Source organism: Symplocastrum torsivum (genome assembly GCF_059505465.1).
This window is the reverse complement of record NZ_JCACKQ010000021.1, coordinates 1-57,671: the sequence shown is the minus strand read 5'-3', so window position 1 is coordinate 57,671 and position 57,671 is coordinate 1. Positions and strand designations below refer to the sequence as shown.

Below are 57,671 nucleotides of genomic sequence, written 5' to 3'. Positions count from 1 at the left end.
TTGCTGACACTCAACGGAATGCTAGGCTGCAAGCTCAATGAGCAAATAGAACAAGGATTACAACAAGTACACCAAGGACAGACACGCCAGTACTCTTTTCAACTACATTCCCTAAAGGGTCTAATTCAACGGCAAAAAAGCGATCGCATTTATATTGGAATTTGGGAAGCAGACTTACACTAAGTACACTGTGAAGCACTCTAGGAGAGATTTGTGCCAGAGTACACCTGTTCTTCTAAACTTTCCTAATTCTGTGCAAATTTATCTTGTTAAGGGTCGCGTTTACTCTCGTAGGCGTAGCTCTAACTTGGGTGAATTCGATTTTTTGCAGTTTGTACAGTACCCTCTTACATAAGTTCTAATGCGTTTTATCTATCGGCAAGAAACCTGGGTGCTAACAATTCAAGGATGGATAGTCACTCTCGTAAGTATCACCACTTTAATGGTATTTCTCCTCAACTATATACATCCGTTCCTTGCACCCATTTCTCCGATTAAGGCCGATATTTTGGTTGTAGAAGGCTGGGTACAAGACTATGTCATTAAAGAGGCAATCCAAGAATTTCAAAAGGGTGGCTACAAAAAAATAATTACCACAGGCTTAACTATAGAGCAAGGCTCCTACCTTACTCAGTACAAGAATTTTGCTGAGCTAGCGGAAGCGACTTTTATTGCCCTCGGTTTTGAGCAAGATCAACTTATAGCAGTTCCAGGATCAAGCGTTGTGAGAAATCGCACGGCTGCTTCTGCTACGGCGCTACGCCAGTGGTTAGTCAACTCCGATTTGACAATAGATTCAATCAATCTTTATAGCTATGATGTCCACGCCCGAAGAAGTTGGATGATTTTCAAGCAAGCACTTGCTCCTGAAATCAAAGTAGGCGTGATTGCTGCTAAACCCCTCAGTTATGATCCAAAACATTGGTGGGTTTCTAGCGAAGGGGTACGGTCAATTATTTCGGAAATAGTGGCTTATCTTTACGCACGTTTGATTGATTGGAGACGGTAAGCGCTTTGCCAATGGGGTGATAGGGGAAGTTCTCACTCTATTGCTCTCCTTTTATGAATTGAATTATGAAAGTCCACCAATATACAGCGGTTTCCTGGAAAGATGAGGTACAACTCAGGTGTGTGAAACTTGTGTAGAGAGCAAGAAAAACAAAAAAGCTGATAGCTGATAGCTGACGGCTTTCTGCTATTAAAGACGCTGGTGCATCAGGAGGGAAAATTGGTAGAAGAACGTGCCTACTGGCTGGCTTGGTCACAGGTTGACCGTGTGGGACCTGTGTTAATCAGGCGGCTACAACAGCACTTTGGAACTCTTGCAGAGGCTTGGAAAGCAAGCGCTAGTCAACTAGGGCAAGTTGAAGGCTTTGGGTATCAAAATGTCACAAAGGTAACAGCCGCGCGATCGCAAATTAATCCCGAACAACTGCTAGAACAGCACTCCGTAAAAAACCCTAATTTCTGGACACCTGCTGATGCTGACTATCCCCGCTTACTACTAGAAATTCCCAGTCCACCTCCAGTTTTATACTATCGAGGACAGGTTCAGCTTCAGGAAAATCAGGGCATCATCCCTATGGTGGGCATTGTTGGCACCCGCGAACCGACAGAATATGGTAAACGCTGGACGCGAAAAATCAGCACGGCTTTAGCGAAGCATGGCTTTACAGTCGTTTCCGGAATGGCAGCAGGAATTGATACTAATGCTCATCACGGCTGTCTCAGTGCTGGTGGACGGACGTTAGCTGTTCTTGGTACTGGCATCGATGTTGTCTATCCACCGCGCAATTTGTCTTTGTATGAGGAGATACAGAAACAGGGACTAGTCATCAGTGAGTATCCGGCAGGTAGCAAGCCAAATCGGGTTCATTTTCCCCAACGCAACCGCATTATTGCAGGATTGAGCCGTGCCGTTTTGGTGATGGAAGCGCCTACGAAGTCTGGTGCATTAATTACGGCAGACTTTGCCAATGAGTTCTGCCGCGATGTCTACGCACTACCAGGTTCCTTGGATAACGAGCAAGCGTTAGGCTGCTTGGGGCTTTTGAGCAAGGGCGCTCATGTGATTTTAAATGAAGGTCACTTGTTGGAAATGCTAGGCGCAATCCCAAACCTTGACACCGTGGTACAGCTACCCCTATTTACACAAGAACAACCCGCCCCAATCCCTCAATTAGAGCCAGAGTTGGCAAAAGTGTTGCAGTCGCTTACTTCAGAACCTACCTCATTTGATGTCGTTGTGCAGCAAGCGGGAATGGACGCGGGTTCAGTTTCTAGCGCCCTGTTGCAGCTAGAACTAATAGGGTTAGTCTCTCAATTACCAGGGATGCAATATCGACGATGTTAAAACACTTCAGAAACAAGAGTAGACTGGGTGCGTTGGTACTACTGGCGTTGGCAGCAATGTTAATGGTTTCTCTTTCTGGCAGTACACAACTTGCTGAGCAAGCAGCAGTTTATCGGAATATGATGCGGGTCTGTCTAGAAGCGGAAAACTGCACAGGGTTTGTGGTGTGGGGAGTAAGCGATCGCCATTCCTGGATTCCTAGCCATTACAATCAACCCGATTTACCGCTAATCTTTGATAAGTCGTTCCGCCCAAAACCAGCTTATGAAGCACTCACAGAAGAATTGCAAAGGATGTAGATCAACTCAACTACGCCATCAATGTTGAGTTTTGATTGGTTGGTTAGTTTCTCTTGTGGATGGACTGACTTAACCATGTCTCTAAGAGGTAAATGTGCTTATTGGTTTTCTTGACAATTTCAATAGTCGCTTAGATACAGAAAATCCGCAGACAATAGGACTATTTCTGAAATCGTCGCCTGATCAGCATTATTCCTCCGAATGCGATCGCTCCTGCAACGCCCAAACTTCCCCATACTTGCACTGGCTGACTGACTCCCTCTGCTCTGTGATTATCTGGGAGTTCGTCAGAGTTAGTCTTAATTTGAGGACTTTCTCTAGTCGCGCTTGGGCCTGTTGCCACTGTGACAGTGTAGTTCATCTTAAAGGGTTGAAAGTTTGCCCCAGCGACTGGAGTTCCACTCAACTCCAGCTTATAGGCTCCTATCTTCGGAAATATAACTTCCGCCCCTGGAATGCCTTGATACTGCTCTGCTGATATGGCTTTTAGAGCAGGTTCTAACAACGGGGAAGAGCCTTCTGTATGAGGTTCAGAGTAGATAGCAAGTTTGCAATCACATTGATTCAGTGGAAGAATCTGCCCACCTTGGCGAGTGAGGGCAACCCAAACTCGTGCTGGTTCCCCAGCTTTTGGATTGTGATTGGGTTCAACGTGCCAAGTACCAGCCACATCTCCCGCTACCTCAATTTTGTGCGCGAAGGCAGGTGTGGCAAGCAATCCTAAACAAACTAACCATCCGACGCTTCTACTCAGGCTTAATCGGTTAGGCATACAACCTTTGTGAAGATATAGGGTAACCGAAATCAATCACAGCAGGATTTCTGGTCACAAGGCAAGAGAAAATTACCCGTTTCTACCTGGATAGTAGTGTGTTCAATGCCAAATTTATCGTGCAACTCCATTGCAATTCTAGAAAGGAAAGCATCACCTGGGTTTCCCGTCAGCATCACCAAGTGAGCCGTCAGCGCTGTTTCGGTAGTACTCATTGCCCAAATGTGCAAGTCATGGATTCCAACGACACCAGGAAGTTCTTCTAAGTAGGTTCGGACAGCTTGTGGCTCAATTCCTTCTGGGACGAACACTGCCTCAACGATCACAAATCCAACGTTTAGGCTAATGCCGATGATAAAAGCACTGTTGTAATTGAGCTGTCCATGATCGTGATGTCCATGTTTATGGTCATGCATCATAACTAATAGTTCATTACCGTCATCAAACTACCCGATTACTTTGGATACACTCCCGATACCAATCGAAACTTGCCTTCGGAATACGCTTTTGTGTAGCGTAATCTATATACGTGATACCAAAGCGTCGGTCGTACCCCCAATCCCACTCAAAATTATCCATCAGACTCCACACGAAATAACCTTTCAGAGGATACCCCTCACTGATAGCTCGATGGGCTGCCTTGAAGTGCTGCCGCAGGTACATAATTCGGTCAGTATCGATCACCTCATCCTTAATATTTAACTCATCCTGTGCAGCACAACCATTCTCTGTAATCAGCACGGGTAAATCTGGCCGCCCAACCGTCTCACTCAGATGACGAATACCCCAGTAAATGCACTCAGGCACAATATTTAGCCAGGGCATATGCATCCGGGGGTAGCCTTTAGGGAACTCAAGGAAGTCATAGCCAAGTTCGTTATCAGCCGCCCGGACATAAGTGCCAGAGTAGACGTTAAAACCCAAAGCGTCTAACGGTTGATGAATTGTCTCTAAGTCACCTTCTTGAATATCCGGCGCATTCGCTCCCAACTGCTCCAATAAAGCAGGGCTATAGGCACCTGTTAGAGCTGGAAAAATGATGCCACCATTCTGTCCACAGGTGGGGAAGGCTTGTTTAGCTGCCGCCACATGAACGGGAGACTCGTTGATGGGAACGGTTACTGCAAGGTTATCGACTAATGCCACTGAACAGGGAACGGGTGAGGCGTTGCGAATCGCTTTACAACCCAAACCATGAGCAAGCAGGGCGTGGTGAGACGTTTGCCAAACTTCTTTGACTGAGTTAACACGCTTGCCGGGTGCATGGGGGGGTTCTGTGTCAACGGCATAACCCATGTGAGTGAAGCAGGGGATTTCGTTGAGAGTCATCCAATGGGTAATGCGATCGCCTAACCGACTAACAACGGCTGTAACATAGTCCGCATAATCAAATGCCATCTCCCGACTCTGCCAAGAACTGTACAAATCATCCAGCGCTTGAGGCGAGTCCCAGTGAAACAATGTGGCATGGGGAGTAATATCATAATTCTGTAGACAGTCAACTAAGCGTTTATAGAAATCCACTCCTTGTTCATTAACTGCCCCACGACCGTCCGGTACGATGCGAGGCCAAGCAATGCTAAAGCGATAATGTTTAATGCCTAGTTGTGCCATTAGTTGCACATCTTCTTCATAGCGATGGTAATGGTCACAAGCAACCGCACCTGTATCACCATTAAGCACTCGTCCGGGTGTAGCGCTGAAGGTATCCCAAACACTAGGTTTACGACCTTCTTCAATCCCCGCCCCTTCAATTTGATAAGCAGCGGTTGCTGCTCCCCACAGAAAATCCCCTGGAAATTGGTAGCTGGTCATAGACAATTTTTGCTTAAATTAGCGTGTGGAACTGGCTTGCAAGATTGTGTTTGATCCAAAGAACAAGATTACAAAAAGTACCCTTTCTTTTACTTGTGTTTTGCAACAACTGGGTTATCGTCAAGCTCAACTTACCAAAAGCTTTGATGAATTTAGAGGCGTTATAAGCATCACCTACAGATAAGGTTACATATATCTCACTCTAGGCACATACGATATAACTAAAGATAACCAAGTCTAGGATGTAAATTGAGCCGAGCCGCACGTTAGTATGCCGAATCATTTTGTGTACATCATTATGGATAGCTGTCGTTATGATAGCTACCAGGCTGCATCAACCCCCAACATGGATAAGCTCGGATTAGCGGAGTGCCGCTACAGCTATGCTTCTTGGACTTCCCCTTCCCACTATGCTCTCCTGATGGGAATGGTTCCCCATAGCAGTCCACGCGGTGTGTTTGCTTCTGAGGTATATAAGAAAGAATTTGCTAAATGGGTAGATAGGCTAGGAATTCCTAATTTATCTTTCAAAACCTTTGTTCCTCAACTTTCTTTACCTAAAGTTCTGAAAGACCAAGGGTATCAAACAATTGCGAGGGTTTCTCTGCCTGTTCTTAATCAATTTACTAGTATTAACAAATACTTCGATGACTTTGTGCTGATGGCAAATCATAATGATTTTGCTACGATGGTAAGTGAAATCGAGTTTCCTGACCAGAACCCAAGATTTTATTTTCTCAATCTGGGTGAAACTCATTATCCCTATATGCTCGAAGGTGAAGATTTACCTCACATCTCCGGAGTTCATGGGGTATTTAATAAAATGGATGAGTTCTTATTACATGGAAATAAACAAAAAGAAGATACATCCTTTTTTGATCAGGAGGAAATGCAACGTTTACACAAACAGCAAATTAAGTGTGTCGAATATATAGATGGGCTGCTGGGAAAGCTCTTTAGCAAATGCCCCCCCAATACTCACATCCTAGTAACTGCAGACCATGGTGAGTTATTCGGAGAAGACGGTTACTTTGGTCATGGACCAGTCATGCATGAAAAGTGCTTTGAGGTACCTTTTTTAGAGGGACTACGCCCCTAAAATTAATAGCAAAATTTCCTTATTGTAAGAAACAGGAAATTTAGACAATCTAGATTTAGTCTACTTCCATCTTGATAAAGCGCAACTCTTGCAGCCTTGCTAACACTTTCGAGACGCTCTCTTCTAGACTTTCTAAATCCGTTCTGCATTCTACTTCAGGATTCAGAGGGGATTCATACGGATCATCAATCCCTGTAAAGTTCTTTATCTCCCCAGAGCGCGCTCTCTTGTATAGCCCTTTCACATCTCGTTCTTCGCAGACTTCCAATGGGGCATTGACATAAACCTCAACAAAGTTGCCAATCTTTTGGCGCACTTCTTCTCGAATTTCCTGGTAGGGCGAAATTGCTGAAACTAGCACTATAACTTGGTTTCGAGTCAGTAGATTCGCGACAAAACCAACACGTCGAATATTTTCGTCTCGATCTTCTTTGCTAAATCCCAAACCCTTAGTTAAATTCTGGCGTACAACATCTCCGTCTAAAACCTCGACTTTGTAGCCGTGAGACGTTAGCGCTTTCTCTACGGCTCGGCTAATCGTAGTTTTTCCGGCTCCACTCAAACCAGTGAACCACACTGTCACACCTGGCTGCTTATATTCCATTGCTTGCTCTAACTTTCTGGATTGCATTTGCCTACTTTGGAGAATTTGCCCTACTTAGTCTTGCTTGTGAACATCCTTGATGAAAACTTTAAATACGGCATTGATTTAGTAAAGTTTCGTAAAAAAATTGCCGACATTGCATGAAAGTTCTGTCCTCTGGTGAAAGTTAAATACATCTTTCTATTCTTGTTCTAAAAAAACCATACTGACTAGAGATTGACAGTTTCTGCACTTAGGTATATAGTCCTGACCCTATCAAAATCCTCCTCAAGCTTTAGAGATCGACACAAATGCATTCATTCAACTGTTTTTCACTCAGTCCTATCGAGCTGGCTCATCCTGGTATTGCTGTAGCGACAAGCCGGGCTGGTGGGATTGGCGTGCTAGATCGGGAATTTTGCAGCGATCGCGATTTAGAGAAAGCGGCTAGGAACTTAAACAAGGTTTTAGATCTAGTTGATGAGCGTGATGCTGTAGGGTTACGGCTACGGGCAGAACAGATTGATCGAAGCAAGACGCTACTCTCTCAACTCACAGCACGCCCGCATTGGTTAATTCTGTGTGGGTGGAACCCGCAGACGCTAGAGAAAGTCATCGCCTCTCTTCCAACCGCTCAGTCCCGGAGAATTTTGCTGGAAGTCACAGCGATTGAGCAAGCATTAGCCGTGCCGTCACTTGAGGAGATTGATGGGTTGATTGCCAAAGGGCATGAAAGTGGTGGCTGGGTTGGTGAAGATTCAGCATTTCTACTCACCCAAAAACTCGTGGCAAGGCAGCCAAAGCCCGTCTATGTACAGGGTGGCATTGGCATTCATACCGTAGCCGCCTGCCGTGCAGCAGGAGCCTTTGGGGTTGTATTGGACGACCAATTATGGTTGATGCCCGAATCCCCCTTGTCTAGCGAGTGGCAACGCTACCTCAGTAACTTGAATGGTCAAGAAGCAATTGTTATTGGTGAGAGACTAGAGGGGAACTGCCGCGTTTTATCTCGCCCAGGCTTCCAGGCGATTTCGGCTTTACAGAAACTGGCAGAACAGTTAGAACTTGCTGATTTTGGATTGGAGTCGGCGGCTAAAGTCACGAAATCTCATGACTCCAACGAAACTTCTAATCAGCGAAAATTTCAAGTTTGGCAGCAACAAGCTCAATCCTTAATTGGCTGGGGAACTCCTGGAAGCTTAGCCTGGCCGATGGGACAAGCCGTAGGGTTAGCTGTTTCGGTACGCGATCGCTACAAAACCACAGGCAGATTTGTACAAGCGCTGCTCAAAGCCAGTGTAGAACACATTCAAACCGCTCAAGCTCTGCAACCGCTTCAAGCAGACGCACCTTTAGCCATTTCTCACAAAACAAAATATCCCATCGTCCAGGGGCCGATGACTCGCGTCAGCGATAGCGCTGAGTTTGCCCAAGCTGTTGCCCAAGGCGGGGGTTTGCCGTTACTGGCATTAGCACTGATGCGGGGTGGGCAAGTCCGTGAACTGTTACAGAAAACGAAAGAACTACTAGGCGATCGCTCTTGGGGAGTTGGTATTCTTGGTTTTGTTCCCCAAGCTGTGCGAGAAGAACAACTCAAAGAAGTCCGGGCATTCAAACCTCCCTTTGCTTTAATTGCTGGCGGACGTCCCGATCAAGCCGCACAAATGGAAGCCGAAGGCATTGCCACTTATATCCATGTCCCAGTTCCCACCTTACTAAAACTGTTCCTTGAACAAGGCGCACGACGATTTGTCTTTGAAGGCAGAGAATGCGGTGGACATGTTGGTCCCTTGAGCAGCTTTTTGCTTTGGGAAAGCATGATTTCCACCCTTTTAGAGGAAGTCCCCGCAGGTGCCGAACGTGATGTCCATGTTCTGTTTGCAGGTGGCATTCATGACGCCCGTTCTGCCGCGATGGTAAGTGCAATGGCAGCGCCCTTATTAGAACGCGGGATGCAGGTTGGTGTATTGATGGGGAGTGCCTACCTCTTTACCGAAGAAGCTGTCTCTTGTGGAGCGATTGTTAAAGGTTTCCAAGCACAAGCGATCGCGTGTACCCGTACCATCAATCTAGAAACAGGTCCTGGTCATGCCAGTCGCTGTGCTGTCACGCCTTTTGCAGAAGAATTTTACGCCACTCGCAGACAGTTAATCGCTAGTGGCACTTCCCCGGAAGAAATCAAAAATACCTTAGAAGATTTAACCCTGGGACGCTTGCGAATTGCCTCTAAGGGCTTGATGCGTAAGGGCAATGAAATCAACGCCGTTGAGGAAAGTCAACAAATTACCAACGGCATGTACATGATCGGTCAAGTGGCGACGGTACGGAATCAAGTTTGCACTGTTCAGGAACTGCATCAGGATGTCTCTGAGGGCAGTACCAATTTGATCGCTAATCTTGCTGTTGACTCTGAAGAACCTGATAAAGAGGTCACTCAACCTTCTGATATTGCAATTATTGGCATCTCAACCTTACTTCCCAAAGCCAACGATCAAGAACAGTTCTGGGAAAACATCCTCAAGAAAATAGATGCCATTACAGAAATTCCTGCCTCGCGGTGGGATTGGCGTCTCTACTACGACCCAGACCGCAACGTTCGCGACAAAATTTACTCCAAATGGGGTGGTTTTCTTGATGATGTACCCTTTGACCCGATGCGTTTCGGCATCCCACCGAAGTCCCTCAAATCGATTGAACCCTTGCAGTTGCTCACACTCGAAGGGGTACGACGTGCCTTAGACGATGCGGGGTTAGCGGAGGGTGACTTTGATCGAGAGCAGACTTCGGTAATCTTAGGTGCTGGCGGTGGTGCGGGAGACTTAGCGCAGCAATACGCGGCACGTTGTGAGATTCCTCGATGTGTTGATGCCCCCTCTGAAGAAGTCTGGGATCGTTTACCGGAGTGGACTGAAGAATCCTTTCCCGGTGTACTCCTGAATGTAATTGCGGGTCGAGTAGCCAACCGTTTTGATTTGGGTGGGTCAAACTTTACCGTAGATGCAGCTTGTGCTTCTTCCCTCGCCGCGATCGACTTAGCGGTTAAGGAACTGGAAAGTGGTCGCAGTAATCTCGTAATTGCTGGCGGTGTAGATAGCGTCCAGAGTCCGATGACCTATATGTGTTTTAGTAAGACTCAGGCTCTATCTCCGCGTGGGCGATCGCGTACTTTTGATAAGAGTGCTGATGGAATTGCCATTAGTGAAGGAATTGCCATTCTTGTATTGAAGCGTTTGGCTGACGCACAAAGGGATGGTGACCGTATCTATGCCGTTATTAAATCTGTTGCTGGTTCCAGTGATGGTAAGGCGCTAGGAATGACCGCGCCCCTCCCAGCCGGTCAAATGCGAGCAGTAAACCGTGCTTACACGAAGGCTGGCTTCTCACCTAATACGCTAGGACTGTATGAAGCGCACGGTACTGGTACGGTGGCAGGTGATCGAGCGGAATTGGAGACAATTGTTAGTACCCTGCAAGCTGATCAGGCAGCCAGTAATTCCTGTGCGATCGGTTCGGTTAAGACGATGATTGGTCATACCAAATGTACGGCGGGTGTTGCAGGTCTTGTTAAAGTTGCCAAGGCGTTGCATCACAAAGTCCTGCCTCCCCATTTTGGTGTCGATACCCCACTCGATGCGATCGCTGACCCTCAAAGCCCTGTTTATCTCTTAAAAGAAGCTCAACCATGGTTGCGTCACCCCGATTACCCACGTCGAGGTAGTGTCAGTGCGTTTGGCTTTGGTGGTACCAATTTCCATGCTGTGCTGGAGGAGTACCAAGGAAGTTTACAAGAATCCGTGTCGGGTTCTAAGGCTTGGCCGTATGAACTAATTGTCTTACGTGCCGAAAACCGCGAAGCATTAGCCAAAGAGGTGCGAGTTCTCAGTGAGGCGTTACAGGCTGGTGCTGAACCAAGACTTCGGGATTTAGCCTATAGCTATGCGAAACTCTCGAGTGAACGCTCTCATTTGAACATTTGTTTGAGCCTTGTTGTCGAAAACCTGCAACAACTTAAAGAAGCGTTAAGTCTTGTTGTCGCTCATTTAAATAGTCAAACCCCAGCCTCCTTACCTCCACACATCCAACTAGGACAGGAAGAAAAATCTACCCCGACTCCCTTCTCACGCCGTATTGCCTTTCTCTTCCCAGGACAAGGCGCACAATACCCAGAGATGGCTCGCGAAGTGGCGTTGTACTTCAAGGAAATGCGTGAGTCTGTGGAGTTGGCTACTTGTCAGCTACGCCATCGCCTCCCCAAACCACTAGGTCAGTATATTTATCCGCCTAGTGCCTATTCAGACGCGGCACAAGAGTCTAACCAACAGCTACTAACAGAGACTCATATCGCTCAACCAGCGATTGGTGCGGTGGAAGCGGGTTATTTGGACTTGCTCAAACGTCTTGACCTTGAAGCCGATATGGTAGCGGGACACAGCTATGGTGAGTATGCGGCATTGCACGCAGCGGGAGTTTTGTCAAGAGAAGCATTCCTAAAGCTTTCTGAAACCAGAGGCAGAGTGATGTCCACCGCCTGTGCGGCGGCTGACGGCGCAATGGCTGCGGTTCAAGCGACCCGTGAAGAATTGCTAGCCCGCTTAGATGGGGTTGGCGGTGTCGTTCTTGCCAACCACAATGCACCCTTGCAATCTGTTATTTCTGGGGAAAAACAGGCAGTTCGACAAGTTGTTGATGCGCTGAATGTAGCTGAAATCATGGCACGGATGTTGCCTGTTGCTGGTGCATTTCATTCTTCTTTAGTTGCCTCTGCACAGGTGTCATTATCAGGCGCGATCGCTTCTGCACCCATGCAGACTCCAAAAATTCCGGTTTACGCTAATTCCACCGCCCGTCCCTACGCCTCAGAAATTGAGGCAATCCGCCAGCAATTGTCCAAACACCTACTCTCTCCTGTAGAGTTCGTCGGTCAAATTAATGCGATGTATGCAGATGGGGCGCGAATTTTTGTTGAAGTTGGTCCCAAGAGCATTCTGACTAAGCTGGTTGGTCAAATTCTGGCTGGTAAAAACCATACTGTTGTATCCCTGGATGGTCAGGGTGGTGGATTGAAAGGTTTCCTGCTAGCTTTAGGAACTTTGATCACACGCGGCGCTGGGATCAAACTCACAGCCTTGTTTGAAGGGCGTGATGTCCAGTCGTTAGACTTGTCTCGGCTTGTGGAAGTGACCCGTAAACCAGAGTTACCCCGTACAGCTTGGCTGGTCAACGGTGGTAATGTTCGACCCCATAGTGAGGTCATTGGTTATACAGGAAAGTTTCCCCCCCTAACTCTTGAAACGGCGACACAGGCAAAGAAAGAGGTAGCACAAAAGGCTTTACCTCCTATGAATAATGCCCCTGCGCCTGTACATCAAGCCCCAACGCCTTCTTCTACACCTGTACATCAAGCCCCAACGCCTTCTTCTACACCTGTACATCAAGCCTCAACACCTTCTTCTACAAATTCCGCAATTCAACCTACGAAACCGCTACCGATGTCAATGTCAACTCCTCAGAATGGTGCCTCTCGACCTGCTGTTCCTCCAGCTTCACGCCCCAATCATCATGCTCCAGCTTCAGGAGACGCAGCATTAGAAGCCTACCTTTCCTACCAAGAAACGATGCGTCAATTCTTGCGGCTACAGGAACAGGTAATGCAGCAATTTCTCAGTGGTGGTCAACAAGGGCAGATTATTCCTCCACCTCCAGCCATAACCCCTGCACCCAGAAGACCTGCTTATCAACCAAGTCTGTCTAACGGCAAACATAGTAATGGAAATGGCAACGGCAACGGTAATGGTGTAGCGAAGACTCCTGGGATAGACACGCAAAATTTTGTACCGTTACAGACACCAACAGCCGTACAGCCTTCTCAAGCTGTAACACCCTCAGTGGTGGCAGTCGCTCAGGCGGTGGAACCTGTACTCCCCTCACCACCAACTCCTTCCCCGACTCCTCTTCTAGATCGAGCTAGCTTACTCCAAACTCTCTTACAGTTAGTCAGCGATCGCACGGGCTATCCAACAGAAATGCTGGGTTTAGACCAAGACTTGGAAGCCGAACTAGGGATCGACTCAATTAAGCGGGTAGAAATCTTAGGCGCACTCCAGAAAAGTCTGCCGCAACCGATGGCAGGTAACATCCAAGAGCAAATGGAAAGTTTAACCCGTGTCAAATCCCTCAATGGCATGGTTGACCAGTTGCTCTCAAAGCTGCAAGCCCCTGCACCAACCCCAACCCAACTTTCACAGACTAAGGCTGTAGGGGCGCAAAGCCTTGCCTCCCTACCCGATAAAACGAGCCTGACTCAAACCCTCTTACAGTTAGTCAGCGATCGCACGGGCTACCCAACAGAAATGCTGGGCTTAGACCAAGACTTGGAAGCCGAACTAGGGATTGACTCCATCAAGCGAGTAGAAATCTTGGGCGCACTCCAGAAAAGTCTCCCGGAAGCCTTTGCTTCCAGCGTTCAGTCCAAGATGGAGAGCCTGACTCGCGTTAAATCTCTCAACGGCATCGTTGACCAGTTGTTAGAGATTTCCCCAGCCGCACCAGCGACTCAGGAGGAAAATAGCCTGGGAAAGTTGACACCCGGAGCGAGAGCATTGGGCGCTACGTGATGCAAGCTATTCAGGAAACCTTACCTGAAAGTGAGTTTATTACTCCTAAGGGTTTGTTCCTGATTACGGAAGATCAGCTCTTTGTCGCCTCCTATGTGGCAGATAGCTTGCGGCAAATGGGAGCAGCAAGTGCGATCGTACCGACTTCCGCCTTGCACTCACCCCAAGAGTTAGCTGAGGTGGTGGCTCAACAACGCCAAATCTACGGTTCTATTGCTGGAATTATCCACCTTGCCCCGCTTGCGGCTATTCCTTTCCCAAGTAACCTATCAGACTGGCGACAATACACTCAAATTCACTCCAAAAGTTTGTTTCATCTGACACACTTATGTGCCAATGACCTACAACAGCAACAATCTGGTCGGGTACTTGCCGCTTCTTTACTAGGTGGTTATTTCGGTCGTAATAGTTACGACGTAGGTTTACCCACAGGCGGTAGTAACAATGGGTTTCTAAAATCTTTAATTACTGAACTGCCTGATGTCCATACCAAAGCTGTTGATTTCGATTCCAGCTTATCCCCCGCCTTGATCGCTCAGAACATTGTTCAAGAGCTACTGATGCCAGGAGGTCGTGTAGAAGTCGGCTATCCTCAAGGAACTCGCACGATTTTTCGTACAGTTCCTGCACCCTTAACGACAACAGCAACACAGACACAGCTAAGCCCCTCTGCTGATTGGGTTGTCTTAGTAACGGGGGGGGCGCGTGGGATTACTGCTGAAATTGCAGGGGATTTGGCATCCTTGGGTGTGAGCTTAATCCTGGTTGGTCGCTCAGCAGAACCGACAGCAGAAAAGGCGGAAACGGCTGATATCGAAGATGTTGCGGGATTGCGAAAGGTGCTGGTGAATCAGGCGCGGGAGCAAGGAGAAACCCCGACACCTGTACAGATTGAGCGCCAACTCCAGGGATTATTGCGCGATCGCACAATTTGCCGCAACCTGGAACAGTTTAGACAAACTGGTGCGAAGGTTGAGTATCTGCCTGTTGATGTCAGAAATCCTGAAGAATTTGGCGCACTAATCGATGGGATTTACACTCGCTACGGTCGCTTAGATGCTGTCATTCACGGTGCAGGCATCATCGAAGATAAGCTTATCGCTGATAAGAGTGCAGAATCTTTTGAGCGAGTCTTTGATACCAAAGTAGACAGCACGTTCATCCTCAGTCGCCATTTACGACCGGACTTGCTCAAGCTATTTGTCTTATTTAGCTCAGTTGCTGGTCGCTATGGCAATCGCGGACAGTCTGACTACGCGGCTGCCAATGAAGTTATTAATCGCTTGGCTTGGCAACTCGATCAAACTTGGACTAAAACCCGCGTCGTCGCGATTAACTGGGGCCCTTGGGACACGACAGGGATGGCATCGGAAGGAGTGAAACGTCAGTTTAGAGAACGTGGGATCATTCCCATTCCCTTGTCAGCAGGTCGTCAGTTTTTTGCCGAGGAACTGCGTTACGGACGCAAGGGTGAAGCTGAAGTGATTGCTGGTGAGGGGCCATGGGAAGCCTACGAAACTGAAAAGGGTCAGCTAAAAGGACAACAAAAGTCTTCTGATCAGCTAAACAGTTTCGTCTTCTTATCCTCCCAACCCCAGATTCAGCCGAATAGCACGGTTACTTTGGAGCATACTTTCTCCCTGACGAGTGACCCTTATCTTTATGATCACCGCTTGGATGGAAAACCTGTCTTGCCTGCTACAGGGGCGCTGGAGTGGATGGCAGAATTTGTCCAAGCGGCTTGGTCAGAATGGACGGTGACAGAAGTTCGTGACTTAAGAGTGATGCGAGGGCTGGTGCTAGACACTGATGCAGGGCGAAAAGCCTTATTTAGTGCTAGAGCATCGAGTCATGCTGACTCGGAATCCTTGCAGGTTGCTGTAGACATTTTAGATCCGGAGAGTAAACTTCCCTTTTACCGCGCTTCGGTTATCCTCCGCCCTCAGTTGCCGGAAGCGGCCACTTTTTCATTACTGCCATTGAGTGCAGGTTCTAGCTTGGACATCACAGCCGCTTACCGAGACTATCTCTTTCACGGGTCTAGGTTCCAGCTAGTGACTGCTATTGATCGGTTGTCAGAGCAAGGGTTAGATGCGAGGGTAATGCCTTGCCAGCCAGCAGACTGGTTAAACAATAAAGCTTTACACTCATCCAGCCATTGGTTATTTGACCCTGGATTAGTCGATACTGCGCCCCAACTAGCCATCATCTGGAACCGGGTACAACGAGGGACAACACCTCTCCCCTCAAGATTTGGTTCCGTTGCCCGCTATGGTCAATCTCCCCTCAACGGACAACTGCAAGTCGCTTTCCGCGTAAAGCCACTTAAGAGCGATCACAGCTTGGTATACGATGCAGTTTTTCTTGATGAACTTGGTAAGGTACATTTGCATCTGCAAGATATGGAAAGTACCTGTAACACAGCACTTAATCGTTTGGCGAAGCAACCATGAGTTTAGAGAACTCACCCACTGATATTGCAATTGTCGGGATGTCGGCTTTATTCCCTGGCGCTAAAGATTTACGCGCCTACTGGCAAAACATCCTTAATAAAGTTGATGCCATTCGGGAGGCACCCGATAGCTGGGCAGAACCCTATTTTGAGCCGGATTCCACGGAAAATGACCGACTTTACACCCGGAAAGGAGGATTTGTCGGTGATTTAGCCCACTTCAACCCGATTGAGTTCGGGATAATGCCAAATTCAGTGGATGGTGGCGACCCAGACCATTTTCTCGCCCTAAAACTGGCACGGGATGCACTTGCCGATGCGGGATATATTGAGCGCCCCTTTAATCGTGAACAAACAGGTATCATTCTAGGGCGTGGCACCTATATCAACCGTGGCTTTACCAATCTCCTGCAACATGGGATGATTGTAGACCAAACCCTAGACTTACTTCGCCAAATCAATCCGGAACTTGATCAAGATACCTTGGTCAAAATCCGTAAAGAACTGAAAGCGGCGCTACCACCCTTTTCTGCTGAAATGGCACCAGCAATGGTACCTAATGTGGTCACTGGGCGTATCGCTAACCGTCTTGGTTTGATGGGGCCAAACTACGTGATTGATGCGGCGTGTGCCTCGTCTTTGGTTTCGATTGAATTAGCGATTAAAGAGTTATTGAGTCATCGCTGCGACATGATGCTAGCGGGAGGAACACAAGTCCCGACACCGCCCCAGTTGCACATGATTTTCTGCCAGCTCAAGGCGTTGTCTCGTACCAATATTCGTCCTTTTGATCAATCAGCAGATGGAACCTTCCTCAGCGAAGGGATAGGAATTGTCGTTCTGAAACGACTGAATGATGCAGTTAGAGATGGCGATCGCATTTATGCTGTTCTTAAAGGTGTCGGTAGCTCCAGTGACGGCAAAGCACTGGGATTGCTAGCCCCTCGTTTAGAAGGTGAAGTGCTTGCTCTACAACGCACCTATCAAGAAAACAGCATTGATCCAGACAGCATTGAGCTGATTGAAGCACACGGTACTGGGATTCCTTTAGGCGATCGCACTGAAATCCAATCTCTGGGCCGCATGTTTGGCGAACGTCAAGGATTGCTTCCTCAGCGAGCATTAGGCTCAGTGAAATCGATGATTGGTCACTGTACCATTGCCGCCGGAATTGCAGGCATCATCAAAAACGCCCTTGCCCTATACCACAAAATCTTACCTCCAACCCTTTGCGACCAGGTTAACCCAGCCCTGGAAATCGAAAAGACTTCCTTCTACATCAACAACGAAACTCGACCTTGGATTCATGGCAACCCAGTAACACCACGCCGTGCGGCAGTTAATGCCTTTGGATTCGGGGGGGTGAATGCCCATGCTGTTCTAGAAGAATATACGGGGATTGACCAGACGCAAGCTGTCAAGCACCTCAATAATCAGTGGTCTACAGAACTTCTAACCTTCTCTAGTGATGGGCGACAAGCCTTGCTTGATTTGCTCAACAACGTACAGCAAATCCTACAAGCCAATCCCACTCAACCTCTAGCTAACCTTGCCTATACGCTTTCAAACTGTACCTCTGGCACCCATCGCTTAGCAATTATTGCCAAAGATGTTCCGGACTTACAGACGAAACTCAATCTTGTGGTTGAGAAACTAAAAGATGCTGCTCGAACCCGTCTGCAAACCAGAAGTGGAATTTATTATGCCGAGTCCAAGCCAAAGGCAGATCTTGGTAAGATTGCTTTCCTCTTTCCTGGCGAAGGAGCGCAGTATCCTAATATGCTGGCAGACTTGTGTCTATACTTCCCTCAAGTCCGCGCTTGGTTTGACTTTTTAGATGAAATCTTTGCCGGAGTTAGAGAGCATCCGCCGAGTCGCTTTATTTTTCCCCCTCCGACTGGCTTAACCGAAGTGCAACGCTACCAGGTTACTGAGGAATTATATAGCTTGGATGTCGCTACAGAGACTGTGTTTACCGCTAGCATAGCTTTACACGAACTCCTGAGCGATCTGGGAGTTCAGTGCGATGTCATGGTCGGTCATAGTACCGGAGAGAATACTGCCCTAATCGCCTCAGGAATTGTCAAGCTCAGCGAACAAGCACAACTAAGGGCAAAAATCCATCATCTCAACCGAATTTATCGGGATTTAGAAGCCGCAGATAGCATTCCCAAAGGTGTACTCCTGAGTGTGGGTGCGATCGAGTCAAGTTTGCTCAAACAGCTTGTTGATAACTTCCAAGGAAATCTCTATTTAGCCCTTGACAATTGTCCAAATCAGTCAGTCCTCTTTGGCAGTGAAAGCGATATTGAACAAGCGATCGCTCAATTAGGTGAGTGGGGTGGTATCTGTACCCGTCTCCCCTTTGATCGGGCTTACCATACTCCTCTGTTTGCCAAGGTCAGTGAGGCTTTGGGTGATTATTACGATACGCTTGATGTTGGTTCTGGTCATACTTGCCTTTACAGTTGCGCTACCACTGAAGCATTTCCATCTGAACCAGAAGCGATTCGTACCTTAGCGCTCAAACAGTGGTCAACACGAGTGCGTTTTCAAGAAACTATTGAAAACCTCTACAACGAAGGAGTCAAAACCTTCATTGAAGTTGGGCCGGGTGGCAATCTCACGAACTTCGTCAATGACATCCTCCACAAGCGCGATCATCTTGCTCTATCTAGCAACACACAACGTCGTTCTGGTCTAGAACAAATTCAACAACTGCTATCCCAGCTTTTTGTGAATGGTACAGCAATTAATTTTGCCCCTTTATATGAGCATCGGGAAGTTAGCCAAATTAATCTAGATGCCTCCGTCGCCATTGAAGCTAGCCAGCAAAAAGCACAACCTGTTTTGGAGCTAACCATGCCGGTAATGCGTCTACAGCCGGATTTTGTGCAAACCCTACAAAACAAGAACAAGCGTCCGACAGAACAACCCGTCAACCCGGAACCCGTTGTTGCTCTAGAACCACAAGCCATCCCTGCTGAAAACGAACAACTCAGTAGCCCTTCTATCCCAGTTCAAGCTGTAATCAATAGTATTCCCTCTGTTCCATTTGCACCCTCTCCTCCCCTGCTAGCCTACGACACGCCTGAACAAAACGTAGAAACAGTAGACTCTCGTCTATCTATCGTTTCGGCTCACTTTGACTTGATGCAAGAATTCCTTGCCAGTCAAGCACGGGTAAGCGCCAGTCTGTATGGTGCCCCATACAACGATGTTGAAGGAAACCCCCTAGCTGCTGATGATTTTGCGATCGCGCCCTTAACTGAGGAAGAAGCTTGGCCGCTGTTAGGTCAAATTATTGAGCAGGACACCGAGCTTTTACACGCTCAACGCTACTTTGACATGGAGCATGATCTATTTCTCCATGACCATACCCTCGGTGGTACCCATGCGCTACGCGATTCTACACTGTCTCCCCTCCCGGTGATTCCCTTTACCGTCAGCATGGAAATTCTGGCAGAGGCAGCTGCTTGCCTATTCAATGGCGAGAAATGGGTTACAGGAATTTACAATGTTCGCAGCTACCGTTGGCTTGCCCTTGAACAAGGTTCTCTTGTCTTAGATATCCTTGCCAAAGTACAACCTCAATCCGCTGCAAATACATGGGATGTTCATGTGCAACTGTTCCAAGTTGGCAATACTGATGCAGTGAATCCTCAATTAGTCTTTGAAGGCTATGTGAGACTCTCCGATGAACTCCCCCCCTCTCCAACTCCCACAGCCTTCTACTTAGATAATCCTGAAGCATCGCACTGGGCAGATGCAGAACTCTACACTGTCGGAATGTTCCACGGCCCTCGCTTTCAGGGGGTTAAGCACATCCGCCAAGTCGGTCAGCAAGGGATTGAAGCCGATTTACAGGTAACGGCGATTGATGACTTTTTCAGTCAGTGTCAGCGACCTGTTTTTCAGATTGATGCGCCTCTACTTGATGCGGCGGGTCATCTGGTCGCTTATTGGGTAGCGCAATCAATTGGTGTTCAGTTTCACACCTTTCCCTTTCAGGTTAAAGCGTTTCATCAATACGGAGTACCGTTATCTCCCGGTCAAATGGTCTTGTGTCGGGGGTGGATGGGGTTTACTAGCGATCGCCAAATTGAGTCAGGTTTTGAGTTTCTGGATGAGTGCGATCGCGTTATCGTCAGGTTGGAAGGGTTCCTGGAAATCTTCCTGAATGTCCCAGACGAATATCACCAATGCCGCAACTTTACCCACACGGCTTACATATCCAAACCCTGGATGCAAGCGGAAACAGGACTGGTATGCCGACGTATTGACCCTTTCCCTAACCATTTCCTTGATGAGTTGGGTGGCGTTATCAAGCACGTTATTGCCCACTTGATGCTAACAGCTCAAGAACGGGAGTTCTGGTATGGATTACCTGAAAAAGGGCCGCGACGTAGTGACTGGTTGTTAGGTCGAATCGCCGCTAAGGATGCCTTACGTCAGTGGGCTAAACAATCCTTCAACTTGGAACTTTCTCCGATAGATATCCAAATTTTACCGACACACTTAGGTAAACCTTTAGTACAGTGTTCAGCCTTAGAAAGCGTTGGTTCTTTGCCCGATATTTCTATCAGTCATAGTCGAGGTTATGTGGTTGCCGCTGTCGCTAGCCGACCCAACATCCAGCTAGGTATTGACCTAGAACGTCTTGACTTAACTCATGTTGATGATTGGCTCACTAGTGTCTTTACTGAACAAGAACTGAAACTATTGCCCCATTCCAATAAAGCGACTATGGTAGGGCTGTGGTGCGCCAAGGAAGCGGCAGCAAAAGCTAATGGTACGGGGCTAGAAGGAGTACCTAATCAATGGGCTATTACTCATTATTCAAGGGATAGCCATCAAGCGAATGTGTCTCATAACAAGGAGTCTTTTAATGTAAAACTTTGGTATCAGGATAATGAAATTCTTGCTGTATGTCAGTTCTAAGGAAGTTCCCATAAATCAAGCCTTTCAATTCCTTCAAAGCTCAGACAAAAAGTAGTTTTTCGTGCATTCAACACTCATTTATTGCCGTTTTTGTAATATCAAGAATATCCAGATAAAGCAAAAATTGTTATAATGCACAATTTTAGTACTTGGTAAATACTGATAAAAGGCAAGCGTTATGCAACTAACAGAAAGCCAGATTGAAGCAACAATTATAGACATTCTTAAGGACATGACCCAGGACTGGGATTTGGACTTGAATGAGAAGATTAGTCCGGAAACCCAGATTGTAGAAGATTTAAGCTTTGCATCAGTTGATATCATTCATCTGATTGTCTCTATAGAAGAGCATTACAAACAAAAACTAGGATTTCAAGAATTGGTTATGCGTAATGGTCGATACATTGACGACATCACTGTCAATGAATTTGTCGAGTTTGTTTCCGCCAAACTTAATGGAATTAGTTAATGACTAAGACTCTTTTTATCGGACTAGACGGTGCTACATTTACCGTTCTTAATGAAATGACCCGTGACTTGCCAGATTTTGGCATCACCATGCCGTTCCTTAAGCAGTTTATGGAAACAGGAGCACAGGCAAAATTGCTTTCGACTCCCAATCCCTTGACGCCTCCCGCTTGGGTTTCGATCATGACAGGTCGGACTCCTGGAAATCATGGCGTTTATGATTTCATCCGTGCTGAGGAAAAAGGAAACGAAGTTTATTTCACGCTCTCTGACTCCAGAGATATTCGCACAGAAACGATTTGGTCAATCGCTAGCCGTCAAAATCGCACCGTTGCCGCACTCAACTTCCCCTTAACTGCGCCTCCTCGGTCGATTGCTGGTTCCTTGGTGCCTGGGTTTGTGCCGTGGAAGCATCTGCGGCGGAATACAACCCCTCCCGATTTGTACGACAGGCTCAAGGAAATCCCCGATTTTGACCCGAAAGAGTTGGCTTGGGATTTTGACCGAGAGAAACAACTCTATGAGGCGATGACGGAGGAGGAAATTGAAAACTGGATTCGCTATCACATCCCTCGTGAAGAACAGTGGTTCCGTATCGCTGAAAAACTTCTACGAGAAGATCAGCCTGATTTAATGGCAGTTCTCTTCGATGGTGTAGACAAACTCCAGCACCAAGCCTGGGTTTTTCTTGACCCAGCTTTGCTACCCTCAAATCCCTCGCCCTGGCAAAAACGGATGCGTGAGATTTGTATTGGGTATTTCCGGAAGCTTGATACCTACATTGAGAAATTAGTGGAACTGGTTGGGCCGGAGGCTCAAGTGTTCATGGCATCCGATCATGGCTTTACAGCCTCCACGGAAGTTGTTAGGATTAATGCCTTTTTGGCAGAGAAAGGCTATGTCACCTGGAAAGAAACAGATGACAGTCCGGCCGCAAAGAGACGTGAAGCTAGCACGTTTGCCTATTTAGATTGGGAAAAAACCCTGGCTTACTGCCGAACCCCTTCAAGTAATGGCATTACAATTCGTGTTGCTCAAAATCCTGGAGATCCAGGGATTAAACCCGAAGAGTATGAAACCTTCCGGGAAAAACTGATTGAAGACCTAAAAAGTCTGAAAGACGAGAACACAGGAGAACCGATTCTTCGAGCGATTCATAAGCGCGAAGATGTCTTTCCGGGTGGTGCAATGAATGAAGCCCCTGACCTAACTTTAGTACTCCGTGATTATGGTTTTGTCTCGATCAAGAATACTCAACCTGTGGTGGAACCGCGTGAAGTTGCGAGTGGCACCCATCATCCTGATGGGATTTTCTTGGCAGGGGGGTATGGAATCAAGTCAGGGATGAAAGGAGAACGGCAAAATATTGTCGATGTTCCGGCAACCTTGATTTATAGCTTAGGCTTACCGATTCCGGAGGATTTAGAAGGCAATGTGGCAGAGAATTTCTTTACAACAGAGTGTTTAAAATCAACTCCTGTTGTCATCAAATCAACAACTTCACTTGAAAAAGATACAAAAGACGAAGTTGAAAACATCAGTGACGATGAAAAAGACAAAATATTAGCTCAGTTACAAATGCTGGGCTACATGGAGTAAATAAGTGCCAACAGCTTGTTTGAAAACGGTTGATTTGCACTATCTACAACTGGGAGAGCAAAACAGTCAAAACAGCTTTCCCAGTGATTTAGTCATGGTGCATGGGCTTGCAGCAAGCCTAGGATTCTGGAGCTATACAGCATCAGTTCTTGCTCAGACCAATCGGGTAACACTTTTTGATCTGCGTGGTCATGGGCGGAGTTCAATGCCTGAAGCTAGCTATACGCCTCGGCAAATGGCAGAAGATCTCAAGGAATTGCTGGATTATTTGGGAATACAAACGGCTCATCTTCTAGGACATAGCTTTGGGGGGTCGGTAATCTTACAATTTGCTCATTGCTACCCAGAACGTGTTGAAAGCCTTATTTTTGCAGATGTACGACTAAGATTATTGCAACCTGAGCAAAGGCTGCGTGACTGGCAACACTGGCAAAAATTTCAACCCCTATTAAACAAGCTTGGCATTGAACTTGATGAAAACGATAGCGAGTCAGGCTATCAACTACTAAAAGAAATTGCGAAGTTACAAGTAAATACACCAGAAGGTGAAGGCTTTTTACATAAACTTCCTTCACCTTTTTTTGGTAAAGGAGGGAAGCGAACAGCCTTACGTTGGTTGAAGTTATTGGAGACAGCTACAGCGCCGTCCGACTTCTTAGATAGCGCTAGCATGACGTTAACGCAACTACAACAGATGCAGAAACCAACCCTTGCTATCTATGGAGAGTATTCACAGGCAATGGTGACTGCCCTTGCCCTCAAACGTCTGTGGCCTCATGGTCGTTTTGAGTTTGTTCCACAGGTGGGACATTTTTTTCCAATCTCTCAACCTGAAAAATTAATCATTCCAGTTCAGAAGTTTTTAACTCAGACGAAGAGTCCGGACAGCCAAGGGAACTTGACCATCACACCAGCATTACTAAATTCTGGTGGGATTGATACACCAGGATTGCAGTAGGGTGAGCATAATCATTATGTTATTGCGAGTTAGTGGCGAAATCGGAGGAGTCGGTCACGCCACTGGTGGAGGATGAAGTGTCTGTACATTCTTTGATTTAGATTGATCTGGTCTGTTGTTGATGTTACAAGACCTAATGTTTCGTAATCCGGTAGCAATTAGCTTAGGTGCGATCGCAGGTGCCTTGAGTCGCTATTATCTCACCTTGGGGTTTGCTCAAGCGTTTGGTACAAGCTTTCCTTATGGCACTTTTTTTATTAACCTTAGCGGCTGTTTGGCAATGGGTTTTTTTGTTACCTTGACTTCAGAACGAGTGATGACAATTCCCCCAGACGTTCGCTTGATGGTTACTACTGGCTTTTTGGGTGCATATACGACCTTCTCGACCTACAGTTTAGAGAGTGTTGTTCTGTTTCGCCCTGCCTTGGGCAATAGCTTCGCCTTACGCAGCTTTATAGTCGCCAGTCTATATTGGGCAGGTAGTGCAATACTAGGAATAATTAGCCTTGAACTAGGAGTCATCTTGGCGAGGTTGGGGCGGACTTGAGTTAGTAATTTTTTATATAGCTCCTAGGCATAAATCCTTACATCGATAATCCAAAAGCCCCTAGACTTAATGCAAGACTCAATATAGGACTGAATAGGAGGGCTTGCCTTGACCGAAAACCAAATTCCCCTCCAGACAATCTCACGTACTGAGCTTCGACAGCTAGTTCGTGCCCAGCTGCAAATGTTGCTGGAGCAAGGGAACCTCCAAGGGGCTAAGCAAGTGCTGGTACCTGTACAACCAGTGGACATTGCTGATGCAATTGAAGGATTGCCAGAAGCGATGCAAGTGATTGCTTTTCGCTTATTATCCAAAGCTGAGGCGATCGAGGTTTATGAGTATCTTGACTCTAGCGTCCAGCAGGCATTGATTGAGGAATTCAAGCGTCAGGATGTCCTTGACATCGTAGACAAAATGTCTCCTGATGACCGAGCACGCCTGTTTGATGAACTACCCGCAAAAGTTGTCCGGCGTCTGGTTGAACAACTTAGCCCAAAAGAACGCCAAGCGACAGCGTTGTTATTGGGTTACGAAGCGGACACAGCAGGGCGGATTATGACACCTGAATATATCTCCCTCAAGGAAACCTTAACGGTTAGCGAAACGCTGGAGCGAATTCGCAGTTTAGCAAAGGTGACTGAGACTATTTATTACCTCTATGTCACTGATGCATCACGCAGCCTGAAAGGGATTGTCTCTTTACGTGATTTGGTGACTTCCCAGCCGCAGCAGACGCTGGATGAAATTATGGCGCGTGATGTAGTCTGTGTTCACACGGATACTGACCAAGAGGACGTGGCACGGCTAATCCAGCGTTATGACTTTCTCGCTGTCCCAGTCGTTGATAGGGAGCAGCGTCTCGTTGGTATTGTCACGGTTGATGATGTCATTGACATTTTAGAGAAGGAAACAACAGAGGATATCTACGCCTTAGGGGGTGGTGTGCAGGCGGGAGGTGACAATTATTTTCAAACGAATTTAATCACGGTTGCCCGTAAACGGGTTGTTTGGTTGTTCGTCTTGCTGCTTACCAATACAGTCACAGGGACAATTATTCGCTCGCAAGAAGCAATTTTGCAGGAAGTCGTGACACTGGCGGCGTTTATCCCTCTGCTCGTTGGCACTGGGGGGAATGTTGGTGCTCAGTCCTCAACGGTGGTGATTCGCGGCTTGAATACCGATGAAATTCGTGATATGGGGGCACTTCAAGTCATCTTGCGAGAAGGGATGGCAGGAATCCTGCTGGGGACAATCCTGGGAACAGTAGCAACACTTTGGGGTTACTGGCTTCAGGGGGATTTTCTTGTCGCACTGGCGGTGGGGATCAGTTTAATCGCGATCGCATTTCTCGCATCTATTGCGGGTTCGGCACTACCCTTTGTATTCCGCTCCTTGGGTTTAGATCCAGCTTTAATGTCGGCACCGTTTATCACAACGGCGGTTGACGTATTAGGTGTTTTGATTTATTTCAATGTTGCTAAGTTGGTTTTGGGGCTTTGATCGTATGGTTAGACCTAAACTTAAGGGTTAGTTGTTGGTTGTTGGTTGTTGGTTGTTAGTGGATTTTCTTGCTACTAACTACTAGCATTACCAAGAGCCAGTTTTGAGTTAGTTCTTATAGGGTTGCGAGTCAGAGCGGTTAGATGTTGAATCACCGTCTACAGATTGCAGAGTATGTATTCATGGCTGGCTCAGTGATTGGCTGGATTGTGGCGATCGCATCCGGACAGCTCATCTATGCGGCGGTACCAACCTCCCTGGCTCTGCTGCTGAACTTGATTAATCGCCTACGCTTGGAACAACGCCTCAGACGGCGCATTAGTAGCGTGATGGCTCAAGTGTATCGGCAACAAGACGAAAACCAAATTTTACAGGAACAACAAATCAAAAAAGAAATCGCTTCTCTGCCCACTCAGTTTCCAGGCTTGTTTTCCCAGCTAGAAGCCTATAACGCTCAACCGGATGACTTGCAAGTTGCTCAACTTAAGGCACAACTCGCGAATTTAGAGCAATCGCTCAACAATGTCGTGCAATACCTCAACAGTGCATCGCTACCCGCAAGAGTTGAGAAGTTAGAAAAAGCGATCGCTGACTCCACCGCAGAACTTGCCCGGATTCATCGCCAATTGCCCGATAGCTGGAAAAGCCGAATGGAGGAGATTGAACGGCAACTCCAAGCTAATCCGCCGGAAGAAGCGCAAGCACCACCGAGTAAAGCCGTCAGCCAACCCTCGCTCTTTCCCACGAATCCAGAGCCTGCACCTGTAGAGACGCAATCTGTCTCATCCCCACCCTTAACAGAATCTGCACCTGTAGAGACGCAATCTGTCTCATCCTCACCCTTAACAGAATCCGTACCTGTATCACAACTAAACTGGAGGCACTTACACACCCTGACAGGACATTCAGACTGGGTTAGCTCTATTGCCATCAGCCCGGACGGAAAAACCCTTGTTAGTGGCAGTTTCGACAAAACAATTAAGCTCTGGGAACTAGCGACAGGAACGCTCATTCGCACATTATCAAAGCATACAAAAGGAATTCTTTGTCTTGCACTCAGTTCCGATGGGCAAACCCTTGCTAGTGGCAGTTTTGATGAGACAATCAAGCTGTGGCGTTGGAATACAGGAAAAGTAAAAAAGACTCTAACGGGTCATAGTGGCTCGGTTCGCTCACTAGCAATCACGACCGATGGTGAGATTCTCATTAGTGGCAGTTTTGACGAGACAATCAAGCTATGGCATCTAAATACAGGGAAATTCCTGAGTGATGTCGCACAAAATGCTGGAGCTGTAGCTGCGATCGCTCTAACCCCGGATGGACAGACGATTGCCAGTGGTGGTAGTGATGGAATTATTACTCTGCGACAACTGGATACGACGGAAACCGAGACAACATCAGCATTTGCCCTTACCCTCACAGGTAATGTTAGTTCCATTTGCTCATTAGCGATTAGCCCCGATGGTGAGATAGTTGCAGCAGGTTGTACCGATGGCAATGTAAAATTCTGGCAGCTTGGTACTGGAGAACTGCTGAATGCTCTCAACGTTCATTTAGAGCCAGTGATGTCAGTAGTTTTTAGCGTCGATGGCGAAATCCTAATCACTGGTGGCGCAGACGGTACGATTAAAATTTGGCAGCTACAAACAGGTCAACAATTAGCTGTCCTCACTCATGATTCGGCAAGTTCAGTGATGTCAGTGGCAATGAGTCCTGACAGTCAGCTCATCGCTGGAGCTGGTGCGGATGGCACTGTTAAAATTTGGCAACGAGAGTAAGGTGCCAATTACCATGTCAAACAATCGTCGCTGGCTGGACATTGCAGAATACGTCTCTATTGGTAGCGCAGTAGGCGGCTCAGCGATCGCGTTTTTTTCCCAACAAGCGATTTATGGTTTAGCACCAGTTTCTCTCTCGCTCTTGTTGAATGTCATTAACCGTCGTCGCTTAGAACAACGTTATCAGCAAAGTTCTGCCGTTAGCACTCAGGTACAACAGTTAAGGAGTGCCATCAATTCACTAAACGTGGCTAACACCAAACTTAAAAAAGATATTCAAAATATCGCACCCAGCCAAGAATTAACTTCTATTATTTCAACGGTTGAGGAGCTTAAAGAACGGCAAAATGGATTGCGCCTCTCCCTTGTGCCATTACAATCTCGTGTGGATGACTTGATTGAGCAATTCAACAAGCGCCCTGAATTAGAGCAGATTGAGAGTTTAGTTGTTGTAATCACCGCACTCAAACAATGCATTGATGAACTACCTCAACCAGAGGGATTACAACACTCAGCAGAACTTCAGCAGCAACTAGAGAGTGGTTTAGCACGGTTAGCTAATCAATCAGAACGATTAACACAGTTGGAAAATGCGATCGCGCAAGTGCAACAGCAGCTATCTGAACTTAAATAAGGAACCCACAAAACCTTAGACTTTTTGCCTAAATCCTGGGAAGACTCCTCCCTAAACCTCCTCATTTCAGGGAGACAAGAGATTTTTCTTGCTTCCTCCATGCTGAGGGCGTAGAAACCTTGTGGTGAAACGTCTCTACTTGGATGCTTGATGCTCATTTGCCTCTCAGGAACAAAAAATGAGCATAAAATGAACAGTTTTTGGTCTGGTTAGTTCCGCGAGAAAGAGGAAGACTAACTGTGCTAGGAGAATTTTCGATGAAAGAAAACTTTTCCCGTGTTGGTAGGGATAATCCAACCAACACAATAGCGACTCTCCAATCAAGGCAACTTCACGCTGCTTTACCCTCGTGAAAACCTTAGAAAACAAAGGCATCTAATGAAACAATTTGTATGGGTAGCAACGATTTCAGTACTCAGCACGGTACTGGCTTCGGGTTCGGCACAAGCGATTACGTTTACTGAGAGCAATGATGTCGGTGAGCTTCTCAACACAGCCGGGGTGATTCCACAAGGGACACTCCCACTAGAGTCCATATCTGGATTTCTCTCAAGCGACGCTGACCTGTTCCAAATCTTTTTAACGGGTGGTCAGACATTCTCGGCTACAACACTCAACCTTGATACTCTAATCGAGATTCCTATTGATAATACTTTAGATGCCCCGACCGAGCTTCTGGAAGATCCACAGTTGTTTCTATTCGATTCATTCGGTAGGGGCATTTATGCAAATGATGATAACTCTTTTTCATCACAAGCTACCCTTCCGTCAGCTAGTTTTTCTCCGATTGAATCCGGTATCTATTATTTAGCAATCTCTGGCTTTGGTTATGACCCTGTTAGTGCTGATGGAAAAATTTTCCCGGATTTTCTCACGGGTGTAGCCTTCGAGCCGACTGGTGTTGGGGGCGGGTCACCCCTAAGTGGTTTTGAAGGGACAAGTACTACAAGTGGGAGCTACACGATCGCTTTAACTGGAGTTGAAGCCGGAGTTGAGCGTGTTCCCGAACCCACTTCGGTTTTGAGTATGTTGGCGCTTGGTGCTGGGGTTGTGGTTTCTCAACTGAAAAACAAGAAAAACACAACAGAGTAAATAAACAGCAATTGAGCCTCATCTAGTTAGTTGTAACAGTAACTCTTACTTTTACATTCACCTTTCTTGATGCATAGCCAAGACCAAATTACTAGATTTCTAATTCATCAACGAGTAGAGCAAGGGATACATTCCTTTGCTGTAAAAGATACGATTCATCGTCAACTAAGCAAGGTTTATAATTATGAATTTGAAAAAGATACTCGGATTAGCAGGACTGCTTCTAGGAGTAACTCTAATCGGTGGAGTTGGTGCTTTGTATGTCAACGCTTCAGATCATGATGATGGTGAAACCGAAATTAAGGGTCGCAATCTAAATTTGACAGACCTATTTGTGTTTCGAGAACAAGATCAGAACGCGAATGCGGCTGAAGAAGATCTGATCTTGATCATGAACACAAATCCGCGATCGCTAGCAAATCAGCAGTACTACTTCAGCACTAGGGCGCGTTACGAGTTCAAGGTGAGTCGTGTTACCAATAATGACGCTACTCCCACTGGTGTACCCGATGTCGTACTTCGATTTAATTTTGGTCAACCAAACGCAAATGGGCAGCAGACTATTCAGCTAACAGCAATCAAAGACGGTGTGACAACGGTTGCTAACCAAACCCTCCGCACTACTTCGATCAAGGCAAACCCCAATGTTGCTCAAGTCTCCCTAAATGGCTCAACATTGAGTGTGTTCGCTGGGCTTCGGGAAGATCCATTCTTCTTCGATGTTGAGCAATTCTTCCGGGTGCGTGCAGGTGCGCTTGGTATCGCACCTGCGGTAGGCTTCCGCGACCCTAACACGGCGGTTGACTTTGCTAAAGGCTACAACGTAAACGCGATCGCAGTGCGAGTGCCAATCAGGTTCTTACAGGGATCGACCTCCGCAACAACGTTCGATGTTTGGGAAACAGTTTCAGTCCCAGGAAAAGGCAACAAGTTCAATCAAGTTGAGCGTCTAGCACGACCTGCCGTTAATGAAGGCTTGATTGTAACCAACGATTTTCTCAACGCATTGAATAGCGTCGGTCCCGATTTTGAAGCGGCTGCCCTGGCAGGTCAACAACCCGCCGCCAACATTGCAGGACCCATTGTTGCTGAAGCGAAACAGACGCTGCTTGCTGTTGGTAATAATGATGCCAGAGCGAATGCCCTGCTTGGTGCTTTTCTGCCAGATGTCATGCGAATCGATACAACCGGACCCAGTGGCTATGCCAATGCTTTGAATGCCAGTGGTAGTCCCATCCGTGGACGCTTGATTGAAGATGATGTCGTGGACATCACGCTTAGCGTACTAACAAATGGAGCGATTACAAGCGATAACGTGTCCTATGAAGGCACTCCGGGCAACCCAGCACAGGGTCACGATCCATTAGTGACTTCGTTCCCCTACCTAGCTCCGGCCAACTAACACTCACGAAGAAGAGCCAGTAGGGTAGCAGCTACTCAATCGCTGCTACTCTTTTTCCAAAGAAAGCAATTACGGCAGATTGACTACCACCAAAGATTGAAATCTGCCTCCTCTGCTCCCCCTGCCTATTTCCCTAAGAGTGATATGAAATCTACCAATTATCACGAATACGGGGACAAGCCGGAAACTCGGAAACGCTTTTGGCTGCCGCTGTTAGTTGCACTGCCAGTTGTAGGTATTCTGTTATCCGTCCCCGTTGGTTTGCGCTTCTTGAATGGAGAGGCTGGACTCGATACCCCTTACCGCTACCGCTTTTCCCGTCCTCCGTCCGGCACTACTACGCTAGCTCTGGGCAAAGAGATGGCTTTTTATCAGGAGCGCATCCGCCAGAATCCGGAGGATGGACTAGACCGAGCCTCACTAGCTGGCACTTACCTAAAGAAAGCTCGTGCTACTGGAGATGCTAGTTGGTATTTACTAGCTGAGCAAACAGCGCAACAGTCACTCGCAAAGTTACCCTTTCACAATGACGGTGCAGTTTTGGCATTAGCTCAGGTTGCACAAGCTAGGCATGACTTTGCCGAAGCCATTCGTCTAGCCGAAAAGGCATCTGGTAAAGAGGATGCCCTCTCCATTATGGTGACAGCCAAGTTGGCGACGGGCAAGGTAGAAGAAGCAAGCATTGTAGCTGATAGCCTGGTAAATCTTACTCCTACTCTAGGAGCCTTGACATTACAAGGTCTGGTAAAGGTAGCACAAGGGAAGGATGACGCAGCCCTTCAAAGCTTCCAACAGGCTCTGGCTGCCGAAGAACCTGGAGAAACGGGTGGTTCAATCTGGACCCGAACGTTACTTGGTCGATTTTACTTTAAGCGAGGAGAACTCAAAAAAGCTCACGCTCTCTACAAGGAATCTTTGCGCGTCTTGCCGCAATATCCCCCAGCACTTTTGAATCTGGCAGAGTTGGAGGTTCGGCAGGGAAACTACAAGACGGCTGAGGGTTATTACTCAAAATTCTTCCTTGCCTCGAAGAATTCTCCTACTGTTTACGATCATGTCGCTCTGCGGGGCATGGCTCGCGTCAAAGATTTATCCGGTGACCAACCAGAAGCAAAGTCATGGCGCGACAAAGCCGAAGCACGGCTACGCCAGGAGGCGGCTGCCTTTGGACATCGGCGTGAGTTGGCGCGTCTGGTACTAGAGCGGGGTAGTTCCAAGGATATTGATGAAGCATTGACCTTAATGCAGATGGAGGTGCGTGTTCGGCGTGATGCTGAGACACTTGGCACATTAGCCGAGGCACTCTCTCGCTCAGGTCGCTGGCCCGAAGCAAGAACAGTAATGCAAGAAGCACTTCGCTCAGGCATACGCGACCCTGGACTTTTTCATCAAGCTGGCGTAATCGAACAAGCATTGGGAAATCAATCTCAGTCCCTTGCCTTCTTTCGGCTTGCTCAGGAAACTGACCCCACGTTCGACGAACAAGCCCAGCGGGCTTTGGGACTGGGAGTAGGACTTTTAGGGATGAATTGAAACCATTCAAACGTGGGGTTTACATAAATTATGAATAGAAAGTGGCGTATATACAGGCTTATCTTGTCGTTTCTGGGGTCGCTGTTACTCTCCATAACCTTCTTTGCAACCCCTGGTTTCACGCATTGGGCTGATTTGGCTGTTGCTGAGATTGTGGTGGGCGAGGCAGATGCCCAAATTACACTAACTTTTCCCACGGGTTTAGTAGCGTCAGCCGATGACAACCGGGATAGCCAGCTCTCGCCGGATGAAATACGCACCCATCAAGCAGAGCTTCAGACCTTTCTAGAAGAAAAAATCCGGCTCACAGATGGCGAAAACCATAAGGGTAGCCTGACTATCAAACCGTCAGATGTGTCTGCCGTCCCGTCAAATCTAAAAGCCACTGTCGGTACTCACAGTACTTTAGTGTTGGTCTACACTTGGCTCAAACCCGTCCAAGGGTTAAAGATTCACTATGATCTGTTTCTGCCAGGAGTAGCTACCGCTCGTTGCTTGGCGACCATTTTGCACCCTGGACAAGTGCAAAGCTTTATCTTCAGTCCAGAAAGCCGAGAGCTTTCGTTAATGTCAGGTTTGTTCTGGCAACAAACTGGAACGTTGCTAGTTGCTGTGTTTGGCTCCTTCCTCTGGGGCGCAATGCACGCGATGTCACCCGGACACGGGAAGACGATAGTCGGTGCTTATCTGGCAGGTTCGCGGGCAACCGCTAAACATGCTGTTTTTTTGGGGCTAACAACAACGATCGCACATACAACTGGTGTGTTCGCTCTAGGGTTGATAACCCTCTTCGCCTCCAAGTACATCCTGCCAGAGCAACTATACCCTTGGCTTAGCGTAATATCGGGTCTAATGGTAATTGCGATCGGTCTGAACCTGTTCATTAGCCGAATCGGTCGTACTCAGTTGCTTAGGAAATTGCCTTTTGGACACAGGCACGCTAGTCACCATTCTCACGACCACATCGACAGTCATCGCCATGACCATCATCACCACGAACATGGGCATAGCCATGACCATCACCATCATCACGAGCCTGGGCATAGCCATGCTGAACACTCACACTTACCTCCTGGTACTGACGGCTCCCCTGTTACCTGGCGTAGCCTACTTGTTTTGGGCATCTCTGGTGGTCTTGTCCCTTGTCCCTCAGCCTTAGTTGTTCTACTGAGTGCTGTTGCTCTGGGTCGTGTCGGATTTGGACTGTTGCTAGTGTTTGCCTTCAGTTTGGGATTGGCTGGAGTGCTGACTGGGTTGGGATTGCTGCTCGTCTCGGCTAAGCGCCTCTTCGAGCGTGTGCCGACACAGATGCGGTTAGTAAGGATACTACCTGCCCTGAGTGCGCTTTTTGTCGCACTGCTCGGCTTGGGAATTACAACGCAAGCACTAGTAGAAATTGGGTTGGTTAGATTATGACGAGGACAAATGCTCAACCTCGCAGGCAAGCGGTTGAGCAACGGTGGTTCACGTCAGCCGCTTTATACCGACTTATGAAATAGCGATCGCTATTGACTTTCTCTCAGTCGCGCTAACTGTTTCTAGATAAAAAGGCAATTCAGTAAACAAATTAATTTAATACAATGCTGAAATTCTTTTACTTAACTACTGCTGTATCTGTGGTTATTACTCTGCTGCCTAAGATAGCTTTTAGCACTCCATTCTTGGTGAAAGTAGACTACCGAATCGTACCGAAATCAGACACAGATATGCTGGTTTGCTATATGCACACTGAAGATGGTAGAACTCTAGATCTAGGCAGTTTATGTAAGAAACCATCTCAAGAGTCAGACAATCGTTCAAGTAATGTCAGTGCTGAGCCATGCTACTTTTTAGACGCTGATGGACGACCCTGTGCAACAGCAGCAAGCAATAGTCAGGCTAGGCAATCAAGAAATTCAACACAAAAAAATTAAGCAATTACACCTTAATCCAGCTACTCACCAATAGACTGCTAGAGTACACTTTCTGATTCTGGGGCAACAATCTCGCCTTCTGTCTGAATCAGATTATCTTGGTCAGTAATCAAGTCGCTTAACTCAGTAATTTTGACACCCATCCCATCACAAGCTTGCTTCAGTTCTTGACTGAAGGTTCTGAGGTCTTGACCATAACCACACAGTTGGGCTGCTGTTTCAATTCCCTGCTTAGCATTAGCTTTTGCACAATCAACTAATTCCAGACCTTTCAAGGGTGTGGGGGATGCCATAATGTCTAAATTTCCTATCTTGAAGATAACCGTAGCTTAGTCGAAATGTCGCGTTGACCAATCTATCAGTAGTTAGAAACACCTAGCCACGCTTCTGCCAGTATTGGTAGATCGTATAGGCAAGAGTGACGACACCAGTAACAATTGCTGATTCATCCACTTCAAATTGCGGATGGTGCAGGGGATAGTTTTGTTTATCTCGGAAGCCAACGCCAAGGCGGAACATTGTACCGGGAGCATGTTGTAGATAGATTGCGAAGTCTTCTGAACCTAAGGAGGGTTCCGGTAAGATTTGAACGCGATCGCTTCCCCATGCTTCTTTTGCTGATGCCTCCAATAGCTGTGTTAACGCTAAGTCATTTTGCACTGAAGGCACTCCCCGTCGATAGTTGATCTCATAGCGAGCGCCGAAAGTATTACAAACACTTGCGACAATGCTCTCAATCCATCCTGGAAGATCGGCATGAGTATCGGGATGAAGCGATCGCACGGTTCCCGTCAAGCGCACTTGGTCAGCGATTACATTCGGGGCACGTCCACCACTAATCTGCCCAATTGTCAATACCATAGGGCGTAGTGGATTCTGAGTGCGGCTAATTGCCTGCTGTAGTGTTGTAATTACCTGTGAGGCAATCCAAATTGCGTCAATTGCCTCATGAGGACGCGCACCGTGACCCGATTCTCCCATAATGATGATTTCTAAGTCATCCGCTGCTGCCGTCAGTGCCCCATAGCGGATACCAATGGAACCAGCAGGAATCGAGGGGAAAACATGAACGCTAAAGATCGCACTGACATCATTCATCGCCCCATCTTTCACCATCCATTTTGCCCCTTGGGCAATCTCTTCTGCCGGTTGGAACAAAAAGCGGGTATTACCTGGGAAGACTTCACCGAGTTGAGACAGTACCATTGCTGTACCTAAGCCGACTGTAGTGTGGACATCATGACCACAGGCGTGCATGATTCCTTGCCGACGTGAGGCGAATTCAACAGAAGTGCGTTCAGTAATCGGTAGAGCATCCATATCGGTGCGGATTGCTACTAACCTTTCATCTGTGCGACCCACTAGCTCTCCAATGAGTCCTGTTTTCCCGACTGCCTCTTGCACCACAATGCCGCAGGAAGATAGCACACCAGCAACATATGCCGCTGTCTGGTGTTCCTGACCACTCAACTCTGGATGAGCATGAATATGACGCCGGATTTCAATTAGGCGAGGCTTCAAGGCTTCGGCTAATTCTTTGATACGGGAGAGCATAGAGTTGTTATGAGCGTTACTTAACAAATCTTCTCCAGTATCGTCCAGATAACGGGAATAATCATGCATGTGTTGGGGCTTGTCATCATAAACCCAGTAGTTCCAGCAGGTTTAGATGCTGTTTGAACTAGCAACACATTGGCAAATCTTTGATTATTAACTGACCAAAGCAACTTCTACTAACGAATCTCCAACCGCAGCGGCATGACCCATGTCTGCAAATGTAGCCGCAGTAGCAGCATTAATGGTGTTACCTGCATGGCTGAGCTTACGCCAATAGCCTAGAGGTGCAACTACAACACCTGGGCGAGTGATATCACTAACTTTTGCGGGTACTTGAAATGCACCTCGGTCGTTGAAAACCTTCACAATCTGCCCCTCAACAATCCCCCGCTTGAGAGCATCTTCTGGATTGATAATTACCTTTGGCTCACCTTGAAGCTTCAGGTGCTTAGGTAAATTGGCAAAGCAGGAATTGATGAACTGATGTGGCTTGGCTGACAACAAACTCAGAGGATAGCGGTTTGCCAACTCTGGATTGCTCTGCACGGATTCCCGTTGGGGAGTGTACGTTGGCAGTGGGTCGATGGGTTCTCCTGGTGGGTATTCTTCGTACCCCTGACGGAATACAGGGACAACATAGTTACTATCGACCTTCATTGAGGATAGGAATTCGCACTTGCCTGATGGAGTTGGGAAATTCCCTTCAGCGTGAGGAACTAAATTGACATCCAACTTGGCATAGCCCTGCTGTTTAAGCAGATCCATATCCATATTCTGCATAACGGGGGCTGACCAATCGAGTACCTCCATTGCCAACTCTTCGTCACTGAGCTTAAAGCACTCGTCGTCAAACCCCATCCGGGCAGCTAGACGACGGAATAGCTCTGTGTTAGGAATAGCTTCTCCTAAAGGTGCGATCGCAGGTACATTTAAGGTTACATAAGTATGCCCCCAGGAAAACATCAGATCCAAGTTCTCAATCTGAGTGGTTGAGGGCAACACAATATCGGCATAGTCAGCCGTATCCGTCATGAACTGCTCACTCACTACAGTAAACAAATCTTCACGGGCTAAACCCGCCACAATTTTGTCTTGCTCTGCCGACTGGGTGACTGGATTGCAGTTGTAGACAAACAATGCCTTGATGGGAGGGTCGAGAGCGAGTTCTCCAGTTAGCGCCCGACCAAGTTGCCACTGGTTGACAACCCGCGTCCCTGGCTTAATGAAGTTAGGACGATGGACAACTTCTCCACGAATCGGGAAGGGCCACATCGGTGCTTGCAGCATCCCTCCTCCCAAATGTCGCCATGCACCCACCAACCCAGGCAGACAGCAAATCGCTCGGACTCCCTGACCACCGCCAGCCTGTTTTTCTAGGGCTACTCCGATGCGAATTACTGATGGCTGTGTTATGGCATATTCTCGTGCCAGAGTCACAATGTCTTCTACAGGAATACCTGTAATTTCAGCAACTTGCTCAGGCGGGTACTCGTTAACCCGTTGTTTCAGTTCTTCATATCCAACGGTGTATTTTTCCACATAGTCAGCATCAATTAGATTCTCGTTGATGATGACATTCATCATCCCTAAAGCAAGGGCACTATCAGTACCAGGGCGAACAGGGATATGCCAATCCGCTTGTTGAGCAGTGCGAGTACGCACTGGGTCAATAACAACTAACTTCGCTCCGTTTTTCCGAGCTTCTTGGATGAAGGGCCACAAGTGGACGTTTGTGCTTAGTGCATTACAGCCCCAAAGAATAATGTACTGAGAGTGGCTGAATGTATCGGGGTCAGTTCCATGCGTGGGGCCGTAGGTCATTAGATAGGCGGTGCTGGTGCAGGAGATACAGAAGGTACGTTCAGCAATGGTGGAACCTAAACGATTGAAGAAGGCATCACCTACCGTTAGACCATTGAGGAGACCTTCATGCCCCAAGTAACTAGAAGGCATAATTGCCTCAGAGCCGTAATCATTGATGATTTGCTTGAAGCGGGAGGCAATTTCATCAAGGGCAGCATCCCAACTAATTTGCTCAAACTGCCCACTGCCTTTTTGCCCAACGCGCCGCATGGGATATAGGATGCGATCGGGGCTATAAACTCGGTCAAGGTAATCGCTAACTTTACCGCAGAGTGTACCCCGCGTGTAGGGATGGTCAGGGTGTCCTTCTACCTTAACGGCTCGACCCTTCTCCACTGTAACCAGCATCGAGCAAGTATCGGGACAGTCATGGGGACAGGCACCATACACCACTGACTTTTCGTTAGTAGAACTGACCATAGCTTTTAGCCCACTCAATTAAACTATGTTTTGGTTCGCTTAGTTTAAGTGGTGTCTGATTGATGAAACTGTCAAAAGGCTTACCAGGCAGATTTTGTTTAATATCGTTCTAACAAAAGCTTTACTTCCTCTTCCATCTCTAGATCTTTCATTGCCTCCCACTCCGCTTTGCGTACAGCTAGGTAGGCTTGAGCAAGTTCTGTACCTAAGGCATCTAAGAGAATGTTGTCGCTGCTAAGTTGCTCAATCGACAGACCTAAGTTGATGGGCAACAAATCAATGCCACGGGTATTGCGTTCTGACTCGCTTAAGTGTCCAGGGTCTACTGATACAGCTTCTCCTAGCTCAAAACAGTGTCGTACACCATCCAGTCCTGCTGCAATGACTGCACCTAAAGCTAGATAAGGATTGGCAGAGGCATCTACCGTCTTGAGTTCAAAATGCGTGGGACTCTCTTCTTCAGGATTACTCGGTACTCTTATTGCCGCCTCACGATTATCCATTCCCCAACAGCGAAATGCCCCACTCCAAGACTGGGGACGAATCCGTCGATAGGAGTTGGTGCTGGGTGTTGTCAGTGCCATCAGTGCTGGGAGGTGGTGGAGAATTCCGGCAATAAAGCGACGAGCAATTTCTGAAAGTTCTCCCTGGCTGTCTAAATTTGGTAAGAGATTCTGTCCATCATGCCAAAGGCTGAGGTGGAGGTGGCAGCCACTACCTGCTTTGTTAGCAAAGATTTTGGGTAAGAATGAGGCTTTGAGATTGTGTTGAAGTGCGATCGCTCTTATCGTCTCACGAAAGGCAATTTGCTGATCGGCTGCTGTTAACGCTTTAGAATAAAGGATCGAAATTTCCTGCTGTCCTGGCCCCGACTCTGGATAATATTGCTCCACTAGCATTCCTTGCTGTACAAGTGCTTCTGCCATTGCATCAATCACTGACTGATGCAAATCCATCGCTAAGGTTGAGGCAAAAACCGTCTCGTCTGCTGGCACAATCCCCTCTGTTGTTTGCCGCAACAGGTAGAACTCATTCTCGAACGCCGCAATCACTTCCAACCCCTCACTTTTCGCCTCAGCAATCATCTTTTTGAGGAAGTTCCGAGGGCAGAGGTTCCAAGGTTGACCATCTTTGACCATATCTCCTATCACACGAGCGTGACGAGGAGCATAGGGTAAGGGTGTAAAGGTATTCCAGTCTGGCACCAAGCGCACTTCACCCACTGGCCCCAGACCACTACCAGGTGCTGGTGCATCATACATTACAGGAACAGCTTGCTGAGCGGCTGAGATACCAACACCATTATTGAGGTAGTCAGACAACGTAACTCGGTGTACCGCCTTGCCGCGTATGATGTTTGCATTGTCACACCAGAGAATGCGAACAAACCGAATACCAACATCATCGAGAGCTTGCAGGATTTCGCGGTTCATGCGTTTGTACTTTGTCATTATCTGTACATTGCAAATTACCACGCTCCTTAGCACAATTGACAAACATCGCAGCTTGTTGTTGACGTTGACGGTTAATTGTTGACTGGAACGCGGTTAAACCCCGCCTCTATGCCCCATTTTCGGAAAAAAGGCGCAAGCGTCATCCGGCAATTAGTGAACAATCGTCGAACAAGGGAACCTAAAACTGCTTAACGAGCATGTATAGCCATCAGCGGTCAGCTTTGGGTCAAATCGGCTCTAGTTAAGGAACGCTCTTCTCCCCTTAATTTCCTAACGTTCGTGGCTACTGCTATACAAACACTTTCTGAGAAGAAGTCGCAAGCGATCGCAATTTTTTCCTATCCTAGAAAAATACAGCAACCGCCAAGGCTCAAATGAGATCGGGATCGATCCCCTGTGATCGCAAATACGCCGCTAATCGCTCTTTGTGTTGCTGTTCTTGCTCGGCGCGTTGCCGTTCTGCTTCAGCTCGTTGGCTCTCAGCGTCAGCTCGTTGGCGTTCTTGTTCGGTATGGAGACGTTCGAGTTTGGCTTGCTCGCTACCTGTTAGCAACAAATTTCCCTGATTATCCCACCAACGCAACCATCGCTGGGTTTGATTTTGATAGCTGCCTTCCCAGACACCCAATTCTACTCCCATTAGTTCGATCGTGTAATGTCCGCGCTCGTTGGGTTCCAAGCGACGATAGCGAGTGTTGACCCAGTTATAAACTTCCAGTTCGCTGGTTTTAATGATGTAGATAGCGTAATAGGGAATCCGGATAATCTGCTCGTAGACCCAAAATTTTCCCGGCTTCTGGTTAATCCCTTCTGGTAGACGAGACAAAGGGGTATTGTCTCGTTCTTCAGAACCATCACTACTAGCAAACTCGATCGCAATCAGTGGCACAATATACTCTCGCCACAACACATAAGAGCGGCGAATTTCGCCATCAAAAAGGGGCGGAACGTTAGGAACGTAGAACCAGTCAGGAGCTTCTGCACCACGTTCAGGAGGCTCAGTTTCGCGACAGTAGATGCCACAATCTTGCCCGATCGCATACTCTCCGTCCGGGTGGAGGGTTTGCAGTGTGGTTTCCAGGGAATCGGTGAGTAGGATACTCTGGGGATGTTCTTGGAAGTTTTCCACAAACGTGCCGTCGGAGTCGGGGAGTTGGGTAGGGTCGGGAAAGGCGGGGGGCAACGTTGTGGGGTTGAGGCTTTTGGTCATGGGTGTCAACTATCCACTCGTGAAAGGACAGATGCTCTTTTACAGCATAGCGATTTTAGATCAAGGGACTTTAGACCGTCTGATATTCCAGTTTCGGTTGGGCGAGGTAAACACTGGTGTGATATGCCAGATAAACTAAGCCATGTTCATCGCGATCGCGTTCGTAGATTTGCTTCAAACCTAAGACAAGCTGCTGTTGTGCCTCTCCTTTATCTGCGGCTACTAGTTGTGATGGATTACCCAATCCGGCGAGTAAAGTAGCGATCGCTTCTTTGGGATAACTGGGTCTATACTTTGCCTAAGCTGTTGCGCGATCGGAAAATTGCTCCAGTGGATTCATTGAGTGTAATGGGGTTGTTTCAGGGTTAGTTTCGTTCACGAGCGTCACCAACTATTACTACTTCTCGATAGATTTAAAATTTAAGAAGCAAGATACAAAGCAAAACATCTTAATATCTAACTAACGCTGGAAGAACCCCACTACTATCTTTGGAGTTTAATTGAACCCAACGATTATAATCAAGGTCTTTAGATCATCATGTCTAACGAAGTATCAGAAAATATTTTGGCTTTCTATCAAGGTCGCTCTCCCGACTCATCAGGGCGAATGCTAGAAGATATCTGGTTATGGGATTATCAAAAGCTGGAATATACACATGACTACATTCAGTGGCTCTTTCCTTTAAAAGAAAAGAGTCGATTTAACCGGAACGCACCGATTCTGAATGATGAAGTAATTAAAGCGTTTAGGACACACGAGCAACTAAGATTACGATTGAGGAAATCACTCGAAGTAATGCTTCATTTTTACGGAATGCAATGCAACAAATTTGATGAGTCAGGTATCGAAATCACAAAGTCTGATAATTATCTAGAGAGAAAACTAAACTGGATTGAGGAGGGAAATCACAACTATCTTCGCCTCACTAGAATTCTGACCAGTTTGAGACTCCTTGGCTTAGAAGACTATGCTCAGGCTCTTTTCAAATGTTTAAACCAAATTTACATAGAAGAGAATAAGAACATTGGGAGTAAGACTTATTCTTATTGGGAAAGTACTGCTGAAGGCTAACGAGTTAAATAACTAACGGTGTAGCAAAGACGCAATGAGTTACACTCCATCTACTTATATAGGATAGCCAACTGTTAAGAAGAAGGATGAGAAACCCGGATAATTTGATTCGGTTTTGGTGATTCAATTGTGGCAGTTTTACCATCAGTCCAGCGCACTTCAACGTGTTTAACAAAAGGGTTCTTACCAAGTCCGAAATGGGCGACAGGTTCCATCTGGCAGAGATAGCCACTACCTGCATCAATTACTCGTCGTTGAGTTCTATCTTCGCCAACTAAGGTAACAATTGCTCCTCTTGCAGGGGCACCTTGAGCTGTTAGTGGTAGCACCCTAAGCCAAGAGTTATCGTTTTTTGGTGGAGAATAGAGCGTCATGGGTTGAGAACCCGATTCTCCATGACTAATGAACACAGCAAGCTGACCATCTTCATCTAAATCACCAACGGCAGCACCTGTCCCCCAACCATCCGGTTCCCAAGCATCGCCAGTATCAATCATCTTCCAGTTGTCACCTTGGCGTGCAAACAAGCGATTAGGTTCACCAATATTGTTGAAAAACAATTCTTCATAACCATCATTATCAAAATCAGCAGCAATCACAGTACGAATACGAGATGGCATTGCCATGTCTGGAGAGGCGACTTCTTTAAATTTTCCCGGTTCCTGTTGCAAGTACATCCGGTGTCGTCCTTGCCAATTGCCGTACACAATATCAAATCGACCATCTTCATCAGCATCCAAAACAGCTAAACCGCGACCATTTTGGTAGGGATCACTGATACCCGCTAATTCCGCAATCTCTTCAAACGTACCATCGCCTTGGTTGCAAAATAAAAAGTTCGGTCCCCGCTCATTTGTCGTAAAAATATCCATGCGATCGGAAACTAAGGGCAGTGAAATAATTCCCCGTCCACCCGTTGTTAAATCCAATCCGGCTTCTGGTGCAACATCAACCAGCCGACCGTTATCATCCAACTCATACAACCGCATTGGGCTGCCATAATTGGCAATAAAAAAACCATACTTTCCATTACCATGGCGGTCTATACAAATCACCGAACGACCTGCTGTGAGATTGAGGACGTTTTGATTTTCGGGTAAGGAAAATAAATCTACCCATTTCCCATCTTGGTAATCAAACAATCTATCGGCAAATTGCTTTCGTCCTGCGTAGGAGTCGGTATTCAATACATAAATTTCTTCTCGTCCATCCCCATCAATGTCACCAGCCGCTACTCCAATCGCTTGCCGTCCAGCATCGGCAAGAACATCATCGGCAATATTGACAAAACCCTCACCGTTATACTTCAGCACTAGGTTCGCACCGTTATAACCAGCGACAAATAGCTCAAACGAGCCATCCCCATCGACATCAGTTACAGCAATGCCATAATTCATCTGCTTGGGATTATCTAGTAGGGCTTTGCTTTTGTCGATAAACATTTTGATTAGTAGTTTCTGCCTTTTTCTTCGTCTTGGGGGTTATTCTCGCAGTTTGAGGCTCCTAGTTGCTCAGTCGTGAGGGGGGTTTGTAGAAGCTCACTTTTTACAGGAAGCCTTGACCAGCGTGTGCCGTTTGGGTCAAAAAGGTTATTGTGCAAGAAATATTCCTTCTGCCTCCTATCTTCTACCTTCTTGCACTAGGGACTGGCGACTGGAAACCTGATTCCTTATTTGCCGCTACGGTGTTCTCGCTTTTGCTTTGCCCGATGTCGCAATGTCTGGGCTAGTAATGCTGCTTCGCGTTCGGCTTGAAATAAATCTACTGCTCTTGATTGCAGCACAAATGACCCATCTGATTTTATTTCAACTTGTGGTACAACAGCAGCACGATACTCGCAGATAGCTGTACTTGTAGAGGATTTTTGGGTTGCTTGGATGGCTTTCCAATCTCGGTTGATATCAGAAGCGATCGCTTTTAATTCCAACACCGCTACTTCTAACTCAGCAGAAAGTCGATTAATCCGTTCTGCTTGACTTTCCAAGCGCCTCATTCCCTTACTCATTCGTTTGCGTAGCACCTCTAGAGACGATCCGACTGGAAAAGATAAAAGCGGTCTTTGCGGTTCACCAAGCTGTTGTGGTGGTGCTTTCACCATAGTTGGATGCGATCGCCCTTGTTTCCTTGGCTTCTTTTCTGAGACAGGGTTCCGATTGAGCGGAATGCACTTGGCTTGAATTCGTTGAATTCCTGCTTGCAGTTCTTTCATGTCGGTTTGAGGCGCTACTAGCGACTGAAAAATTACTGGTACATTTGTACTGTAAAACTACAAGAATAGCAACGACTATACCAATTGGTTTTAACAATGACACCCTTAGTAAGGTTCATGGTTCATAGTAGCCTTCGGCAACGGCTGCGCCGAACAGGGTTCATGGACAATCGAGCTATCAACAATGAACCATGAACCCTAGACCGTGCTAAGCCGCTCAGGGCTACTGCACATGATTGTCTCCTGTCAACGTCTAAGTTCTGCACAAATCAATTTTTCTGGCATAGCCCTCGAGGAAAATGTTAGATTCGTAACGAACATTACAAATTTATAATTTGGCTTTTTGGACTTTGGACAAAAAGAGCTATGGTTCACGATTCCTTGGTGAACTATGGCTTAGATTAATTGAATAGTATTCAACTTTTTAATCAGCAGTAATCCCAAACATGATTTCACTGCCAGATATCACAATTGTCAGCCAAATTTACGAAAGTTCTAATTCCCTTGTATACCGAGGTATCCTCAATAAAAATCAGCAACCTCTGATTTTGAAACTCCTCAAAGAGGATTATCCCGCGCCAGCCGAACTCTATCGCTATCAGCAGGAATACGAAATCATTCGCCGTCTCAATTTAGAAGAAACGATTAAAGCTTACGAACTGCGAAAATACCACAACACACAAGTCATGTTGTTGGAGGATGTTGGAGGAGAGTCCTTAAAAATCCTGATAGAGAAGCGTCCCTTTTCTTTGCCAGAGTTTCTCCACCTTGCTATCAAAATCGCAGATGCTTTAGGCAAAGTTCATCAAAAAAATGTAATTCAAAAAGATATTAATCCATCTAATATTGTCTTAAATTCTCGAACGGGACAATTAAAACTTATTGATTTTGGACTATCTACCCTTTTACCTCAAGAGAATCCTAGCCTCAAAAGTCCTAATATTCTAGAAGGGACATTGGCTTATATGTCTCCCGAACAAACAGGACGGATGAATCGTTCACTTGACTACCGTAGCGATTTTTATTCTCTTGGTGTCACCTTTTATGAATTGCTAACCAACCAGCTTCCTTTTGAATCCGTCGATGCACTTGAGTTAGTTCATTGCCATATTGCTAAACAACCGATACCTCCTCATGAAATCAATCCAGAAATCCCCTTGACTGTCTCAGACATTGTCATGAAGTTGATGGCAAAAACGGCTGAAGAGCGATATCAGAGTGCTAGGGGAATCAATGCCGATTTAGAAACTTGTCTTACTCAATATAAAAACGGTGTAATCCAAAGGTTTACTTTAGGATGCCAAGATACTTCTCCTCAATTACGAATTCCTCAAAAGCTTTATGGGAGAGAACCGCAGATTGAGAGTTTATTGACCGCCTTTGAGCGGACAAGTCTTGGGCAAACTGAACTCATGCTAATTTCTGGATACTCTGGTATTGGAAAATCAGCTTTAGTTCAGGAACTATATAAGCTTATCCCTCAGAAACGCGGATACTTTATTAAAGGAAAGTTTGACCAGTTTCACCGGGATATTCCCTATCAGGCATTGGTCGCTGCCTTGCAAGAATTGGTGCGGCAATTGCTCACTGAACCTGAACTCCAATTACAACAATGGCGAGAGAGGATTGGGCGTGCACTAGGAGCCAACGGACAAATTATTATTGATATCATTCCAGACGTTGAACTGATTATTGGTAAACAGAAAACTATCCCGGAATTACCTTCAACAGAAGCAAAAAATCGGTTTAATTTAGTTTTTCAAAACTTTATTCAAGTCTTTTGTCAACAAGAGCATCTCCTCACTAAAGCTCCGGTCGTCCTATTTCTAGACGATCTTCAGTGGACAGACACGGCTACGCTGCAATTGCTTCAGCTTATAATGACCCATGCTAATACTTACTATCTGTTTTTGATTGGAGCTTATCGAGATAACGAAGTCAGCGCCACTCATCCTGCCATGCTGACCTTATCCGAGATGAACAAGCAGGGGGTAATAGTTAATCATCTCTCGCTTTCACCCCTAAATTTAAACCAGGTTAATGAATTCATTGCGGATACCCTGAAGACTGAGTGCATCCATACGCAAAGATTAGCCGAGTTGGTTTGGGAAAAAACACAGGGGAATCCTTTTTTTGTCAAGGAGTTTCTCAAGTCGCTTTATGCAGAGCAATTCCTGAAATTTGATACTAATGCTGGAGCTTGGTCTTGGGATTTAGAAAAAATTATAACTAGGAGCATAACTGATAATGTTGTTGAATTAATGACAGAGAAAATTCAACGATTATCAGAGTCAGCACAAAGAATTTTACAGTTAGCCGCTTGTATTGGCAACCAATTTGATTTAAGAACGCTTTCAATTATTAATGAAAATCCTCAAAAAGAAACGGCTCATGAATTATGGAATGCCATTCAAGCGGGATTGATATTACCTGTCGGGGATGATTACAAATTAATTCAAACAGATCGAGAATCAAATGAGTTAGAAATTACTTATAAATTTGCTCATGACCGCATCCAGCAAGCTGCCTATTCCCTGATTCCCTCAGAGGACAAGCAAGCTGTGCGCTGGAAAATCGGGCAATTGTTGTTGCAAAATAATTCGCCACAGATACTCCAACAAAAGATTTTTGATATTGTCAATCAACTTAACTTCGGTATTGAAGCAATTAACGTTCAATTAGAACGAGATAAACTCGCTCAATTAAATCTCATTGCTGGTAAAAAAGCGAAAGCATCAGCCGCTTGGGAATCGGCATCGAACTACTTAAGAATTGGTTTAGATTACCTCAGTGCAGATAGCTGGAGTCGTCAGTATAACCTAACTCTGGAACTTTATGTGGAAGCAGCAGAAGTTGCTATCTTGAGTGGCAAGTTTGAGGAAATGGAAAAATTAGCTTCTGTTGTCCTGCAACAAGCCAGAACGCTGTTGGATACAGTAAAAATCTATGGAGTTAAGATTCAAGCTTTTACTGTTCAGAACAAAGCCTTAGAAGCTATAGAAACAGCACTTTCAGTATTAAAGCTGTTGGGAATTCGCTTGCCAAGAAATCCCAATAAATTAGATATTTTAGTTGAACTGGTAAGGACAAAATTAAGTTTGGTAGGGAGACGAGTTGAAGATTTAATCAACCTGCCGGAAATGACTGACTCTTACAAGCTAGCGGTAATGCGTATCCTATCGGATGTATTTTCTGCTGCCTATGTTGCGGCACCAAAACTATTTCCATTGTTGGCATTGAAACAGGTCAGTTTATCAATGAAATACGGCAATACAACGCTCTCTGCCTATGCCTATGCCACTTATGGACTCATTCTTTCTGGGGAAGCGGTAGGAGATATTGAAACTGGCTATCAATTTGGTCAACTGGCTCTTAGGTTGGTCGATAAGTTCAATGCCAAAGAACTCAAAGCTAGGACGTTATTTATCGTTAATTATTTTATTAAACATTGGAAAGAGCATCTTGGAGAAACCCTAAATCCTTTGCGGGATGCTTACTCGATTGGACTAGAAACCGGAGATTTAGAATACGCAGCTTATGCGGCTTGTGTATACTCCTACCATTCCTATGTATTGGGTAAGGACTTGGCAACGGTTGAGCGAGAGATGACAATGTACAGTCATGCTCTAAGCCAACTGGGGCAAGAAACAGCATTTTATTATAATCAACTTAATCGACAGGTTGTATTGAACTTGATGGGGCGGGCTGACGATAAGTGCCGTTTAATCGGTGAAAGCTATGACGAAGTAAAAATGTTACCTCTGCATCTGGAGGCAAATGCTCAAAATATTTGTCACGCTCTTTATTTTTACAAGTTAGTTCTTGGCTATCTTTTCCAAGACTATCAGCAGGCTCTGGAAAATGCTAAGTTGGTCGAAAAATGTCTTGATAGTGCTGTAGGAACGATTCCTCTCTCCCACTTCTACAATTCTTTAGTCCATCTTGCTATCTATTCTGAGGCATCTAAATCTGAGCAAAAACTCATCCTCCAGAAGGTGAAAGCCAACCAGAAAAAGCTAAAAAAATGGGCTAGATTTGCTCCGATGACTCATCTCCATAAATTTTATCTAGTGGAGGCAGAGCGGTATCGAGTTTTGCATGAAAAGACGAAGGTGATTGAGTGCTACGATCGCGCCATTGCCTTAGCAAAAGAAAATGGCTATCTCAACGAAGAAGCTTTGGCTAACGAACTGGCTGCCAAATTTTACCTCGCTTGGGGAAAAAAGGAAGTTGCCCAAGCCTATGTCTTAAATGCTTACTACTGCTATTTACGTTGGGGTGCAACCGCTAAAATAAGGGATTTAGAACAGCAGTATCCACAAATACTAAAGCGTTTTTCAACAGCCAATATGTCCAGAGATTCGCGCAAGAGCCTACCTGATACGCCTGGTAATACTTCAGGTGAAATCCTGGATTTGGCAGCACTGATGAAAGCCTCTCAAGCAATTGCCAGTGAAATTGAGCTGGATAAACTGCTTACGACGTTGATGAGAATTCTGCTGGAAAGTTCTGGGGCACAAACTGGCTATCTAATTTTAGAGTCTCAAGGAGAGCTGAGAGTCGAAGCGTCAGGTGAGGCTAATTCAAATCGGGTGATAGTGTTGCAATCGACTCCCGTTGAAACTTGCCTGCCTGCGTCGATTATTCACTATGTTGCAAGGACTCAGGAAGGACTGATTGAAAGCGATGTTGCCCGTGAAGGCAGATTTACCCAAGATACTTACATTCAAACCTACCAGCCTAAGTCGATTCTTTGTGCGCCACTGCTCAATCAGGGGCAACTGATTGGGATTGTCTACCTAGAAAATAATCTAGCCGACGGTGTTTTTACACCCGATCGCTTGGAAGTGATTCAACTGCTCTCAACACAGGCGGCGATCGCGCTGACGAATGCCAGACTCTATACTCAAGTACAATCGACGCAAAATCGCCTGGATAAATTCCTCAATGCCATTCCTTTTGGCATATCCGTTCACGACGCCAATGGACAACTAGTTTACGCCAATCCAGTTGCACAGCAGTTACTCAATATTCAAGATTTACCAAAAACCGAAATCGAGCAACTCTCAAAAACCTATCAGATTTATCGGGCAGGCACTGGGGAGAGGTATCCAGTGGAAGAGCTACCCCTGGCGCGAGCGCTCTTAGGTGAAGAAACACGGGCAGATGATTTGGAACTGCACGACAGTGAGCGAATCGTTCCCTTAGAAGCAACCAGCACGCCAATTTTCGATGAGACGGGTAGTGTAGAGTATGCGATCGCAGCTTTTCAAGATATTAGCGATCGCAAGCAAGCTGAGAAAGCACTCATCGAAAATGTCCGCTTAGAACAGGAAATTAACGCTCAAAGAATTACACAAGAGGCTCTGCGGCAGAGCGAGGCACGCTACCTTGGTATTCTGGAAGACCAGACAGAACTGATTGCCCGGTATCTGCCAGATGGTACCGTGACCTTTGTCAATGAAGGCTTCTGTCGATTTTTTGGACTGACCAAGGAACAACTCATCGGGCATCACTACGAACCTGTCGTGTTTGAAGAAGACCGCGAATATGTAGCCCGACTCGTTAATTCCCTGAGCCAAGAAAATCCTGTGATCACAGTTGAAAAGCGGGTGATTGTTGGCTCCCAGGTGCATTGGACGCAGTGGGTTAACCGAGCGATATTCGATGATTCCGGTTGCATTGTTGAATTCCAGGCGGTAGGACGAGATATTAGCGATCGTAAACTCGCCGAAGCAGAACTCGAACGGGCAAAAGATGCCGCCGAAGCTGCCAACCGCGCTAAAAGCATCTTCCTTGCCAACATGAGCCACGAATTGCGAACTCCTCTGAACGCCATTCTCGGCTTTTCTCAACTGATGAACCAGGACGCAAATCTCTTGACAGAACAAAAAGAGAACCTTGGCATCATTCATCGTAGTGGAGAGCATTTGTTGACTCTAATTAACCAAGTCCTTGACTTGTCCAAAATTGAAGCCGGACGCATGGCTAAGAACGAAACTAACTTCGACCTCTATTACTTACTGGCTGATGTCGAGGATATGTTTGCGTTAGAAGCACAAGATAAAGGCTTACAGTTACGATTTGACTGTGCTGACCATGTTCCCCAATATATCTATACTGATGAGGTCAAGTTGCGGCAAGTGCTGATTAACTTGATCAGTAATGCGATTAAATTTACCTCAATAGGGAGCGTGTCAGTCAAAGTGGAACCCAGAACAGAGGAGCAGAGGGGCTGGGGAGAAACAACTAATAAACAACCAATAACTAGCAACCAACAACTAACAACTATTACCTTTGAAGTAAAAGATACGGGAGTTGGTATTGCAGTGGACGAACTGGAGAAACTATTCAAACCATTCCTCCAAACAGCATCGGGGCAGCGAGTGCAGCAAGGAACGGGATTGGGACTGACGATTAGCCGTCAATTTGTTCGCTTGATGGGCGGGGATTTCACCGTTATCAGTCGCGGCAAAGTCTTCACCCCTGGAACTTCTCTGAGAAATGTTAGCGAAGCGGGACGAAGTCCGGGAGTAATTTCTTCCCCATCTTTATTATCTTCCCTATCTTCTCCATCTCCCTCTGGCACACTATTTAAATTTGACATTCCAGTGGGCATTGTTGATGCAAGCGAAAATGAACACCAACCCCACAGTCGTCGCGTTGTTGCCTTAGCTCCCAACCAACCCCAATATCGAATTCTAGTGGTGGATGATAGAGATTACAATCGGCAACTTTTGGTTAAACTCCTCAAACCTCTTGGTTTTGAAGTACAAGAAGCAACTAACGGTACTGAAGCGATTGAAATTTGGGATTCCTACTCACCGCATCTCATCTGGATGGATATGCAAATGCCGGTGATGGATGGTTATGAAGCCACGAAACGGATTAAAAGCACGACTAAAGGACAAGCCACTGCTGTTATTGCTCTGACAGCTAGTGTGTGGGAAGAAGAAAAGGCGGTAATTTTGTCTCTTGGCTGCAATGATTTTGTGCGAAAACCTTTCCGCAAAGAAACCATCTTTGACATCATGGCTAAACATTTGGGAGTTAGTTATATTTATCAGAAGCAAGAGCAACTATCCCACCCATCTCATGTGGCTGGAGAACGGTTAAATTTAACGGATTTATTAACAACAATGCCTAAAACTTGGGTTGTAAAATTGCATGAAGCAACTCTTGACGCGGATTCGGGATTAGTATCTCAACTCCTTGAGGAAGTTCCTAAATTCTACGTTTTCGAGCTTGAGACTCTCAGGAATTGGGTTAAGAAGTTTCAGTTTGAAAAGATTTTGAATTTAACTGAATCCTGCGTCAGTAAAGAACAATTGTAGGTTGGGTAGAGCGAAGTAAAACCTAACGCAGCATCGGTGGAGAATTGGGTTTCGTAGTCTCAACCTAGCCTATCAACTACTTTTCCCTTGTCCCTTGCTTCTCACGGATGGTAATCGAAAAGCCATCTCCCAACTTAACAGCAATCAAGTCATAACATTTTTTTTCGGTATCCGTTTCCCAACAAAATTCTTGCAAGAGTGCTTCTCCTGTCTCAACCACCTGCATAAACTTTTCAAATAATCCCGGAGTGAGTCGATTCAGCAGTTTCTTCCCAACCGACTTACTAGTGAGTTCTTCTCGTTTTTTCCCCAAGAATTTAGCAAAGACGGGATTAACCAATAGATAGCGGAATTCCTCGATTTCTCCAGTGATTAAATTCCTCACGGCTTGCATGGCGGCAATTCCATCTCTTGAACTATTCAACAAACTGGCGAGGAGGGCGCGAGATTGGTAGAGAATTTCTGCGGTTTGTTGATGTTGGTCGATTTCTTGTTGTAGCTGGTGTTTTTGCTGTTGGATGGTGAGGTGAGTTTGGAGGCGGACGAGGACTTCTTCGGGTTGAAAGGGTTTGGTTATGTAATCAACTGCCCCAACTTGAAAGGCTTTGACTTTATCAAAAACTTCGTTTAAGGCACTGAGGAAAATAACGGGAATCTCTGAGGTTTCTTCATCAGATTTCAGCGTTGAGCAGACTTGATAGCCATTGATATCTGGCATTTTAATATCTAGTAAAATGACATCTGGAGGGTTATTGCGGACGGTTCTTAATGCCATGTTGCCGTTGGTGACGCTGCGAACTTTGTACCCCTGCTTGGTCAAGATGTCGGTTAAAAGATACAGGTTTTCTACAATGTCATCAACAATTAAAATATTGGCTTTGAAGTCTCCTGTGTGTTCAACATCGCTTTCTTCGATTGCTGGAGAGGCGAGAGTGGGTGTGGCGCTTCGTTCTAGGAGTAAACGGCGAAAGTCATTCTTGGTTACTTTTTTTCCCAGTAGGTCTGAAAGGCGTTGCCATAAGGGATAAGCTAAGTCTTTAATATGCCCCACGCTCATGTATAAGCTTTCGGCAACAGCGCCGTAGGTTTCGTTGTCCCAAGCCGCTTTTAAGATTTGTTTTTCTGGCGCCGTTAGTTGTTTTCCTGTTTTGGCTTCAAGAGTAAATTCTACCCATTCGAGGGCTTCTTCAAAGGTCATGTGCACACCAATGTCATGTTGCAAGGTTTTTGGTTCTTGCACCCCCTCTAGTATTGACGAATACAACGTGGAAGTGCAAGTTCATCTGTAGCGCGTCAACCTTCTGGTGTGGGGTGTTGAGGCAATGAGCCGATCTTTTTCCTCTGATAATTTAAAAAATATACACTGATTAGCGTAGACAATGGCATTAATTTTCAGCAGTATTGCGGATGGGTTTTAGGGGGTGATGTTGTGGCTGCGTAGAAATCTCTAAAATTAACCAACGATCCGACTTTTCCGACTTTTCCGACTTTATGATCCGACTTTTCCGACTTTATGATCCGACCTTTCCGACTTTATGATCCGACCTTTCCGACTTTATGATCCGACCTTTCCGACTGCCAAGGGTAGGGAAGAGGAGCCATGATAGAGACAGGGAAAAGATGCAGCCTCTTGCACAAATAGCCACTGCAACTACCGCGTTTCTCAATCTAATGAGGTGCATCCTTAAAGCTAAAAAGCTTAGCTGACAAAGTCTTGGTGTATCTCAATTGTGTAAGAACTTCTTTATGTAGGCGCGCTAAATATTTTCCGGATAGGTCTTTTAGTAGATGTAAATCTTTGTAGGAGTGAACAGTAGTTTTTGGCTTCAAGTTAAGCCGGACTAAAGTTCCCCTTGAGCGATTCATCTGAAGCTTTATATCGTCAGACTGTGAACAACATCAAGCCTAAAGGCTAAATACTCCTCAGGGTTTTATTTTCTCTACCAATACTTGAAAGCTTTCTTGGCGTAATACTCCTCAAGTCACGATTCTCTATGTCTGCACCGCCTATCAACTAGGTCAAGTTTTTTTTGTGACTTTTTACGAGTCTTAAATGAAAAGCTGCTGTGCTATTCATTTAATTTCGCATCGACATCTAACTTGTTCAACGTTAATACTACCCCTGAAAAATATACATGAAATCCACCAAACATTCAACCTCAAAAACCTCTAATCAAGTCGCTACAGTTGTTTTTGTTGATGCTGGCGTTGAAAATTACCAGCAATTAGTTAATGGTGTCATTTCCCCCGCCGAAGTATTTGTTTTAGAGGCGGCGGCTGATGGAATCGAGCAAATTAGCCAAGTTTTACAACAGCGTCAGGATGTTGGTGCTGTCCACATCATTTCCCACGGTGCGCCTGGTTGCTTGTATCTGGGTAATACCCAACTGAGTTTAGATACTTTCAACCGCTATGCGACTCAACTGCAACAGTGGGATGTTGCTAATCTTCTCCTCTATGGCTGTAACGTTGCGGCTGGTGATGCCGGAGCGGAATTTATCGCTAAGTTGCACACTCTGACTGGTGCAGAAATCGCGGCATCTAAGACACTGACGGGTAGTGCTGCTAAAGGTGGAAACTGGGAATTAGAAGTAACGACAGCTAAAGCCGTTGCTACCTTAGCCTTTGAGCCAGTAACCCTAGAAAATTATCCTGCAATTCTGGGAACTCTGACAGGAGCAGGGGCAACTTGGACTTACTACGACAATGGTAGTGGCATAGAGGAGGCTACACTCGGTGGGCAAGATGATGCCTTCGATGATGCTTTGCGGATAGAAATCGATGGTGAAGCCTTCGCTCCGCCTACGGATGGAACAGCGACAGGACAAACCTTTACTTCATCAACAGTAGTTATGTCGGGGTTGAATGTCACAGCACAGTATTATGCTGACCCAAATCAACCTGTCTTGCGTCAATTTGTAAGCTTAGAGAATCCTACGGATAATCCGATCACAATAACGTATCGCTTATCCAGTAATGTAGGCTCTGACGGTGAAACCACTGTGCAAGCAACCAGTAGTGGTGACACAAGCTTTACAACCAGCGATCGCTGGGTAATTACGGATGACTCTCCAACTGGGGCTGACCCTACTAATACTTTTGTGCTGTCCCTTCCAAATGGTTTAGCACCTAATTTCGTATCTCAAACAGATCCTAGTGACGATATTCTGGCTGAATTTACTGTCACCATACCTGCTAATTCTACCCGCTCATTACTATTTTTCAATGCCTTAAGCGATACTTCAGCAACTGCTCAGGCTAATGTTTCGATCTTTGATGACATGGCGGCTTTGCAAGCCAGCACGCTCCTGGATGGGTTGACCAGCGAACAGCTTGCAAACACCTTGAATTTGATGTCGGCTCCGGCTAACAATGCCCCAACTATTGCCAATGAGATTGCCAACCAAAGTGCGACACAAGACAGCGCCTTTAACTTTACCGTTCCTGCCAACACCTTCAACGACGTAGATGCAGGGGACACCCTCACCTATACAGCCACACTCGAAACGGGTGAGGCTCTGCCGAGTTGGTTGAGCTTCGACGCCGCTACCGGTACATTCAGTGGGACTCCCAGCACTAGTGACGTGGGCATCTTCGGTGTGACGCTGACTGCCACAGACTCCTTTGGTGCTAGTATCAGCGATACCTTTAATTTAGCGATCGCCGACGCTAACCAACCCCCAAACAATGCTCCAATTGTTGCCAATGAGATTGCCGACCAAAGTGCGACACAAGACAGCGCTTTTAACTTTACGGTTCCTGGCGACACCTTCAACGATGTAGATGCAGAGGATACCCTCACCTATACAGCCACACTCGAAACGGGTGAGGCTCTGCCGAGTTGGTTGAGCTTCGACGCCGCTACCGGTACATTCAGTGGGACTCCCAGCACTAGTGACGTGGGCATCTTCGGTGTGACGCTGACTGCCACAGACTCCTTTGGTGCTAGTATCAGCGATACCTTTAATTTAGCGATCGCCGACAGTAATGGCGATCCCAACCCAGAGCCTACCCAAACTAATTCTTGGGATTTTGTCTCGATAGATTATAACCTTGATGGCGCTACTGATATCATGGCGCTCAACAGGAGTGGCACGGCATCGGGCAAGACAGAAGTCCACATCATGGATGCCGCCACCGGCTATCAATCTTGGGCTTTGCAAACCTCAACGATACTGCATGAGACTGATGATACCTGGGACTTCGGTCACGGCGATTGCAACGGCGATGGCGCTAGCGATATCGTGAGTATCAAGAAGAGTGGCACGGAGTCGGGCACTACAGAAATCCACATCATGGATGCCGCCACCGGCTATCAATCTTGGGTGTTCCAAACCTCAACGATACTGCATGAGACTGGGGACAATTTTGAGTTCCAGACGGGTGATTACAACGGTGACGGTTATACCGATATCTTCGCTATTAAAAAGAGTGAGACGGGTACAAATAGCACCGAATTCCACGTCTTAGATGGAGCCACTAACTATCAATCTTGTCTGTTGCAAACTGGAACCGCACTGCATGAGACTGGGAACAATTGGGACTTCCAGGTGGGCGATTACAACGGCGATGGTCTTATGGATATCCTTGGTGTTAAACAGAGTGCAACGGATTCAAATAGTACCGAAATCCATATCTTAGATGGAGCCAGCAACTACCAAGCATTCAGCTTGCAAACCTCAACGGTACTGGGGATGACTGAGGACAACTGGAGCTTTGCTATGGGCAACAACAATCTCATCAGCCTCAATCAAGGTAACACCGGCACGGGCACCACAGAAGTCCATATCTTAGAGGCAAGCACTAACTATCAATCTTGGCTGATACAAACCGGAACCGTCCTGCACGAAACTGCGATCTCTGCAGTAGTCTAAATGGGCATGAGCTAACCTAGCGTTGGCTTAGAGCTTGCACTACTATCAATAACACTTTTGGATGTAGTGCGATCGCCACTCTTGTCGGTTGGGTTGAGCAACGGGTTCAACCCAACATTTCCTAGAGATTACGGATGCATCATCTTTCATAAAGAAAGAGTTCGCACAAGAACCAGCAACTGTGTAACTCCGTGTCAAGCCTTGTTTTATGGGTAAAGATAACGGTGAATTACTTTTACTCTCAAGTCACTCTTGTTTTTGCCTAAGCTGCCTACTTTCAATTAAGTAAGGCTTTATTTTGTAACTTTATTAGAGTAATTAACTGTTTTTTCGTGCATCTACATCTACGCCGTTTAACTTTACTACCAACCTTGAAGGATGCAATGCAATCTACCAAATATTCAACAAAAAAAATCTCTAATCAAATCGCTACAGTTGTTTTTATTGATGCTGGCGTTGAAAATTACCAGCAATTAGTTAACGGTGTAATTTCCTCCGCCGACAAGTGATGCAGAAGAGGAAACCGTATGGAAGTGGGTCACTAGACCAGAAGCAGGTACTGTATTTTGGCAGGGGTTGGGGCAGGGGCAAGGGGAAGTAGAGTTTCCCTACAGCAACTGGGCATCAACGTACAACAGCAATGAGAGTTTAGAGCCGAATAATTCAAACTATGGGGGGTACTAAGCCTGAGGGAGAAGACTATGGTCACTTCCTTTTCCAGACAGCACAGAATACGGGTCAGTGGAATGATTACCCTGACACTGTTGAGGGTCTCGACGGTATCACACCAATCGCAGGTTACGTGGTTGAGTATGGTGGGATGGCAGGAGATCCTTCTCCCTCCAACCGGAACGAATACCACAGAAGCCCATATCTTAAATGAAGACACTACCTATCAATCTTGGGTGATACAAACCGGAACTGTCCTGCACAACATTGCGCCCTCTTCAGTAGTCTAGATAGGCATGAGCTAACGGTAGCGTTGGGCTAATACCAATTCTGGAGGGATCTGAATTAACACTCCCCACCCTACTTCGTTGAGGGTGGAGATTTTTGGTTCAATTCTGGGGCTATTGCATTCCAAGTCCGCCTGCGCGGACTCAACATTTTGCGATGGTTTGAACCCCCGTAGGCGGGTGCCTGTTTGTGTAGCCGCGTCTCCGAGTAGTGCAAGAAGGCAGAAGATAGGAGGCTCCAGGGTAGAAGGGAAGAAAGCTTGCACAGTAAGCTTTTCAACCTTTTTTAACTGGATAGTTATTTCCGCCGTGCTGCACTAGTGCAGCGCGGCAGAAATAACTATCCAGTCTAGACGGCATCTGGGTAGCC

Annotated in this window: 38 protein-coding genes (1 of these 38 running past the window's edge); 24 read left to right on the top strand and 14 right to left on the bottom strand. The window is 46.4% G+C overall.

Going from position 1 to position 57,671, the window contains the following annotated elements:
- From AC5JL3_RS07460 to AC5JL3_RS07445, 4 genes are all read left to right on the top strand, one after another.
- Window positions 1–183, top strand: the 3' portion of a protein-coding gene (locus AC5JL3_RS07460; RefSeq protein ID WP_496073880.1) for a hypothetical protein. Its footprint begins 429 nt before the window's first position; 183 of the gene's 612 nt are visible here — the last part of the coding sequence; the start codon falls outside the window, past its left edge; the stop codon is at window positions 181–183.
- A 178-nt stretch (window positions 184–361) separates the two neighbouring features.
- Window positions 362–1,009, top strand: a complete 648-nt coding sequence (locus AC5JL3_RS07455; protein WP_496073879.1) for a YdcF family protein — start codon at window positions 362–364, stop codon at window positions 1,007–1,009.
- Between the two features lie 219 nt (window positions 1,010–1,228).
- A complete protein-coding gene (dprA, locus tag AC5JL3_RS07450) occupies window positions 1,229–2,353 on the top strand; it encodes a DNA-processing protein DprA (RefSeq protein ID WP_496073878.1) in 1,125 nt (374 codons plus the stop codon).
- Window positions 2,347–2,652 carry an endo-1,4-beta-xylanase gene (locus AC5JL3_RS07445; protein WP_496073877.1) on the top strand — a complete coding sequence of 102 codons (306 nt, stop codon included), beginning with the start codon at window positions 2,347–2,349 and terminating at the stop codon, window positions 2,650–2,652. Before dprA ends, AC5JL3_RS07445 begins: the two co-directional genes overlap by 7 nt.
- 160 nt (window positions 2,653–2,812) lie before the next feature.
- Here AC5JL3_RS07445 and AC5JL3_RS07440 read toward each other — a convergent pair whose 3' ends face one another.
- The 3 genes from AC5JL3_RS07440 to AC5JL3_RS07430 are packed head-to-tail and all read right to left on the bottom strand — an operon-like array spanning window position 2,813 to window position 5,239.
- A complete protein-coding gene (locus AC5JL3_RS07440) occupies window positions 2,813–3,424 on the bottom strand; it encodes a hypothetical protein (protein ID WP_496073876.1) in 612 nt (203 codons plus the stop codon).
- A gap of 32 nt (window positions 3,425–3,456) precedes the next feature.
- The gene (locus AC5JL3_RS07435; RefSeq protein WP_496073875.1) at window positions 3,457–3,843 is read right to left on the bottom strand and encodes a cation transporter dimerization domain-containing protein; all 387 of its coding nucleotides are present in this window, start codon (window positions 3,841–3,843) and stop codon (window positions 3,457–3,459) included.
- Window positions 3,844–3,865: 22 nt separating this feature from the next.
- A complete protein-coding gene (locus AC5JL3_RS07430; RefSeq protein WP_496073874.1) occupies window positions 3,866–5,239 on the bottom strand; it encodes a GH1 family beta-glucosidase in 1,374 nt (457 codons plus the stop codon).
- A gap of 271 nt (window positions 5,240–5,510) precedes the next feature.
- Between AC5JL3_RS07430 and AC5JL3_RS07425 the strand changes: the two genes are divergently transcribed.
- Window positions 5,511–6,338: a sulfatase-like hydrolase/transferase gene (locus AC5JL3_RS07425; RefSeq protein ID WP_496073873.1), complete on the top strand. Its 828-nt coding sequence runs from the start codon at window positions 5,511–5,513 to the stop codon at window positions 6,336–6,338.
- A gap of 55 nt (window positions 6,339–6,393) precedes the next feature.
- Here the strand turns inward: AC5JL3_RS07425 and cysC are convergent, their stop codons facing one another.
- On the bottom strand, window positions 6,394–6,969 hold the full coding sequence (gene cysC, locus AC5JL3_RS07420) for an adenylyl-sulfate kinase (RefSeq protein ID WP_242058648.1): 576 nt from the start codon (window positions 6,967–6,969) through the stop codon (window positions 6,394–6,396).
- Window positions 6,970–7,232: 263 nt separating this feature from the next.
- Between cysC and AC5JL3_RS07415 the strand changes: the two genes are divergently transcribed.
- The 15 genes from AC5JL3_RS07415 (at window position 7,233) to AC5JL3_RS07345 (ending at window position 34,352) form a co-directional block, all read left to right on the top strand.
- On the top strand, window positions 7,233–13,535 hold the full coding sequence (locus AC5JL3_RS07415; RefSeq protein WP_496073872.1) for a beta-ketoacyl synthase N-terminal-like domain-containing protein: 6,303 nt from the start codon (window positions 7,233–7,235) through the stop codon (window positions 13,533–13,535).
- Window positions 13,535–15,988: an SDR family NAD(P)-dependent oxidoreductase gene (locus AC5JL3_RS07410; RefSeq protein WP_496073871.1), complete on the top strand. Its 2,454-nt coding sequence runs from the start codon at window positions 13,535–13,537 to the stop codon at window positions 15,986–15,988. The genes AC5JL3_RS07415 and AC5JL3_RS07410 overlap by 1 nt, the downstream gene beginning before the upstream one ends.
- Window positions 15,985–20,928 carry a type I polyketide synthase gene (locus tag AC5JL3_RS07405; RefSeq protein ID WP_496073870.1) on the top strand — a complete coding sequence of 1,648 codons (4,944 nt, stop codon included), beginning with the start codon at window positions 15,985–15,987 and terminating at the stop codon, window positions 20,926–20,928. The genes AC5JL3_RS07410 and AC5JL3_RS07405 overlap by 4 nt, the downstream gene beginning before the upstream one ends.
- 178 nt (window positions 20,929–21,106) lie before the next feature.
- The gene (locus AC5JL3_RS07400; RefSeq protein ID WP_496073869.1) at window positions 21,107–21,397 is read left to right on the top strand and encodes a hypothetical protein; all 291 of its coding nucleotides are present in this window, start codon (window positions 21,107–21,109) and stop codon (window positions 21,395–21,397) included.
- Window positions 21,397–22,995, top strand: coding sequence for an alkaline phosphatase family protein (locus AC5JL3_RS07395; protein ID WP_496073868.1), 1,599 nt, complete (start codon window positions 21,397–21,399; stop codon window positions 22,993–22,995). Before AC5JL3_RS07400 ends, AC5JL3_RS07395 begins: the two co-directional genes overlap by 1 nt.
- 4 nt (window positions 22,996–22,999) lie before the next feature.
- Entirely contained in the window at window positions 23,000–23,953 is a 954-nt protein-coding gene (locus AC5JL3_RS07390; protein WP_496073867.1) for an alpha/beta fold hydrolase, read from the top strand.
- A 121-nt stretch (window positions 23,954–24,074) separates the two neighbouring features.
- On the top strand, window positions 24,075–24,500 hold the full coding sequence (gene crcB, locus AC5JL3_RS07385) for a fluoride efflux transporter CrcB (protein WP_496073866.1): 426 nt from the start codon (window positions 24,075–24,077) through the stop codon (window positions 24,498–24,500).
- Window positions 24,501–24,608: 108 nt separating this feature from the next.
- Window positions 24,609–26,000, top strand: a complete 1,392-nt coding sequence (gene mgtE / locus AC5JL3_RS07380) for a magnesium transporter (protein ID WP_496073865.1) — start codon at window positions 24,609–24,611, stop codon at window positions 25,998–26,000.
- Between the two features lie 143 nt (window positions 26,001–26,143).
- Window positions 26,144–27,778 (top strand): WD40 repeat domain-containing protein, encoded by a 1,635-nt coding sequence (locus AC5JL3_RS07375; RefSeq protein ID WP_496073864.1) that lies wholly within the window; start codon window positions 26,144–26,146, stop codon window positions 27,776–27,778.
- Complete coding sequence (locus tag AC5JL3_RS07370; RefSeq protein WP_496073863.1) at window positions 27,747–28,412, top strand: hypothetical protein; 666 nt, start codon at window positions 27,747–27,749, stop codon at window positions 28,410–28,412. The genes AC5JL3_RS07375 and AC5JL3_RS07370 overlap by 32 nt, the downstream gene beginning before the upstream one ends.
- Window positions 28,413–28,790: 378 nt before the next feature.
- Window positions 28,791–29,504, top strand: coding sequence for a PEP-CTERM sorting domain-containing protein (locus tag AC5JL3_RS07365; RefSeq protein ID WP_496073862.1), 714 nt, complete (start codon window positions 28,791–28,793; stop codon window positions 29,502–29,504).
- Between the two features lie 184 nt (window positions 29,505–29,688).
- The gene (locus AC5JL3_RS07360) at window positions 29,689–30,906 is read left to right on the top strand and encodes a DUF4331 domain-containing protein (protein ID WP_496073861.1); all 1,218 of its coding nucleotides are present in this window, start codon (window positions 29,689–29,691) and stop codon (window positions 30,904–30,906) included.
- A 144-nt stretch (window positions 30,907–31,050) separates the two neighbouring features.
- A complete protein-coding gene (locus AC5JL3_RS07355; RefSeq protein ID WP_496073860.1) occupies window positions 31,051–32,439 on the top strand; it encodes a tetratricopeptide repeat protein in 1,389 nt (462 codons plus the stop codon).
- A 30-nt stretch (window positions 32,440–32,469) separates the two neighbouring features.
- Complete coding sequence (locus tag AC5JL3_RS07350) at window positions 32,470–33,855, top strand: nickel/cobalt transporter (RefSeq protein WP_496073859.1); 1,386 nt, start codon at window positions 32,470–32,472, stop codon at window positions 33,853–33,855.
- A gap of 164 nt (window positions 33,856–34,019) precedes the next feature.
- Window positions 34,020–34,352, top strand: a complete 333-nt coding sequence (locus tag AC5JL3_RS07345) for a hypothetical protein (RefSeq protein ID WP_496073858.1) — start codon at window positions 34,020–34,022, stop codon at window positions 34,350–34,352.
- A 38-nt stretch (window positions 34,353–34,390) separates the two neighbouring features.
- On the opposite strand, the gene AC5JL3_RS07340 is transcribed toward AC5JL3_RS07345, so the two are convergent.
- The 6 genes from AC5JL3_RS07340 to AC5JL3_RS07315 all read right to left on the bottom strand — a co-directional run bounded on the left by AC5JL3_RS07340 (window position 34,391) and on the right by AC5JL3_RS07315 (window position 41,100).
- Window positions 34,391–34,645, bottom strand: a complete 255-nt coding sequence (locus AC5JL3_RS07340) for a hypothetical protein (protein ID WP_496073857.1) — start codon at window positions 34,643–34,645, stop codon at window positions 34,391–34,393.
- Window positions 34,646–34,727: 82 nt separating this feature from the next.
- Window positions 34,728–35,906, bottom strand: coding sequence for a M20 family metallopeptidase (locus tag AC5JL3_RS07335; protein WP_496073890.1), 1,179 nt, complete (start codon window positions 35,904–35,906; stop codon window positions 34,728–34,730).
- Window positions 35,907–36,062: 156 nt separating this feature from the next.
- Complete coding sequence (locus AC5JL3_RS07330; RefSeq protein ID WP_496073856.1) at window positions 36,063–38,192, bottom strand: molybdopterin-containing oxidoreductase family protein; 2,130 nt, start codon at window positions 38,190–38,192, stop codon at window positions 36,063–36,065.
- Window positions 38,193–38,290: 98 nt separating this feature from the next.
- Window positions 38,291–39,643 (bottom strand): glutamine synthetase family protein, encoded by a 1,353-nt coding sequence (locus AC5JL3_RS07325; protein ID WP_496073855.1) that lies wholly within the window; start codon window positions 39,641–39,643, stop codon window positions 38,291–38,293.
- Window positions 39,644–40,016: 373 nt separating this feature from the next.
- Entirely contained in the window at window positions 40,017–40,856 is an 840-nt protein-coding gene (locus AC5JL3_RS07320; protein WP_496073854.1) for a Uma2 family endonuclease, read from the bottom strand.
- 70 nt (window positions 40,857–40,926) lie between these two features.
- On the bottom strand, window positions 40,927–41,100 hold the full coding sequence (locus AC5JL3_RS07315) for a hypothetical protein (RefSeq protein ID WP_496073853.1): 174 nt from the start codon (window positions 41,098–41,100) through the stop codon (window positions 40,927–40,929).
- A 294-nt stretch (window positions 41,101–41,394) separates the two neighbouring features.
- On the opposite strand from AC5JL3_RS07315, the gene AC5JL3_RS07310 reads away from it, so the two are divergent.
- Window positions 41,395–41,928 (top strand): opioid growth factor receptor-related protein, encoded by a 534-nt coding sequence (locus AC5JL3_RS07310; RefSeq protein ID WP_496073852.1) that lies wholly within the window; start codon window positions 41,395–41,397, stop codon window positions 41,926–41,928.
- A 74-nt stretch (window positions 41,929–42,002) separates the two neighbouring features.
- On the opposite strand, the gene AC5JL3_RS07305 is transcribed toward AC5JL3_RS07310, so the two are convergent.
- Both AC5JL3_RS07305 and AC5JL3_RS07300 read right to left on the bottom strand, forming a co-directional pair.
- Window positions 42,003–43,370 (bottom strand): CRTAC1 family protein, encoded by a 1,368-nt coding sequence (locus tag AC5JL3_RS07305; RefSeq protein WP_496073851.1) that lies wholly within the window; start codon window positions 43,368–43,370, stop codon window positions 42,003–42,005.
- Between the two features lie 227 nt (window positions 43,371–43,597).
- The gene (locus AC5JL3_RS07300) at window positions 43,598–44,137 is read right to left on the bottom strand and encodes a hypothetical protein (protein ID WP_496073850.1); all 540 of its coding nucleotides are present in this window, start codon (window positions 44,135–44,137) and stop codon (window positions 43,598–43,600) included.
- 446 nt (window positions 44,138–44,583) lie between these two features.
- Between AC5JL3_RS07300 and AC5JL3_RS07295 the strand changes: the two genes are divergently transcribed.
- Window positions 44,584–51,471: an AAA family ATPase gene (locus tag AC5JL3_RS07295; protein WP_496073849.1), complete on the top strand. Its 6,888-nt coding sequence runs from the start codon at window positions 44,584–44,586 to the stop codon at window positions 51,469–51,471.
- 76 nt (window positions 51,472–51,547) lie between these two features.
- Here AC5JL3_RS07295 and AC5JL3_RS07290 read toward each other — a convergent pair whose 3' ends face one another.
- Complete coding sequence (locus AC5JL3_RS07290; RefSeq protein WP_496073848.1) at window positions 51,548–52,711, bottom strand: response regulator; 1,164 nt, start codon at window positions 52,709–52,711, stop codon at window positions 51,548–51,550.
- An 895-nt stretch (window positions 52,712–53,606) separates the two neighbouring features.
- Between AC5JL3_RS07290 and AC5JL3_RS07285 the strand changes: the two genes are divergently transcribed.
- The gene (locus AC5JL3_RS07285) at window positions 53,607–56,345 is read left to right on the top strand and encodes a DUF4347 domain-containing protein (RefSeq protein ID WP_496073847.1); all 2,739 of its coding nucleotides are present in this window, start codon (window positions 53,607–53,609) and stop codon (window positions 56,343–56,345) included.
- Window positions 56,346–57,015: 670 nt separating this feature from the next.
- Window positions 57,016–57,228, top strand: a complete 213-nt coding sequence (locus AC5JL3_RS07280; protein WP_496073846.1) for a hypothetical protein — start codon at window positions 57,016–57,018, stop codon at window positions 57,226–57,228.
- A gap of 87 nt (window positions 57,229–57,315) precedes the next feature.
- Here AC5JL3_RS07280 and AC5JL3_RS07275 read toward each other — a convergent pair whose 3' ends face one another.
- Window positions 57,316–57,567 carry a hypothetical protein gene (locus AC5JL3_RS07275; protein WP_496073845.1) on the bottom strand — a complete coding sequence of 84 codons (252 nt, stop codon included), beginning with the start codon at window positions 57,565–57,567 and terminating at the stop codon, window positions 57,316–57,318.
- Window positions 57,568–57,671 lie beyond the last annotated feature (104 nt).

Coding starts and splice junctions, on each gene's coding strand:
- AC5JL3_RS07375 (WP_496073864.1), top strand. CDS start 26,144: ATGTTGAATCACCGTCTACAGATTGCAGAGTATGTATTCATGGCTGGC.
- AC5JL3_RS07280 (WP_496073846.1), top strand. CDS start 57,016: ATGGGGGGTACTAAGCCTGAGGGAGAAGACTATGGTCACTTCCTTTTC.
- AC5JL3_RS07415 (WP_496073872.1), top strand. CDS start 7,233: ATGCATTCATTCAACTGTTTTTCACTCAGTCCTATCGAGCTGGCTCAT.
- AC5JL3_RS07330 (WP_496073856.1), bottom strand. CDS start 38,192: ATGGTCAGTTCTACTAACGAAAAGTCAGTGGTGTATGGTGCCTGTCCC.
- AC5JL3_RS07395 (WP_496073868.1), top strand. CDS start 21,397: ATGACTAAGACTCTTTTTATCGGACTAGACGGTGCTACATTTACCGTT.
- AC5JL3_RS07430 (WP_496073874.1), bottom strand. CDS start 5,239: ATGACCAGCTACCAATTTCCAGGGGATTTTCTGTGGGGAGCAGCAACC.
- AC5JL3_RS07300 (WP_496073850.1), bottom strand. CDS start 44,137: ATGAAAGAACTGCAAGCAGGAATTCAACGAATTCAAGCCAAGTGCATT.
- AC5JL3_RS07360 (WP_496073861.1), top strand. CDS start 29,689: ATGAATTTGAAAAAGATACTCGGATTAGCAGGACTGCTTCTAGGAGTA.
- AC5JL3_RS07370 (WP_496073863.1), top strand. CDS start 27,747: ATGGCACTGTTAAAATTTGGCAACGAGAGTAAGGTGCCAATTACCATG.
- AC5JL3_RS07435 (WP_496073875.1), bottom strand. CDS start 3,843: ATGATGCATGACCATAAACATGGACATCACGATCATGGACAGCTCAAT.
- AC5JL3_RS07320 (WP_496073854.1), bottom strand. CDS start 40,856: ATGACCAAAAGCCTCAACCCCACAACGTTGCCCCCCGCCTTTCCCGAC.
- AC5JL3_RS07325 (WP_496073855.1), bottom strand. CDS start 39,643: ATGACAAAGTACAAACGCATGAACCGCGAAATCCTGCAAGCTCTCGAT.
- AC5JL3_RS07295 (WP_496073849.1), top strand. CDS start 44,584: ATGATTTCACTGCCAGATATCACAATTGTCAGCCAAATTTACGAAAGT.
- AC5JL3_RS07310 (WP_496073852.1), top strand. CDS start 41,395: ATGTCTAACGAAGTATCAGAAAATATTTTGGCTTTCTATCAAGGTCGC.
- AC5JL3_RS07305 (WP_496073851.1), bottom strand. CDS start 43,370: ATGTTTATCGACAAAAGCAAAGCCCTACTAGATAATCCCAAGCAGATG.
- AC5JL3_RS07445 (WP_496073877.1), top strand. CDS start 2,347: ATGTTAAAACACTTCAGAAACAAGAGTAGACTGGGTGCGTTGGTACTA.
- crcB (WP_496073866.1), top strand. CDS start 24,075: ATGTTACAAGACCTAATGTTTCGTAATCCGGTAGCAATTAGCTTAGGT.
- AC5JL3_RS07455 (WP_496073879.1), top strand. CDS start 362: ATGCGTTTTATCTATCGGCAAGAAACCTGGGTGCTAACAATTCAAGGA.
- AC5JL3_RS07355 (WP_496073860.1), top strand. CDS start 31,051: ATGAAATCTACCAATTATCACGAATACGGGGACAAGCCGGAAACTCGG.
- cysC (WP_242058648.1), bottom strand. CDS start 6,969: ATGCAATCCAGAAAGTTAGAGCAAGCAATGGAATATAAGCAGCCAGGT.
- AC5JL3_RS07410 (WP_496073871.1), top strand. CDS start 13,535: ATGCAAGCTATTCAGGAAACCTTACCTGAAAGTGAGTTTATTACTCCT.
- AC5JL3_RS07440 (WP_496073876.1), bottom strand. CDS start 3,424: ATGCCTAACCGATTAAGCCTGAGTAGAAGCGTCGGATGGTTAGTTTGT.
- AC5JL3_RS07335 (WP_496073890.1), bottom strand. CDS start 35,906: ATGCTCTCCCGTATCAAAGAATTAGCCGAAGCCTTGAAGCCTCGCCTA.
- AC5JL3_RS07425 (WP_496073873.1), top strand. CDS start 5,511: ATGCCGAATCATTTTGTGTACATCATTATGGATAGCTGTCGTTATGAT.
- AC5JL3_RS07405 (WP_496073870.1), top strand. CDS start 15,985: ATGAGTTTAGAGAACTCACCCACTGATATTGCAATTGTCGGGATGTCG.
- AC5JL3_RS07285 (WP_496073847.1), top strand. CDS start 53,607: ATGAAATCCACCAAACATTCAACCTCAAAAACCTCTAATCAAGTCGCT.
- AC5JL3_RS07400 (WP_496073869.1), top strand. CDS start 21,107: ATGCAACTAACAGAAAGCCAGATTGAAGCAACAATTATAGACATTCTT.
- AC5JL3_RS07350 (WP_496073859.1), top strand. CDS start 32,470: ATGAATAGAAAGTGGCGTATATACAGGCTTATCTTGTCGTTTCTGGGG.
- AC5JL3_RS07365 (WP_496073862.1), top strand. CDS start 28,791: ATGAAACAATTTGTATGGGTAGCAACGATTTCAGTACTCAGCACGGTA.
- AC5JL3_RS07345 (WP_496073858.1), top strand. CDS start 34,020: ATGCTGAAATTCTTTTACTTAACTACTGCTGTATCTGTGGTTATTACT.
- AC5JL3_RS07340 (WP_496073857.1), bottom strand. CDS start 34,645: ATGGCATCCCCCACACCCTTGAAAGGTCTGGAATTAGTTGATTGTGCA.